Annotated in this window: 53 protein-coding genes and 1 pseudogene (2 of these 54 cut by a window edge); 9 read left to right on the top strand and 45 right to left on the bottom strand. The window is 52.6% G+C overall.

Annotated features, from left to right (window positions below; translation table 11 throughout):
- From gspD to ACO0LK_RS05710, 11 genes are all read right to left on the bottom strand, one after another.
- On the bottom strand, positions 1 to 2,161 hold the 5' portion of the coding sequence (gspD, locus tag ACO0LK_RS05760; RefSeq protein WP_422973016.1) for a type II secretion system secretin GspD. 5 nt of this gene lie to the left of the window's left edge; the window shows 2,161 of its 2,166 coding nt (coding positions 1-2,161); it begins with the start codon at positions 2,159 to 2,161; its stop codon lies beyond the left edge, outside the window.
- Positions 2,158 to 2,937, bottom strand: coding sequence for a type II secretion system protein N (gene gspN / locus ACO0LK_RS05755; RefSeq protein ID WP_422973014.1), 780 nt, complete (start codon positions 2,935 to 2,937; stop codon positions 2,158 to 2,160). Before gspN ends, gspD begins: the two co-directional genes overlap by 4 nt.
- 15 nt (positions 2,938 to 2,952) lie before the next feature.
- The gene (gene gspM / locus ACO0LK_RS05750; protein WP_422973012.1) at positions 2,953 to 3,453 is read right to left on the bottom strand and encodes a type II secretion system protein GspM; all 501 of its coding nucleotides are present in this window, start codon (positions 3,451 to 3,453) and stop codon (positions 2,953 to 2,955) included.
- Positions 3,453 to 4,712 carry a type II secretion system protein GspL gene (gene gspL / locus ACO0LK_RS05745; protein ID WP_422973010.1) on the bottom strand — a complete coding sequence of 420 codons (1,260 nt, stop codon included), beginning with the start codon at positions 4,710 to 4,712 and terminating at the stop codon, positions 3,453 to 3,455. The genes gspM and gspL overlap by 1 nt, the downstream gene beginning before the upstream one ends.
- A gap of 8 nt (positions 4,713 to 4,720) precedes the next feature.
- Entirely contained in the window at positions 4,721 to 5,734 is a 1,014-nt protein-coding gene (gene gspK / locus ACO0LK_RS05740) for a type II secretion system minor pseudopilin GspK (protein WP_422973008.1), read from the bottom strand.
- Positions 5,731 to 6,399: a PulJ/GspJ family protein gene (locus ACO0LK_RS05735; protein ID WP_422973006.1), complete on the bottom strand. Its 669-nt coding sequence runs from the start codon at positions 6,397 to 6,399 to the stop codon at positions 5,731 to 5,733. Before ACO0LK_RS05735 ends, gspK begins: the two co-directional genes overlap by 4 nt.
- A complete protein-coding gene (gene gspI, locus ACO0LK_RS05730; RefSeq protein ID WP_186946624.1) occupies positions 6,389 to 6,766 on the bottom strand; it encodes a type II secretion system minor pseudopilin GspI in 378 nt (125 codons plus the stop codon). Before gspI ends, ACO0LK_RS05735 begins: the two co-directional genes overlap by 11 nt.
- 1 nt (position 6,767) lies before the next feature.
- On the bottom strand, positions 6,768 to 7,232 hold the full coding sequence (gene gspH, locus ACO0LK_RS05725) for a type II secretion system minor pseudopilin GspH (RefSeq protein ID WP_422973004.1): 465 nt from the start codon (positions 7,230 to 7,232) through the stop codon (positions 6,768 to 6,770).
- Positions 7,233 to 7,241: 9 nt separating this feature from the next.
- Complete coding sequence (gspG, locus tag ACO0LK_RS05720) at positions 7,242 to 7,703, bottom strand: type II secretion system major pseudopilin GspG (protein WP_422973002.1); 462 nt, start codon at positions 7,701 to 7,703, stop codon at positions 7,242 to 7,244.
- A gap of 287 nt (positions 7,704 to 7,990) precedes the next feature.
- Positions 7,991 to 10,249 carry a molybdopterin cofactor-binding domain-containing protein gene (locus ACO0LK_RS05715; RefSeq protein WP_422973000.1) on the bottom strand — a complete coding sequence of 753 codons (2,259 nt, stop codon included), beginning with the start codon at positions 10,247 to 10,249 and terminating at the stop codon, positions 7,991 to 7,993.
- Positions 10,250 to 10,300: 51 nt separating this feature from the next.
- The gene (locus ACO0LK_RS05710) at positions 10,301 to 10,501 is read right to left on the bottom strand and encodes a DUF1289 domain-containing protein (RefSeq protein WP_186946628.1); all 201 of its coding nucleotides are present in this window, start codon (positions 10,499 to 10,501) and stop codon (positions 10,301 to 10,303) included.
- A gap of 451 nt (positions 10,502 to 10,952) precedes the next feature.
- On the opposite strand from ACO0LK_RS05710, the gene elbB reads away from it, so the two are divergent.
- Positions 10,953 to 11,603 carry an isoprenoid biosynthesis glyoxalase ElbB gene (gene elbB, locus ACO0LK_RS05705; protein ID WP_422972998.1) on the top strand — a complete coding sequence of 217 codons (651 nt, stop codon included), beginning with the start codon at positions 10,953 to 10,955 and terminating at the stop codon, positions 11,601 to 11,603.
- Between the two features lie 129 nt (positions 11,604 to 11,732).
- Entirely contained in the window at positions 11,733 to 12,332 is a 600-nt protein-coding gene (locus ACO0LK_RS05700; RefSeq protein ID WP_422972996.1) for a MarC family protein, read from the top strand.
- Positions 12,333 to 12,507: 175 nt separating this feature from the next.
- Here ACO0LK_RS05700 and ACO0LK_RS05695 read toward each other — a convergent pair whose 3' ends face one another.
- From ACO0LK_RS05695 to ACO0LK_RS05670, 6 genes are all read right to left on the bottom strand, one after another.
- On the bottom strand, positions 12,508 to 13,758 hold the full coding sequence (locus ACO0LK_RS05695; protein ID WP_422972994.1) for a CaiB/BaiF CoA transferase family protein: 1,251 nt from the start codon (positions 13,756 to 13,758) through the stop codon (positions 12,508 to 12,510).
- Positions 13,759 to 13,803: 45 nt separating this feature from the next.
- Positions 13,804 to 14,469 carry a hypothetical protein gene (locus ACO0LK_RS05690; RefSeq protein WP_422972992.1) on the bottom strand — a complete coding sequence of 222 codons (666 nt, stop codon included), beginning with the start codon at positions 14,467 to 14,469 and terminating at the stop codon, positions 13,804 to 13,806.
- 11 nt (positions 14,470 to 14,480) lie between these two features.
- Positions 14,481 to 15,077 (bottom strand): recombination mediator RecR, encoded by a 597-nt coding sequence (gene recR, locus ACO0LK_RS05685; protein ID WP_422972990.1) that lies wholly within the window; start codon positions 15,075 to 15,077, stop codon positions 14,481 to 14,483.
- 2 nt (positions 15,078 to 15,079) lie between these two features.
- Entirely contained in the window at positions 15,080 to 15,406 is a 327-nt protein-coding gene (locus ACO0LK_RS05680; RefSeq protein ID WP_110253135.1) for a YbaB/EbfC family nucleoid-associated protein, read from the bottom strand.
- 79 nt (positions 15,407 to 15,485) lie between these two features.
- A complete protein-coding gene (locus tag ACO0LK_RS05675) occupies positions 15,486 to 17,855 on the bottom strand; it encodes a DNA polymerase III subunit gamma/tau (protein ID WP_422972988.1) in 2,370 nt (789 codons plus the stop codon).
- A gap of 18 nt (positions 17,856 to 17,873) precedes the next feature.
- Positions 17,874 to 18,503: a TetR/AcrR family transcriptional regulator gene (locus ACO0LK_RS05670; protein ID WP_422972986.1), complete on the bottom strand. Its 630-nt coding sequence runs from the start codon at positions 18,501 to 18,503 to the stop codon at positions 17,874 to 17,876.
- Positions 18,504 to 18,605: 102 nt separating this feature from the next.
- Here ACO0LK_RS05670 and ACO0LK_RS05665 point away from each other — a divergent pair, with 102 nt between their 5' ends.
- Entirely contained in the window at positions 18,606 to 20,264 is a 1,659-nt protein-coding gene (locus ACO0LK_RS05665; protein ID WP_422972984.1) for an isovaleryl-CoA dehydrogenase, read from the top strand.
- Here the strand turns inward: ACO0LK_RS05665 and ACO0LK_RS05660 are convergent.
- The 12 genes from ACO0LK_RS05660 to ACO0LK_RS05605 all read right to left on the bottom strand — a co-directional run bounded on the left by ACO0LK_RS05660 (position 20,254) and on the right by ACO0LK_RS05605 (position 34,179).
- Positions 20,254 to 21,045, bottom strand: coding sequence for a potassium channel family protein (locus tag ACO0LK_RS05660; RefSeq protein WP_422972982.1), 792 nt, complete (start codon positions 21,043 to 21,045; stop codon positions 20,254 to 20,256). The genes ACO0LK_RS05665 and ACO0LK_RS05660 overlap by 11 nt on opposite strands.
- A 567-nt stretch (positions 21,046 to 21,612) precedes the next feature.
- Positions 21,613 to 22,788 carry an acyl-CoA dehydrogenase gene (locus ACO0LK_RS05655; protein WP_162058695.1) on the bottom strand — a complete coding sequence of 392 codons (1,176 nt, stop codon included), beginning with the start codon at positions 22,786 to 22,788 and terminating at the stop codon, positions 21,613 to 21,615.
- Between the two features lie 103 nt (positions 22,789 to 22,891).
- Positions 22,892 to 24,415 (bottom strand): 3-hydroxyacyl-CoA dehydrogenase, encoded by a 1,524-nt coding sequence (locus ACO0LK_RS05650; protein WP_422972979.1) that lies wholly within the window; start codon positions 24,413 to 24,415, stop codon positions 22,892 to 22,894.
- 2 nt (positions 24,416 to 24,417) lie between these two features.
- On the bottom strand, positions 24,418 to 24,810 hold the full coding sequence (locus ACO0LK_RS05645) for a RidA family protein (protein WP_422972977.1): 393 nt from the start codon (positions 24,808 to 24,810) through the stop codon (positions 24,418 to 24,420).
- 94 nt (positions 24,811 to 24,904) lie between these two features.
- Positions 24,905 to 25,342: an acyl-CoA thioesterase gene (locus tag ACO0LK_RS05640; protein WP_422972975.1), complete on the bottom strand. Its 438-nt coding sequence runs from the start codon at positions 25,340 to 25,342 to the stop codon at positions 24,905 to 24,907.
- The gene (locus ACO0LK_RS05635) at positions 25,339 to 26,520 is read right to left on the bottom strand and encodes an acyl-CoA dehydrogenase family protein (protein WP_422973051.1); all 1,182 of its coding nucleotides are present in this window, start codon (positions 26,518 to 26,520) and stop codon (positions 25,339 to 25,341) included. Before ACO0LK_RS05635 ends, ACO0LK_RS05640 begins: the two co-directional genes overlap by 4 nt.
- Before the next feature lie 14 nt (positions 26,521 to 26,534).
- Entirely contained in the window at positions 26,535 to 27,389 is an 855-nt protein-coding gene (locus tag ACO0LK_RS05630) for an enoyl-CoA hydratase family protein (protein WP_422972973.1), read from the bottom strand.
- Positions 27,386 to 27,931, bottom strand: a complete 546-nt coding sequence (locus ACO0LK_RS05625; RefSeq protein ID WP_422972971.1) for a MarR family winged helix-turn-helix transcriptional regulator — start codon at positions 27,929 to 27,931, stop codon at positions 27,386 to 27,388. Before ACO0LK_RS05625 ends, ACO0LK_RS05630 begins: the two co-directional genes overlap by 4 nt.
- 137 nt (positions 27,932 to 28,068) lie before the next feature.
- On the bottom strand, positions 28,069 to 28,851 hold the full coding sequence (locus tag ACO0LK_RS05620) for an SDR family NAD(P)-dependent oxidoreductase (protein ID WP_422972969.1): 783 nt from the start codon (positions 28,849 to 28,851) through the stop codon (positions 28,069 to 28,071).
- 2 nt (positions 28,852 to 28,853) lie between these two features.
- Entirely contained in the window at positions 28,854 to 31,256 is a 2,403-nt protein-coding gene (locus tag ACO0LK_RS05615) for a bifunctional salicylyl-CoA 5-hydroxylase/oxidoreductase (protein ID WP_422972967.1), read from the bottom strand.
- A 54-nt stretch (positions 31,257 to 31,310) separates the two neighbouring features.
- A complete protein-coding gene (locus ACO0LK_RS05610) occupies positions 31,311 to 32,513 on the bottom strand; it encodes an ABC transporter substrate-binding protein (RefSeq protein ID WP_110253124.1) in 1,203 nt (400 codons plus the stop codon).
- A 25-nt stretch (positions 32,514 to 32,538) separates the two neighbouring features.
- Positions 32,539 to 34,179, bottom strand: a complete 1,641-nt coding sequence (locus ACO0LK_RS05605; RefSeq protein WP_422972964.1) for a benzoate-CoA ligase family protein — start codon at positions 34,177 to 34,179, stop codon at positions 32,539 to 32,541.
- A gap of 210 nt (positions 34,180 to 34,389) precedes the next feature.
- Here ACO0LK_RS05605 and ACO0LK_RS05600 point away from each other — a divergent pair, with 210 nt between their 5' ends.
- From ACO0LK_RS05600 to ACO0LK_RS05585, 4 genes are read left to right on the top strand one after another with little or no spacing between them, the layout of a single operon-like run.
- The gene (locus ACO0LK_RS05600; RefSeq protein WP_422972962.1) at positions 34,390 to 35,310 is read left to right on the top strand and encodes a branched-chain amino acid ABC transporter permease; all 921 of its coding nucleotides are present in this window, start codon (positions 34,390 to 34,392) and stop codon (positions 35,308 to 35,310) included.
- Positions 35,311 to 35,320: 10 nt separating this feature from the next.
- On the top strand, positions 35,321 to 36,292 hold the full coding sequence (locus tag ACO0LK_RS05595) for a branched-chain amino acid ABC transporter permease (RefSeq protein ID WP_422972960.1): 972 nt from the start codon (positions 35,321 to 35,323) through the stop codon (positions 36,290 to 36,292).
- Positions 36,289 to 37,056, top strand: a complete 768-nt coding sequence (locus tag ACO0LK_RS05590; RefSeq protein ID WP_422972958.1) for an ABC transporter ATP-binding protein — start codon at positions 36,289 to 36,291, stop codon at positions 37,054 to 37,056. Before ACO0LK_RS05595 ends, ACO0LK_RS05590 begins: the two co-directional genes overlap by 4 nt.
- The gene (locus ACO0LK_RS05585) at positions 37,053 to 37,763 is read left to right on the top strand and encodes an ABC transporter ATP-binding protein (RefSeq protein ID WP_422972956.1); all 711 of its coding nucleotides are present in this window, start codon (positions 37,053 to 37,055) and stop codon (positions 37,761 to 37,763) included. The genes ACO0LK_RS05590 and ACO0LK_RS05585 overlap by 4 nt, the downstream gene beginning before the upstream one ends.
- A 20-nt stretch (positions 37,764 to 37,783) precedes the next feature.
- Here the strand turns inward: ACO0LK_RS05585 and ACO0LK_RS05580 are convergent, their stop codons facing one another.
- From ACO0LK_RS05580 to ACO0LK_RS05535, 10 genes are all read right to left on the bottom strand, one after another.
- Positions 37,784 to 38,896: a hypothetical protein gene (locus ACO0LK_RS05580; RefSeq protein WP_422972954.1), complete on the bottom strand. Its 1,113-nt coding sequence runs from the start codon at positions 38,894 to 38,896 to the stop codon at positions 37,784 to 37,786.
- Between the two features lie 61 nt (positions 38,897 to 38,957).
- The gene (locus tag ACO0LK_RS05575; RefSeq protein WP_422972952.1) at positions 38,958 to 41,342 is read right to left on the bottom strand and encodes a hypothetical protein; all 2,385 of its coding nucleotides are present in this window, start codon (positions 41,340 to 41,342) and stop codon (positions 38,958 to 38,960) included.
- Between the two features lie 243 nt (positions 41,343 to 41,585).
- Complete coding sequence (gene ftsB / locus ACO0LK_RS05570; protein WP_186946652.1) at positions 41,586 to 41,912, bottom strand: cell division protein FtsB; 327 nt, start codon at positions 41,910 to 41,912, stop codon at positions 41,586 to 41,588.
- Between the two features lie 79 nt (positions 41,913 to 41,991).
- Positions 41,992 to 43,275 carry a phosphopyruvate hydratase gene (gene eno, locus ACO0LK_RS05565; protein ID WP_422972949.1) on the bottom strand — a complete coding sequence of 428 codons (1,284 nt, stop codon included), beginning with the start codon at positions 43,273 to 43,275 and terminating at the stop codon, positions 41,992 to 41,994.
- A gap of 114 nt (positions 43,276 to 43,389) precedes the next feature.
- Positions 43,390 to 45,033 (bottom strand): CTP synthase, encoded by a 1,644-nt coding sequence (locus tag ACO0LK_RS05560; protein ID WP_422972947.1) that lies wholly within the window; start codon positions 45,031 to 45,033, stop codon positions 43,390 to 43,392.
- Between the two features lie 107 nt (positions 45,034 to 45,140).
- Positions 45,141 to 46,091, bottom strand: coding sequence for a lipid A-modifier LpxR family protein (locus ACO0LK_RS05555; RefSeq protein ID WP_422972946.1), 951 nt, complete (start codon positions 46,089 to 46,091; stop codon positions 45,141 to 45,143).
- A 73-nt stretch (positions 46,092 to 46,164) separates the two neighbouring features.
- Entirely contained in the window at positions 46,165 to 46,974 is an 810-nt protein-coding gene (locus ACO0LK_RS05550; protein WP_422972944.1) for an alpha/beta fold hydrolase, read from the bottom strand.
- A 12-nt stretch (positions 46,975 to 46,986) separates the two neighbouring features.
- A complete protein-coding gene (locus tag ACO0LK_RS05545) occupies positions 46,987 to 49,527 on the bottom strand; it encodes a DNA internalization-related competence protein ComEC/Rec2 (protein ID WP_422972942.1) in 2,541 nt (846 codons plus the stop codon).
- A gap of 3 nt (positions 49,528 to 49,530) precedes the next feature.
- The gene (locus ACO0LK_RS05540; protein ID WP_422972940.1) at positions 49,531 to 50,337 is read right to left on the bottom strand and encodes a TatD family hydrolase; all 807 of its coding nucleotides are present in this window, start codon (positions 50,335 to 50,337) and stop codon (positions 49,531 to 49,533) included.
- 51 nt (positions 50,338 to 50,388) lie between these two features.
- Entirely contained in the window at positions 50,389 to 51,231 is an 843-nt protein-coding gene (locus ACO0LK_RS05535) for a hypothetical protein (RefSeq protein ID WP_422972938.1), read from the bottom strand.
- A gap of 140 nt (positions 51,232 to 51,371) precedes the next feature.
- Here ACO0LK_RS05535 and ACO0LK_RS05530 point away from each other — a divergent pair, with 140 nt between their 5' ends.
- Entirely contained in the window at positions 51,372 to 52,118 is a 747-nt protein-coding gene (locus tag ACO0LK_RS05530; RefSeq protein ID WP_422972936.1) for a transcriptional regulator, read from the top strand.
- A 57-nt stretch (positions 52,119 to 52,175) separates the two neighbouring features.
- Here ACO0LK_RS05530 and ACO0LK_RS05525 read toward each other — a convergent pair whose 3' ends face one another.
- The 3 genes from ACO0LK_RS05525 to ACO0LK_RS05515 all read right to left on the bottom strand — a co-directional run bounded on the left by ACO0LK_RS05525 (position 52,176) and on the right by ACO0LK_RS05515 (position 55,130).
- Positions 52,176 to 53,051: an N-acetylmuramoyl-L-alanine amidase-like domain-containing protein gene (locus ACO0LK_RS05525; protein ID WP_422972935.1), complete on the bottom strand. Its 876-nt coding sequence runs from the start codon at positions 53,049 to 53,051 to the stop codon at positions 52,176 to 52,178.
- A 302-nt stretch (positions 53,052 to 53,353) separates the two neighbouring features.
- Positions 53,354 to 53,848 carry a ribonuclease E activity regulator RraA gene (gene rraA, locus ACO0LK_RS05520; RefSeq protein ID WP_422972933.1) on the bottom strand — a complete coding sequence of 165 codons (495 nt, stop codon included), beginning with the start codon at positions 53,846 to 53,848 and terminating at the stop codon, positions 53,354 to 53,356.
- 55 nt (positions 53,849 to 53,903) lie between these two features.
- Positions 53,904 to 55,130 (bottom strand): MFS transporter, encoded by a 1,227-nt coding sequence (locus ACO0LK_RS05515; protein ID WP_422972931.1) that lies wholly within the window; start codon positions 55,128 to 55,130, stop codon positions 53,904 to 53,906.
- A 157-nt stretch (positions 55,131 to 55,287) separates the two neighbouring features.
- Between ACO0LK_RS05515 and ACO0LK_RS05510 the strand changes: the two genes are divergently transcribed.
- Positions 55,288 to 56,073: an AraC family transcriptional regulator gene (locus ACO0LK_RS05510; RefSeq protein ID WP_422972929.1), complete on the top strand. Its 786-nt coding sequence runs from the start codon at positions 55,288 to 55,290 to the stop codon at positions 56,071 to 56,073.
- 292 nt (positions 56,074 to 56,365) lie between these two features.
- On the opposite strand, the gene ACO0LK_RS05505 is transcribed toward ACO0LK_RS05510, so the two are convergent.
- The 3 genes and pseudogenes from ACO0LK_RS05505 to ACO0LK_RS05495 all read right to left on the bottom strand — a co-directional run.
- Positions 56,366 to 56,635, bottom strand: coding sequence for a DUF2274 domain-containing protein (locus ACO0LK_RS05505; protein WP_422972927.1), 270 nt, complete (start codon positions 56,633 to 56,635; stop codon positions 56,366 to 56,368).
- Positions 56,632 to 57,264 (bottom strand): annotated as a pseudogene (locus ACO0LK_RS05500) (TrbI/VirB10 family protein); the annotation flags it as partial. The gene ACO0LK_RS05505 and the pseudogene ACO0LK_RS05500, both read right to left, overlap by 4 nt.
- Positions 57,265 to 57,417: 153 nt before the next feature.
- A protein-coding gene (locus ACO0LK_RS05495; protein WP_422972925.1) for an acyl-CoA thioesterase crosses the window boundary here: on the bottom strand, positions 57,418 to 57,474 show its final stretch. 438 nt of this gene lie beyond the right edge of the window; only the last 57 of its 495 coding nucleotides appear in the window; its start codon lies off the right edge, out of view; it ends in the stop codon at positions 57,418 to 57,420.

Here is a 57,474-nt window from a genome sequence, read left to right as displayed (position 1 = left end):
TCCCTTGCTTGTTGGTGCCGGATTCTGGCGGTATGGTCAAAGGTGTGGACAGCAACTTGCCTTTTTCTATATTCGGCAACAAGGCATCAGCCAAACCTTCTTTGCCCGGCGCCAATTGCGTACGCATGTAGTCATAACGGTCAACAGACACATTATTGCTTTGCTCCGCACTGCGTATCACTGTCGGACGCAAGAACACCATCAGATTGGTTTTGCCACGTTTGGTGGACTGGTATTTGAACAGGTTACCAATAATCGGTATATCACCCAGACCTGTTACTTTTTCTACGCCATCCGTGGTGCTGTCTTCAATCAGACCACCCAGCGCGATAATCTGGCCATCGTCCACCAGCACATTGGTGGAGATGGAGCGTTCTTTGGTAATGATGCCCGATACATTGGTAGTGTCATCAATGCTGGATACTTCCTGGTAGATCGCCAGCTTGACCGTGCCGCCTTCAGAAATCTGTGGTTTGACGCGCAACTTCAGACCCACGTTTTTGCGTTCTATGGTCTGGAAAGGATTGGCACCCGCAGTACCTGACGTAGATGTGGTGAACTGACCCGTAATCAACGGTACGTTCTTGCCGACGATGATGTTGGCTTCTTCATTATCCAGTGTCACCAGGTTAGGGATAGACAGAACATTAGCATTCCCATCCGTTTGCAATACATGTGCCAGCGCGCCCAGGCCCAGTTGACCATTGATTTGCTTGAAGATACCAAGAGACAAACCTTTCCCTGGAAGGACCGAACCCGTTGTCGTGGCATTGCCGGCAGCTAGCGTCAGCAGATTATTGCCCGCCGATGAAAACGACGTTCCGCCACCTACACGATAATTGCTGGTGCTGTCGCCGGACAGGCCCATCCATTGCACGCCCAGTTCGTTGGCTTTGTCTGCGGTGATCTCAACGATAAGCGCCTCAACATAAACCTGGGCGCGACGCGCATCAAGCTGGTCGATGACCGAGCGCAAATTACGATACACGGGTTCGCTGGCCGTAATGATCAGGGTATTGGTTGCCGTATCCGCCTGAATGTAACCGGCTGCACCGCCGCCACCCGTAGAAGATGTGGATGTGCTGGATGTCGGCAGTGATGGTGTAGTGGAAGAACCACCGATACCACTGGTATTCGACGAAGCCAGCGGACTATTAGTACCGTTTGCCGAACTACCGAAATTCGACACACTGGAACTCGAGCGTGAACTGGACGTATCACCAGTGACGATGGAACGCAGTGTCTGTGCCAGTTTCTCAGCCTCGGCATTTTTCAGGTACACCACATGGACATTGCCAGGCGTGGAGCTAGGCTGATCCAGTTTTTCAACCAGGGATTTGATCTGGTTTGCCCTGGCAACAGAAGATGCACGTAATAACAGGGAATTGGAACGGGGATCAGACATCAGCACCGCACGAGTAGGATCAGCACCGGTGCCGGAATCCATGATCTTGTTGATCAGCGCCGCCACATCAGATGCGATGGCGTGCTTGATCGGGATGATATCCATATCCACTGAAGCTGGCACATCCAGTGCTGCAATGATCTTGTTGAGACGCTTCAAGTTATCGGCATAATCGGTAATGACTACCGTGTTATTGCCGGGATTTCCATTGATGGTGTTATTCGGTGAAATCAGCGGGCGCAGGATGGTCACCACATTCGCCGCAGATTCATAATTGAGCTTGTAAATCTGGGTAGCGACCTGATCCCCCTTGGCCGCTTCATTTTTTTCTGCATGCATGGTCTGGGTTGGACCTGGCTGCAATTTGGCATCTGATTCCGGCACCACTTTGGAATAACCATCGGCTGTCACCACGGCATACCCCTGCAAACGCAAGGTGGATGTCAGCAGCTTGAAAGCCTGATCCTTGGTCAACGGTGTTTCTGAAACCAGATTGATCTGGCCCTTGACACGCGGATCGATGATGAAGGTGGTACCGGTATAGTGACCGATCGCCTTGATGACGGATTCAATATCGGCACCGACAAAATTCAGGTCAGCCGTATTTTTTGCCGGAACCTGCGCCATGGCCGCTGGCGTCAGCAGGAAGCCAGCCGTCAATACCGCAACACCTGTGATGGCAGACAATTGCTGTATCGGTTTGCGTATCGAATTTCTTGTCATGGCGACCCTGTGCTTTAATGGAAATGTTTTCATTTGAACTCTAATGCAATTACATCTTTATCGCCGTCACTGCGGCGCTGTCCCAGCAAATTCAGTAAATTTGCCAATTTAGCCTCTTGCCCTGCCTGTGCCCAGGCTTTCCCCGAAAACTGGAAACGTCCGGACAGCATCTTACCTGCTCCCTCAAGCATCATCGGCCCTTTCATGGTCGATAACTGCATGTCGGCTTCTGTTCCGCGCAAATCAAAGCCCATCTGGTAACTGCCCAAAGGCTTGATGGGCGACAGGCGCGATGCCATTTCTGCCATTTCCAGCTGTACATGGCCGGTTACACTGACCTGCCCATTGGCACGCGAAAACAGCAAATCATTCCATGATAAATGCAATATCCCGGTTGGCCCTATGGTATTTAAAGGTGCCCCCAATCCTTCCAGCCGTTCTGGTGGCAATAACAACACTGCCGGGCTCAGTTGCCACTGGCTAAAATTGCCCATCAACCTGACCGGCACACTCAGGGAAGCAGGATTTTCCAGCTCCAGCCTGAGCTGCCCCAACAATAGCAGAGGTGAAATATGCCATTGAAAACGCCCTGGAAACAAGGGAGTGACAGGGCCACGGCCATCAGCCGCGACACCGACAAAAGCCGAACCCTGCCAGAACGTTCCCTGGATATCACCCAGACTGAGACGACCCCGGCTTTGTTTTTCCACCACCAGCCCCAGCCAGCTGGCCGGCAAAAACAGCATCACCGTGACCAGCACACTGACGATCGCAGCAACAATCCAGCTTAAACGTTTAAAAATGGGCATCTGTTCAACCTGCCATCACTGGCTGCTTCTTTGCTGTCTTAATGTCAGCGTGGCACTGACCTGGCCACTTTCCAGCAGGGAAACCAGTTTTGCCTCTTCCACTGTCAGTCTTGACGCTTTCTGTACTTCTACCAGCCATTCCATCAAATTGGCATAGCCAGCAGCGGGAATCTGCACCCTGACGATATCGTCATTCACGCCTATGGTCTGGGGCTTGATGCCGCGTCGTGTCAGCGATTGTTCCAGTTGTTCCTTGCTGACAGGTGAAATCGTTTCAGACAGGCTGGCCGCCAGTTGCGACTGCTGTTTGCTCAATTCAGCCATTTCTGCCAGTTGCTGATTCAATACCGGAATACTGGTTTGTAGCTGCTTCAGCCCGTTCAGTGCCGGTGCCAGAAAAATTGCATAACCCAGTGCCAGGGTAATCACCAGCGCGCAAATCAACAGCATGCGGCGTTCACGCTCGGCGCGGGCCAGCCAAAAGAAGTTGAATTGTTCCTTTAATGCATAGATCATCAGCGTTTTCCTCCTGCTGTCACGCGCAGGGTACCGTCCGTAGCGGAACTGATTTCCAGCGACTGTTCTGCCAGACCCGTGCGCAATTTATCCAGCGGTACCTGTATGCCTGGCTTGGTTCTGATGAACAAGGCGCGTTCCTTATACTCGATGCCGGCGATACCGCCGGGTGTGCCGAATCTGTCCCATATCTGGGCAAATTGGGATGCCATGACGGCAAAATCATTGGCCGCAAATTGCCCGGCCGCACGCTTGGAAACATTCACTTTTTGCTGCATTTGCAGCAAGGGATCAAGTATCGCCGTTTCTTTCGGGAAGCTGTTCCTGTAAGTCTGCGTCAGCGATTTAGTGATGTCCTGCGCTTCTTTGCGTTTACTCAACCATTCAAAATTCAATGCTGCCATATTCACAATCAGTAGCGCCAGTGCCAGGCGCAGCGGCCAGCGCCACTTGCTCCAGTCAAAACTGGCCATGTGTTCCGCCGCGATACCTGTCATCAAGTCTGGTGTTGTCTGACTGATGCCGTCTACCCGGGTCACCCAGCTGATCGCCGACAGATTGATGCCATCTTGCAGGCCCAACTGACCAACCAGTTGCTGATAAGAATCCAGTTCAGCGGCAGGTACATGTACAGCCACCTTTGGCAGTTCGCTTAAATGACCCAGCATGGCCAACGCATCGGCCTGTCCTGTCAGATCAAGGCTAAGGCCTATGCCGTGCTTTTCACCATTGCGCAAACAGAGTTCAAGTGCATTATCTTTTTCTTCTATAAGCGCACAGGCTGTTGCACTCTGCCCATCCACAGCAGGATGAAAGGCTAGAGCCAGTTGTGCCGGATACGCCGACAATTTGCGGGCTGGCCAGTCTTTGACGCGCTTTGCGATATCTTCCAGCCACAGACGGTCTGCCACGGCCACGCTGATTTCACCATCAACAACAGGCGAGGAAACCAGTATCAGGTCTGCCGGATCACTGACCAGTTGTTCTTCCAGCAAATTCGGCAAGGCCGTTTTTAGTTTGGCCGCCGACATCGGCGGCACCTTGACTGTCAGCAGGCTGGCATCGGTCGCCGCCAGCAAGAATGCGATCTGCTTTGCCCCTGCGGCCAATGGCTTCAGGTCAGCCAGCGTCATCTGGCCCTGTTGCTGCAACCGCCCTTCAGCCGTCATCAGCGCAAAGGACAAGTTTTGCCCGGCCCAGTCGGGCCTGTTTTGTGCTGCTGCCCTGGAGGGCAAAGAAATATACAGTGTGCTTGCCATATTTTTATTCAGTTTTCCCGTACCCAAAGCACCGTTGTTGTCACGGGCATGGTTGCCGTACCACCTTCTGCCCGCTCGATCAAGGCACTGACATCCAGTGCCGAGCGATTCATTTTCACTTTACCATTCACGATAAAAAAATTGGTGTAGACAGACACATCCTTATCGGTCATCGTTTTTGTCTTATCGTCGAAGCGCCGCTTGAAATCATCTACCGTCAGGAAATACGCCCTGTCACGGCTGGCGATCATCATCGCGGCGTCACTGACACTAAGACCGTCGATCCTGGCCGCCAGGACTTCCGCCGTCGTGGTGTTGACGTTGATCGAGGTCTTGCGTGGCAATACCGTCACTGCCGTTTTCAGGCGATTCAGCATTTCCGTATTGAAACCGCTGACTGCCAGCAAATCATCAATCTGGGTAAAGCGCAAGAATTGTACTTCAGGAAACGATTCATCTGGAGAGGTTTTTCCAGTTCCCGACTCCGCCGTGCTTGAACCCGGTGCCGCAGCGACCCTGGCCTGGGTTTTTGCCACCATGGCTGCGACTGGTTCAGCCAGTTGCGGGTCCAGACGTAAATTGGTCAATAGACGGGCGAATACTGCCCGTTCACGTGGGTCCACAATACCATCGGTAGCCAGATTATTCAGGTTGAACATGGCCTGGGCATCACTAACCTGACCTGACAGGGTAGCATCGCTATCCTCGCCTTCGGCACGGCCATTTTCCACATATTGGTCAAGCCGGGTATCGGCCAGCGTCACAGCCCAGGGTTCCCCAAGGTGATCTACGTTCGCCGATTGCTTGCCATCTTCACGCAAGATCAGTCTGGCCCAGTCGATGGCCCCGCGCAAAATCCACTTTTTCTGCAACTGCATGCGCTGATTTTCTATGGACCTGACCTGCACCTGCTGCTGCCAGAACAGGCTGGCAACGATGGTGATGGCCAGCGTGGTCAGCAGCAATGCCGTAATGACGGCTACCCCTGCCTGCCTGCCAAAGTAGACTGGTTGCTGCCTCATACTGCCCCCAGCAAGAAGACTTTGGTGACAGGAAGCTCGCGCCCGGTCAGTTGCACAGACAACTCCAGGCCGGTCAGCTTGCCACTTTTGGTCGCTGGCGCGCCAGCTCCTGCTTGTGGTGTCGCAGCACCATCTGCTTCAGAGCCACCCATGCGCCAGCCATTTTCACCGTTTCGCCAGGTCCGCATGTCCAGGCTCAGCACCTGACTTTGCAAGGCAATGGCCGGATTGACATCCACATCCGACATGGCATTTTGCCAATCCTGATCCAGCACCGCCAATTCACGCGTAGGCAGCATCTCGCTACGGCTAAGCACACCTTCACGCAGGCGGTAAGCCACTACCTGCAGGCGACTGGGCTGGTTTTCTTCAAAGACCGTGCGTACCAGTACAAGTCTGGAGCCGAGTGCACTCAAGACTTCCCGTCCGGGTAAATTAATAGGGTCAACCAGATGTGCACAGTCATTCTCTATCTGTGCAAATGCCAGTTGTATGCCGCGTGTCTGTTCCATTTCGGCAGTCAGGCCAGCCCGTGCCCGCACGATGCTATCCAGCCCGCGCCAGCCCAGCACGGCGATAATCGCCAGTATGGTGATGGCCACCAGCAGCTCTATCAGCGTGAATCCGGTTTGATGGCGCAGCTTGCTGCTACTTCTACAGCGCATTCGGCACCACCTGCGTCAGTTTGATGATGCGACGTTCGGGCTTGTCGGCTTCAAATACAAACACTTCGACCCGACGGAACGAGGGATTCGGGGTGGCGATCACATGCTCTTCGCACATCAGGTGCAAATCCCCCTGCGGGCAGGCAAAAGTGCGCTCGCCAAATTCTGGCCACTCATGCGCCAGGCGAATTTGTGCCAGCCGGTTTTCGGCTGACCAGGTCGCCATCATGGAACCACGCAGATTATTGCTGTTTTGCGTCAGACTGCCGACCGCACGCAGGCTGGCACCCAGTGCCGTGCCAACGATGACCAGCGCCACCAGCACTTCAAGCAGGGTAAAGCCGGATTGATTGGATGAATGCCGCATCTTATTCCACAGAAAAATGGCCAATGCCATCAGCACGCACGCTGACTTGCCTGTCGGCAGCTTTGATGGTCAGGATGAAGGGTTTATCAACCGGCTCACGCCCGAACATGATACGTATGGTAGAGGCATCAGAAGACTGGGGCTGTAGAGACAATTGCACCGGGGCCAGTTGAAAAAAACGCTCGCGCAACATTTCATCTTTGATCGGTGACCAGATCCGGTCTTCGCGGACATAGAAACGGTAGCCAGTTTGATCGACTTCGAAAGCCACCGGCAGATTACGCACGATGGCTTCATCGCGCGCCAATTGCAATAGCAGGGCAATACGCTTGGCATCACTTTCAAGGCGCTGCTGCGCACCCGGCATGGCGTTAATACTCACGGCCCCCAGAATGAGACCGAAAATAACCAACACCACCAGCAACTCCAGCAGCGTGAAACCCCGCTGCCTGCCCTTGTTTATCATGTAAGCGTCTTACAAATCCCAGGAACCAATATCGGCATCATCACCGGCACCGCCAGGCTGGCCGTCAGCACCCAGAGAAAACACATCCACTTCACCGCGTATGCCAGGTGACAGGTATTGATATGGCTTGCCCCATGGGTCATTCCGCAGTTTTTCTATATAACCGCCGGATTGCCAGGAATTGGCAGCCGGGCCGGAAGTAGGTTTTTCTATCAATGCCTGCAAACCCTGCTCTGTCGTCGGGTAGCGCTGATTATGCAGGCGATACATTTTCAAGGCCCCCATGATGGTGGAAATGTCCTGCTTGGCGGCAGTGACCCTCGCTTCATGGGTAAAACCTGTCAGCCTGGGCACCATGAATGCACCAAGAATGGCAATAATCGTCACCACCACCATGATCTCAATGAGCGTAAAGCCGCGCGAGGATGCTGATGCAGGACGAACACGTGGAACTGCAAATGTATTGGACATAGCTAAAATCAATAAATAAAAACGTTCAAAACCGCTATTGCACGATAAATATCATGCGCATGCAGTATAAATCCTGGCATCTGAAATAAGACTGCTTTCTGTATCCAATCGTAACAGAAAGACCAGAGTAACAATTTCCTATCTTAAAACCACTTAAAAACATCTATCTCATCTGTTTTTATGTAATGTAGGAATGACTATACCGGCGGCTATACCAGCATCTATAGCTGGATCTATACCTGCAAATAATGCCTTCGCAAAACACCATATACTACCACCAGTATATTTCAACTCAATTTCAAGGGCAAACTGCGCAGGCGCTTGCCGGTCAGCTTGAATACGGCATTGGCTACTGCCGGGGCAATTGGCGGCACCCCAGGCTCACCGATGCCTTGCGGTGGCTCGGCACTCTTGATAATCACAGTTTCCACTTCTGGCGCCTCATTGATGCGCAAAACTGGATAATCACCAAAATTGGTCTGCACCACTTGTCCGTCCCTGATCACAATTTCACCATACAAAGCGGCACTCAGGCCAAATACGACTGCGGATTCCATTTGCTGGGCAATGATATTCGGGTTGACTGCAATGCCGCAATCGAGCGCGCATACGACACGATGCACCCTGATCTGACCATCCTGCACCGATACCTCGGCAACCTGGGCAACGATGGTGCCAAAGGACTCATGCAGGGCCAGGCCATGCGCCCTACCTGCCGGCACCTGCCCAGCCTTGCTGACAGCAGCATCAAGTACAGCGAGGTGACGCGGATGGCGTGCCAGCAAAGCGCGCCGGAAGCCCGCGCCATCCTGGTTAGCGGCATGCGCCAGTTCGTCGATAAAACTTTCCTTGAAAAAAGCATTGTGCGAATGACCAACCGAGCGCCAGAAGCCTATCGGCACCGCACTGGGTACGATCACATGGGCAATGCGCTGATTCGGTATTTCATACGGCATGTCAAATTCGCCTTCGGCCGTCGTCTTGTCTGGTCCGGGACCGGCAAACCCGAAAGCACGCTTGAGAAACTGATGCGCAATCGCACCCGACGCCGACTTGTTGTCATACGCAAGCAACTTGCCAGCGCTGTCCAGACCAGCCCTGAAGCGTGCCAGTGCCGCCGGGCGGTACATGTCATGACTGATGTCTTCTTCGCGGCTCCAGATCAACTGCACTGGTAAACCTCTGGTTTCCATGGCGATGCGCACAGCCTGGGCAACCATGTCGGCTTCCAGCCTGCGGCCAAAACCGCCCCCCAGGTAAGCCATATGCAAATTGATATAGTCAGCCTTGATGTTCGCCACTTTGGCAGCAAGATCAACTGAAATGCCAGGCACCTGGGTCGAAACCCAAATGTCAACCTTGCTATCGCCCACCTGGGCCGTGCAATTGATCGGTTCCATTGCTGCATGCGCCAGGAAAGGCGCGCGGTATTCTGCTTCCACAGTCTTCGCCACGTTTTTTCCGGTCAGTGCTTCGGCTGCGTCGCCGGTCTGGTAATAAGCGTGACCACTTTCCTTATCCAGCTGGCTTGCGAATTCCTTGAATATTCCTTCTGTGGACAGCCTGGCGTTGTCGCCCGGCTCCCACACTATCGTCAGCGCGGCCACCGCCTGTTTCGCCTGCCAGTAGGATTTGGCAACCACGGCCACACCGGCCACCATATCCGGCATGGAAAAATCCACGACATGCATCACGCCTGGCATCTTCATGACGCTGGCGGCGTCGAAATTTTTTACTTTTCCACCTATGACAGGACTTTGCCTGAGCGCTGCGTACAGCATGCCCTCGGGCCGCGCATCGATACCAAAATGGGCGCTACCATCGGCCTTGGCCAGCGCGTCGGTACGTGGCTGCGAAGTGCCTATCAATTTGAAATCGCGGGGATTTTTCAATCGTATTTCGCCCGGCTGACTATGCACGGCATCCGCCGCCAGATCTGCATAGGTGGCACGCTTGCCTGATGCATGCAGGACAGCACCATCAAGGGTGCTACATTCGGATGCAGCTACCTGCCATTTTTTGGCGGCAGCAGCGATCAGCATGGCACGCGCCGTAGCGCCAGCTTCGCGCATAGGCAGCCATGCATCCTTGACGCTGGACGAGCCACCGGTCATTTGCACGCCCAGTTCGCGCGCGAATTTCAGCGTAATCCAGTGAGCGACACGCTTCAGGCTACCCTGATCATCCGGATGAAAAGGCAGGCCATCTGCAATCGCAGCGAGGTTGCCGTAGATCTTGTCTGCCGGTACATACATGGGCTTTACCTGGCTCAGGGGCACATCCAACTCCTCTGCCACCAGCATCTGCAAGGCGGTATGAATACCCTGCCCCATCTCACTTCTGTGCATAGCCACATTGATGCTGCCATCAGCGCCTATGCTGATCCAGCCATTCAGCGCCACCTCACCATCATGTACTGGTAAATCATGGGCGGCATTCAGGCGCTGGCGTGGCGGCAAGAAACCCCAGCCAACCAGCAAGGCGCCGGTTAGCCCAAGGCCACCGAGAATAAAGCGGCGACGCGATTTCTTTTTAGGTTGCGACATGCGGGTCTCCGTTATTTTTTTCTGAATTTACTGATACCGGCAAGGGCAAGCTCAGGTATTCCTGCGTGGATAACCTTCTGCCAGGATGCGGGTCCAGACGATTTCTTTTTGCTCAGGTGTCATAAACACCCACTCTGCCACTTCTGCAACCGTGCGACCACAGCCGCGACATACGTCATCAAATGTTGTTGAGCAAACGGCAACGCAGGGGGTATCCGGGCGTTCTTTGCTATCTGTCTTTATTACTGTCATTGTTAAAACGTTCCTGCACTTATTAAGAACCTGTTCGCGATCTTACTGCGCGAGCGTGATCAGGGCTCATGCGCTGCTCAAAATGCTCATGTACTAGAGTACATTCCGCTTTTTGCGCTGCTCTTCACCCCGCTGACGCACGCTCGCTACAGATCGCAAACAGGTTCCAAGGGATTCTGCAGACAGAATATACACCGCATACCAATAATAAGATGGGCGTTCGCTTTTTGCTGCGTTTTTGCTGCGCTCCTGCTGCATTATTGCTGACAAATAGTAATATAAATGCACCGAAAACTATTGGTACAGATACTCTATTTTCCGAGACAGTCCGGGTTTTGTTGACATGCGGCAGGCTTCGGCAGGAAAATTATGCTTCAGCCTTTAATCATCCTAATCATCCTAATCATCCTAATCATCCTAATCATCCTAATCATCTTCAGGAAAACTCATCATGAAAGTTGCCGTCATATTGTCAGGTTGTGGTGTTTACGATGGCGCTGAAATTCACGAAAGCGTGCTGACCATGCTGGCTCTGGTCCGGGCAGGTGCTGAGCCAGAATTTCTGGCACCGGATATTTCACAGTTGCATGTCGTCAATCATCTGACTGGCGAGGTTGCGCCTGGCGAAACACGCAATGTACTGGTTGAATCTGCACGCATAGCCCGCGGCAAGATCAAGGACATAGCACTAGCCAACGTGGCCGATTATGCAGCGGTGTTCTTTCCCGGTGGTTTTGGTGTAGCCAAAAACCTGTCTGACTTTGCCATCAAGGGGGCTGATTGTCAGATACAGGCAGACGTATTGCGTTTTGCCAAAGCCGTCGCCGCAGCAGGCAAACCGGCTTGCTATATCTGCATAGCTCCCGCCATGATCCCGCATGTATATGGTAGTGGAACTGTTGTCACCATAGGTACAGACGAAGCAACTGCCGCCGCCATCACGGCCATGGGCGGGCAGCATATCAGTTGTCCGGTCGAGGAATTTGTCATCGACAAGGACAAAAAACTGGTCAGCACACCCGCCTATATGCTGGCAGAGAATATTGCAGATGCTGCCACCGGCATTGAAGCCGCAGTCAAAGCCACGCTGGCACTGATTTAGTGCCTGGTTCGGCCATCTTACTTCCACAATCTTTCACCGACTAGATTTCATCGGGCACCAGTTCAAAACTGGTATCACTGTTCAAACCGAGTTCCCTGATTTATTTTTTTGCCTCACAACAAGGCCTGCATGACACAAGATTTTTTCCAATCACTGATTTTACTGGTACTGGTGACTGACCCGTTTGGCAACGTCCCGATTTTTGTCAGTGCCTTGTCGCATGTTGCCCCGGAAAGACGCTGGCGCGTTGTAGTACGGGAATGTGCAATTGCCTTTGCCCTTTTGTTGCTGTTCATGTTTTTTGGCAAGCATTTCCTGACGGCGCTACAGCTAACCGAAGTGTCATTGCGCATAGGTGGTGGCGTGATTTTGTTCCTGATCGCCTTGCGCATGGTTTTTCCACAGGAAGGCGGAATTTTCGGTGAAGTCGAAGACGGGCATGAACCATTTATCGTCCCTTTGGCCATCCCTGCCCTGGCCGGACCTTCGGCACTGGCCACCGTGCTGCTGTTTTCATCCGACAGTAAACAAGACATGATGGTGCATCTGGCCGCGCTGACTGCGGTTGCGGTTGTGTGGCTGATCGTCTTGCTGAGCGCCGAACGCATGCAAAGAGTACTGGGTGTGCGTGCCATGACGGCGTTTGAACGCCTGATGGGCTTGATACTGACGGCGATGTCGGTAGAAATGCTGCTGGCAGGAATCAGGGATTATCTGAAAACCCTATAGCAGGCTTGCCTGCCAGCGGTGCTTTTGAATCAATGATCTATGAATCAGTGCTCAGTAAATCAGTGCTCAGTAAATCAATGCTCAGTAAATCAATGATTAAAGGTAAAGTAGCCGAGTAAAAACAGGGCCAGGGCAATCAGGAATTGTTTCAGGTTCTGGCGGTTCATTGTCTTCCTCATCCTATAATTTTATTGGCGCTCATGCTGGCGATATCGGCGTCACTGTAACCCAGACTACGCAAGATTTCCTGATTATGCTGACCAAGGCGTGGGCCCAGCCATTGCGTCTGGCCTGGTGTCACCGACATTTTGGGCGTAATGGCTGGCACCTTGACGGGTGTGCCATCGTCAAATGCATGTTGTTCAAACATCTGCCGCGCCAGGAACTGTGGATCACTCATCATGTCGCGTACAGAGTATATCTTCCCTACCGGCACATCTGCGGCCTTGAGTATCTGCAAGGCCGCATCTATGTCACGCCCCGAACACCAGTCCTGAATTGCAGCATCGATTTCTGCCGTACGAGGCACCCGCCCGTCGTTACGCACCAGGCCTGGGTCATTCGCAAGATCGTGCCGGTCTATGGCTTTCATGAGCCGGTGAAAAATGGCATCACCATTACCGGCAATGACGATATTCTCGCCCTCTGCCGTGGTATAGGTATTCGATGGTACGATACCTGGCAAGGCGCCACCAGTACGTTCGCGCACCACCCCGGCATGATCAAATTCCGGCACCAAAGATTCCATCAGGTTGAATACCGACTCATACAGCGCAACGTCGACCATCTGCCCCTGGCCCGCCACACAGTCATCACCCTGCTTGCCATTCCAGCGACCACCGCTAACATCACGATGACGCAATGCCATCATGGCACCAATCACACCATGCAGCGCTGCAACCGAATCGCCGATGGAAATACCGACCCGTACCGGTGGCCGGTCTGCATGGCCAGACACATAGCGCAAGCCACCCATGGATTCGCCGATGGCGCCAAAGCCAGGCAAATCCTTCATCGGGCCTGTCTGGCCGTAGCCGGACAAGCGCACCATGATGGTGGCCGGGTTGATGGCTTTTAAATCTTCATATCCCAGTTCCCATTTTTCCAGCACGCCTGGGCGGTAATTTTCGATGATGATGTCCGCTTCGAGCGCCAGTTTTCTGGCGATCTCACGTGCCTCTGGCTGCTTCAAGTTGAGGGTAATGCTCTTCTTGTTTCTTGCCTGCACACTCCACCACAGTGAAGTTCCATCTTTCAGGACGCGCCACTGACGCAAGGGGTCACCGCCATCCGGTGCTTCGACCTTGATCACTTCGGCCCCGAATTCGGCCAGCATGCGGGAACAAAAAGGTCCGGCTATCAGCGTCCCCAACTCAAGAACCTTGATCCCAGCCAGCGGGCCATGTGTATTTGCTTGTGGTTTCATGCTTGTGGTTTCATGCTTGCGGTTTCATTCTTGTGACGCCATCATTCAGAAAAAGGTCAGTTTCTTGATTTCCCACTGCAGGTTGGCGCGCGCTTGCGTGTCAAGGCGGCTTGCCATGCCTGGGGTGAAAAATAGCTGCTCACGCTCTGCAAAACGTTTCAGTACCTTGACCCTGCCAGTCCGGTACATAGGTGCCATTACCCAGCGGTATTCGTGGCGTATGGCCTGACTGTATTGCTGATACATATCCGGCACCGCGCCCAGTATGGCGATATCAAGGTCGAGAAAGAGCGGCAAATCATGCGCCTGGTTTTTAAACTGCGGCACTTCATGCCTGGCTGTTGCCAGAATACATTGCTGTACTTTAGGTATCACAAGCACATCAATTTCAAGGCGACTCAATATCTCACCTGCCAGTTCAGCGCTCTTCAGTTCATTATTGCTGGCACGGGTATCGTAGATAATGTCATGAAACCAGATCGCCAGCGCAACAACGGCAAAATCACGTATCTCAGCCTTCATCTTGTCTGCATGCTGCAACAAAGCCTGGATGTGAGAAAAATTATGATAACTGCGATGGGGTTCCGAATAATGCCTGTCCAGCAGGGTCCAGGCTTGTTCGGCCTGGACCGGGCTGCCGGCCAGGCCCTGGATCAGGTCCAGCCATTGCTGCCGCAACTGCTTCTTTTGCTCATTGGAGATCAGGAACATGGCAGCTACCGTCAGGTTGTCCGACGATCCAGCATGGCACGCGCGATGGTGCCCGCATCGACATATTCGAGCTCGCCACCGACCGGGACGCCGCGTGCCAGTCGGCTAACCTGCAAGCCACGGGCCTTGAGATTTTCACTGATATAGTGGGCCGTCGCCTCGCCTTCATTGGTGAAATTGGTAGCCAGCACAACTTCCCTGACAACACCGTCAGTTGCGCGGGCGATCAGCTTTTCCAGATGTATGTCTTTCGGCCCTATGCCATCCAGCGGAGACAAACGGCCCATCAGGACGAAATACAGACCCTTGTAGGTCAGGGTCTGCTCTATCATCATCTGGTCAGACGGCGTTTCGACCACGCACAGCATACTGGTATCCCGCACCGTATCGAGACAGGTTTCGCAGATTTCACTTTCCGTGAAGGTATTACAGGATGCGCAATGCTGTATGCGTTCCACTGCATGCGTCAGCGCCTGCCCAAGCAGGGCCGCACCTTCACGGTCATGCTGTAGCAGGTGGTAAGCCATGCGCTGGGCAGACTTTGGCCCTACGCCGGGTAAGCGGCGCAAAGCCTCAGACAAGGCATCCAGACTACCGATTTTCTTCACACTCAGAACGGCATTTTGAAGCCAGGTGGCAAAGGCATACCAGCAGTCAGCGCAGACATTTTCTCTTGCGATGTTGCTTCTGCCTTGCGTACGGCATCATTGAAGGCAGCCGCGACCAGATCTTCCAGCATGTCCTTGTCGTCGCCCAGCAGTGACGGGTCTATGGTGACACGCTTGACATCGTTTTTGCAGGTCATGACGACCTTGACCAGGCCGGCACCAGCCTGGCCTTCGACCTCTACCAGACCCAGTTGATCCTGGGCTTTTTTCATGTTGTCCTGCATGGCCTGGGCTTGTTTCATCAAACCGGCAAGTTGATTTTTCATCATAAGAATTTCTCCGAGGATATTAAGTAGATATGTAGATTAAATAAGTGTCCAGGTACGCTGTTCGCTGCATGAAACCGGATTAAACCGGCCTGACGCTACCTGTGACGATGGTGGCACCAAATTCGCGCATCAATGTCTGCACGAAAGAGTCGCCTTGTATGGAAGCTTCGGCCTGTTGCTGTCGCACTTCGCGCTCAGCTACAGCCTGGGCATTGGCAGTTTGTTCGACTGCACCAATTTCCGTTTCAACGCGGATATTTTTTTCAAACCGCTCTGACAGGGCCGCAGTCAGTTTGTCCAGGCTACCGGCTGACAACAAGGTCGGCAAGGGAACCCGCAAGCGGAACACATGGGCATTGCTATCCTGTCTGCAACTGATCAGCTCACTTTGCTGCGCCAATTGCTGTGCGACGCCGCGCATGGGCAGACTGGCAGCCAGATTCGGCCATAAGCCATCCCAGTTCAACTCTGGCACTGGCAGATTGGAAATCTGCCGGTCTGCCACGATGGCACCAAGCGCTTCCGGTTTGGCCGCAACGGTTTCCGGTTTTGTTTTTTCTGCCGGCCTGACATCATCCTGCCTGCTGCTTATGCTACTACTGCTATTTACACTACTGCTACTGACGGCGAGCATGCCTTCATCTTCTTGTCTGGCAGCAGGCATGGCAGGTCGCGAAGCAGTACTGCCTGTTACTACAGGCTTGGCCGTTGCTGGCTCGAAGAACATTTCTTCATCCCAGGGCGGCGGCATGTCGTCCATGCCAACAGATTGCGCATCCTGCTCGGCGATCATGGGGGCTGGTGCAGATACCGGTGTTCTCGCTACGGATGGCACAGGAGTTGGCGTTGCCGTCGGCACTGCATTTACCGCAGGCACTGGCATGGCTGGTGCCGGTGCAACTACGGCGGCAGGCATTACTGGTGCCGGGATTGGCGCAGGGACATTTTTTGCGACCGGAGCCGGTACGGGGGCCTTATCGGCAACGGCTGTGGGTGCAGGTGTAGGCCTGGCACCTGGCGTCTGTTTGCCGCTGGCCGCGCGGGCTGCTGCCAGTGCCGCCAGTACCGGACTTTGACGTGCGCCAGTGGCAGGTGTTGCCGGGGTAGCTGCTATCGGTGTTGTTGTCGGCACCGCAGGCACACTGGCTGCTGCGGCCTGAGGCGTGACAACAGGCGCCTTGCCTGCAATCGATGTCGATGCCGGTGCGGCTGGTACTGTTGGTGCTGCCGGTGCCGATGTTGCCATCATGCCGACAGGAGCAGACCCGCCCGCCAGGGCAGCGCGACCTGCCCCGGCATTCGATGGCAATGCCTGTGGTGCAGACGGTCTGCCACCGGCTGGTGGAATCGCATCCTGTTCGCCCGTTGTGGGCTTGAATGCCAGCATGCGCAACAAGGTCATGCTGAAACCGGCATATTCATCCGGTGCCAGTGCCAGCTCATTGCGGCCATGTACGGCAATCTGGTAAAACAGTTGAATTTCTTCTTTGGCAAAACACTGTGCCAGACGCAAGACTTGCTCACGCTCAGGAATATCATCGGCAACAGCTGCCGGCACCAGTTGTGCAATGGCAATCTGGTGCAGCAAACTACCCAGGTCTTGCAGGGCCGCCTTATAAGACAGGCTGCGGGCAGCCATTTCATCTGCCACGTCCAGCAAGGCCTTGCCATCCTGCGCAACCAGGCCGTCGAGCAGGCGAATCAGATACGATTGATCCAACGCGCCCAGCATGCCCTGTACCGCATCCAAAGTCACCTTGCCGGCAGCGTAAGCAATTGCCTGATCCGTCAGCGACAGGGCATCACGCATGGAACCATGGGCCCCTTGAGCCAGCAGGCGCAAGGCAGGCAATTCAAATTCTATCTGCTCCTGCCCCAGGATATTGTCCAGATGACCGACAATATGACCAGGCGGCATTTGTTTGAGGTTGAACTGCAGGCAGCGCGACAAGACCGTGACCGGGATTTTTTGCGGATCAGTCGTTGCCAGGATGAATTTGACGTGTTCAGGCGGTTCTTCCAGCGTTTTCAACATGGCATTGAAAGCGTGGTTGGTCAGCATGTGCACCTCGTCAATCATATACACTTTAAAACGTGCATTCGACGGAGCATAAATAGCTTGTTCCAACAGCGAAGCCATTTCATCAACGCCGCGATTGGACGCGGCATCCATTTCTATATAGTCAACAAAGCGGCCAGCATCAATTGCCGTACAGGCTTCGCAGACACCACAGGGATGGGCAGTGATGCCGGTCTCGCAGTTAAAGGATTTGGCCAGTATGCGCGACAAGGTCGTTTTGCCGACACCGCGTGTACCTGTGAATAAATAGGCGTGATGCAGCCGCTGCTGCTCAAGCGCATGAGATAAGGCACGAACCACGTGCTCCTGCCCAACCAGCGTTTCAAAGCTCTTTGGGCGATATTTTCGGGCGAGGACTTGATAGGACATCTTGCGATTTTACCTTATTCAGGCGGACTGACCACTGATTTGCAGATATCCAAGCACCAAGTTTTTCATATGCAAGCGAAAATCAGCATCTTGCAGGCTCTGTGGCGACAACATCAGGGTCTGATACAGCACACCGTAAATGGCTGCATGCACCACTTCCGGACTAACCTTCAGATATCTGGCGCGGTCACTACTGGCAGCAAAAGCCTGCTCCCAGATAGCCACGACCTGACCATACAGGACGCTATAAGCCTGGATATCGGATATTTGCCGCTCCAGAAAAATCAGGGCTGACCATTCATCGGTTTTTTCTGCATGCAGTTGTATGATTTTTTCTATCATGAACTGCACCAGGTCTGGCAAGCTCTGGCCGCGTTGTGAATCTATCCACAAGCGCATTTGCGTACCTATGCTTTTGAAGCGTTCATGGATGCAATGTGCTGCTATGGACTTTTTCCCGGGGAAATATTCATACAGCGTACCCAACCCTACCCCTGCCACCAGGGCGATATCGCGCATGGTCAAGTCGGCATAGTTTTTTTCTACCAAAAGCCGAACAAAGGCATCCAGAATCGCCAATTGCGTCATTCTGGACCGTTGCTGAACCGGCTTGCGCCTTAATTTCAATGGGCTGGCAGTCTCTGTCATCTGTTTTTATCTACCGCCGGGCGGCATGTTGGGAAAGGCGAACATCTGAACGCAAGCATCACGCTAAACTATAAGTAAATTCAATTGCGGAACGAGGCGACCATGCAATGGCAAACCCATGAAATCAGCAATCAGGCTCCAGACCTGCAAGACTACAATATTTTCTCTAGTGATGAGGTTCTAATGACAGGCACCAGTCATTATCAGGCCGACTGGAATCAAGCTGCGCTGCTGGAAGCCGGAAAAGAATTGGGTAGCCGTGAAGTACTGGAACTGGGCGCCCTGGCAAATACCCACCTGCCGCTATTACATACCCATGACCGTCATGGCAAACGCATAGACAGGGTGGACTTTCATCCCAGTTGGCATCAGTTGCTGGGCTTGTTGCGCAAACAGGGCCTGCATGCCAGCCCCTGGCACACGCCTCGTCCAGGCGCCCATGTTGCCAGAGCCGCCGGCTATTTTATGCAGGCGCAGGTGGAATCCGGCTCGCTATGCCCGACCACCATGACCTTTGCGTCCATACCCGTGCTGCAAAATGAAGCGCGTCTGTTCGCTGACCTGAAAGACAAGCTGTATTCGAATGAACATGATGCCCGTGATTTGCCCGTTGCCGACAAGACATCGATGCTGATAGGCATGGGCATGACAGAAAAGCAGGGAGGCTCGGACGTACGCACCAATACCAGCAAGGCAATCGCCACCGGTACTGGTGGACGCGGCACTGATTATGTCATTACTGGTCACAAATGGTTTTTCTCCGCCCCCATGTGCGATGCCCATCTGGTGCTGGCAACTACTGAAGCGGGCTTATCCTGCTTTTTTGTACCGCGCTGGCGGCCAGATGGCAGCAAAAATGCCGTTATCGTGCAAAGATTAAAGGATAAGCTGGGCAACAAATCCAATTCCAGCAGCGAAGTTGAATTTCAGGATGCCTACGGCGTCATGGTAGGCAATGAAGGCCGGGGCATTCCGACCATCATAGAAATGGCGAACCTGACCCGTCTTGATTGCGTGATAGGCAGTGCAGCACTGATGCGCCAGGCGCTGGTACAGGCGATACATCATGCACGCCATCGTCGTGCATTTGGCAAGAAACTGGTCGAACAGGCACTGATGCGCAATGTCCTGGCTGATATGGCGCTGGAAAGCGAAGCCGCCACCCGTCTGATGCTGCATCTGGCAGCGACGCTGGACAATGCTGATGACCCGCTGCAACGCGCCTGGCGGCGCATAGTGACTCCCGCCGCCAAATTCTGGATATGCAAGCGCGCATTGGAGTTTACTGGCGAATGTATGGAAGTCTGGGGCGGCAATGGCTATGTGGAGAGTGGCCCGATGGCCCGCCTGTATCGCGAAGCACCGGTCAATTCCATCTGGGAAGGTTCAGGCAACGTGATGTGCCTGGATGTACTGAGGGCCATGGAACGTGATCCTGTGGGCACGCAATTGCTGCTGCAACAATGGGCCGGATCACAGTCGCAAGAAGTACGACAGATGGCGCAACAATTGCAGGCCGATTTGCAGTTGCCAGCAGAACAGAAAGAAATGAGTGCCCGTCGCATTGCGCAAAAACTGGTATTGACCGCCCAGGCTTTTCTCATGTGTGAGCATGCGCAATCCGATATTGCCTGCGCATTTGTACATAGCCGCCTGGATGGCAGTAATGGCAGGATATATGGCAGGATATATGGCAGCCTGGATAGTGGCATACCAACGACCCTACAGGAAAGCATTATCGCCAATGCGTTCACAAACTGACCTGCTGGTCGCGCCCCTCTTTTTTTGCCCTTTCATATTGCATAAAAAGATGGTCGCGACTTCTTAATTCTTCCCTCAGTGCGGCGACTTCACGGCTGAGGGAGCGTATATCGGCATGCAATTGCCGCTCCAGATTCGCTTCCTCTTCTTCCACAAAAAGTGCGGCGATATTGGCGGTCACTATCGAAAACATGGCATAGCCCAATAAAACGATAAACACCGCAAATATCTTGGATGCCGGTGTCGACGGCACAATATCACCATAACCCACTGTCGCAATTGTCGTGAATGCCAGCCAGACACCGTTGGCATAACTATGTACGTTAGGTTCCAGCCAATAAAAGCCCGCACCTGCGGTACTCAACATCAGTATGGCCAGGCCTATCATCTGCACCAGATGACTTGGCTTCATATTCTGCAACACCAATGTGGCGAGGCGGAGCAAAATTGCGGCGCACAAAGCAAGGCGCAATAGCCATTCCAGCGTGCCCCAGTTTTCATCCTCAGGCACTGCACTGAGTATGCTGCCCACAATAATCAATACATCCAGCAGCAACTTGCCCCGGCGCCGCTTCATACGCTTATGTTTTTGCCATTGCAGCCTGGTATCTACTGCCATGATCAATGCAGCGACAAGGTATAAGACCTGTCCGGCAATATGGGCAGCAGGAACCATCCCACCCAGCAAAAGATAGAAAGCCGGTATGGTCAAAAATAGACCTGCCAGCAACAAGGGACGCGTGAACCAGGTCCAGAAACGCTGTGTAACGGGGAATTTCATCGGCCCTCACCAAAAACACCCTCTCTGCACACATACCCTGCCACAGAGAATAATTAATGCTATTACAACAATGAGATGGTACTGACGCATACACGCAGACCTTGCCCAGTCTATTGTTGATTAACGCCATCATTAATGAAGCAGTCATGCGCCATCTTGTGATTGCGCAAATTTGATGCAAATGAGGGAATGCAATGGCAATGGGCAGCACTGCCCTGGCGACACCACCGCCCGGTCAGATGACCTTGGCGGCGGTTATTTGACTAGAACTCATTTCATAAATAGGGATGAGTGCGAGCAAGGCGATTCGGGATGCAGTGCAAGGCGCGACGCGCAGCTAAGGCTCATGCCTTAGCAAGCGGCACAACGCTGCAATGCGCCCGAATCGCCAGCTCCCGAAGGGTTTGCCTCATAACGCGCGCTGGACTGCGTTGGACTCGTTATCAATAGCACCGCTATTGACTGCCTCGTCCGCCTTGCCAGCCCACGTTATGAGGCAAACGCATCTCACCCCTATTTATGAAATGAGTTCTAAATCAATGTTTGTATATCAGGCTGGAAGCCAGCTTAGAATGCAGCAATACCTGTCTGGGCACGCCCCAGTATCAGGGCATGGATATCATGCGTACCTTCGTAAGTATTGACGACTTCGAGGTTCACCAGATGACGGGCAATGCCGAATTCATCCGAGATACCGTTACCACCCAGCATATCGCGCGCGGTACGGGCGATGTCCAGTGATTTACCGCAAGAATTACGCTTCATGATAGACGTGATTTCCACCGCAGCCGTGCCTTCATCCTTCATGCGTCCCAGACGCAGGCAGCCTTGCAGGGCCAGCGTGATTTCAGTCTGCATGTCAGCCAGTTTTTTCTGTACCAGTTGATTGGCTGCCAGCGGGCGTCCAAATTGCAGGCGGTCCATGGTGTACTGACGTGCGGTATGCCAGCAGAATTCTGCGGCACCCAAAGCACCCCAGGCGATACCGTAACGAGCAGAATTCAGGCAGGTGAACGGACCTTTCAAACCTTCCACGTTTGGCATCAGGTTTTCTTCAGGTACGAAAACTTCATCCATGACGATTTCGCCAGTGATGGAAGCGCGCAAGCCAACCTTGCCATGAATTGCCGGCGCCGTCAGACCCTTCCAGCCTTTTTCCAGGATGAAACCGCGGATACGGCCATCATCTGTTTTTGCCCACACTACGAAGACATCAGCGATAGGGCTGTTGGTGATCCACATCTTGGCACCGCTCAGGGAATAACCACCCGGCACGGTCTTGGCACGGGTCACCATGCTGCCGGGGTCAGAGCCATGATTAGGTTCGGTCAGTCCGAAGCAGCCTATCCATTCGCCGGTAGCCAGCTTGGGCAGGTATTTCTGTTTTTGTGCTTCGCTGCCGAATTCGTTAATAGGCACCATGACCAGGGAGCTTTGTACGCTCATCATGGAACGATAACCAGAATCGACGCGCTCCACCTCACGTGCAACCAGGCCATAGCAGACATAGTTCAGGCCGGCACCACCGTATTGTGTAGGGATCATGGAACCCAGCAAACCAAGCTCCCCCATCTCACGGAAAATGGCGGGATCAGTTTTTTCATGACGGAAAGCTTCCAGTACGCGCGGCGTCAGCTTTTCTTCACAATAAACGCGTGCGGCATCCTGCACCATGCGTTCTTCATCGCTCAACTGTGAAGACAATAACAAGGGATCTTCCCAACTAAATACAGCCTTGGCCATCTGTTTCTCCTGATTGTATGAATTACTTTTTATCTGAATTACTTACACTTGCTTGTCGCCACATCATATGGATTCATGGGGTGTAATGACAGGCACGTTTATCTTAATTTGCCATGTGTTTTTCTGTATGCAACAGCGACAAGTCCAGTTGCGCCCGCCGTACCAGCCAAGGGCTGGGGCGATAGCGCGGATCGCCTGTACTGCTCAACAGATTGCGCAAAACGCTTAGTATACGCGAAGCGCCCAGTTTATCACCCCAGGCCAGCGGCCCCACCGGATAAGCCAACCCCAAAGTGACGGCCCTGTCCAGATCCTGCGGGGTACATATACCCTGCTGCACGATGTCGCTGGCAATATTGATGATGCATGCCAGCATGCGCTGCACGACAAAACCACTGCTATCCTGTATCAGGCTGACACCCTGGCCGCTACGTAACAGTAATGATTGGCAACGCGCAGCAACAAGCGTATCGGTAGCCGGGTTGGTCATCAGGGTCAGGTGCCCTTCACAGGCCAGCAAGGCATCAATACCCAGCGTGCGACGGGCATCCAGACCTTCACTGGCGACACTGCTGCTGACATCTGTGCCATACGGGCTGACGATGCACAAGGCCGTGTCCGATGGCTGCGCACCTGTTTCAATACTTGCGCCGCAACGTTCAAACAGCGCAATCAATGCAGGAACCGCATCCGGATTGGCCTGACTGATCCAGACCGCATCAGTCCAGGCTGGATAATTTTCTGCCGGGGCTGGCACGTCGTCCTGCCCGCTATAAGAATAAAATCCACGCCCGGTTTTTCGTCCCAGCACCCCTGCGTGTACGCGCTGCGCGGTGATGACACTGGGGCGATAGCGTGGCTCTTCATAATACTGGTGATAAATTGCTTCCATCACCGGATGCGATACATCCAGCCCGGTCAGGTCCAGCAATTCAAACGGCCCCAGCTTGAAGCCGGCAGCTTCGCGCATGATCTGGTCGATCTGACGGAAAGTAGCGATATTTTCCTGCAAGATGCGCAGTGCTTCGGTTCCATAAGCGCGACCTGCGTGATTGACTATAAAGCCTGGCGTATCCTTGGCACGCACCGGCAAATGCCCGGTACGACTGGCAAATGCCATCAACTGCCCGGCAACATCAGCACTGGTCAGCAAGCCATCAATAACCTCTACTACTTTCATCAGCGGTACAGGATTAAAAAAATGCAGCCCAGCCACGCGCTCCGGTATTTTGCTACCAGCCGCAATCGCGGTTACAGATAGCGACGAGGTATTTGTCGCCAGTATGCAGACATCGCTGACGATGCCATCCAGTTGCTGGAACAGGCCACGCTTGGCGTCGAGCTTTTCGACAATGGCTTCCACGACCAGATCACAATCAGCCAGTTCCTGCATGCCGTCCACGACTTGCAGGTTTTCCAGTGCATCCTGGTATTCTTCTTCGGTGAGTTTTTCCTTGTTCAGCATTTTTTGCCATTGCTCAGCGATCAGCTGGCTGGCTTTACGGGCAGCATCTGGCTGCACGTCGAACAAAAGAACGGCAAAGCCAGCCTGGGCGGCGATCTGGGCAATACCACGCCCCATCGCGCCTGCACCGACGATACCAACTACACCTATGCTTGTTTTCATATTCACTCCGGCACGATGGCGGTGACTTCTATCTCAACCTTCGCCCTGTCTTCGATCAGGGCAGCTACCTGTACTGCGGTCATAGCTGGAAAATGACGACCTATGATATCGCGGTACGCTTCTCCTACTTCCTTGTAGGCGCCGACATATTCTTTTTTATCCAATACATACCAGGTCATGCGGACTATGTGTTCGGGGCCGGCATCTGCCTCGGCCAGCACCTCAACAATATTCTGCAAAGCCTGTCTGACCTGGGTGGCAAAGTCATCAGAATGAAACACGCATTGCGCATCCCAGCCAACCATGCCACTGACACATACTGTGCGACCACGGGCAACAACACCGTTCGAATAGCCACGAGGCTTGGCCCAACCCTGAGGTTGCAAAATATCCATCACAAATCCTTTCGACGATGACTTTTAATGCTTTTCAACACAAAAAGTCTGTTATTTATATCTCAAACGAGCTTTGTCTGCTTAGTTTGTTTGCTTAAGCAGACGCAAGCTTTTCATCTTTAACCGCACAATAATGCAACATGGCAGCACGCAATTCATCCGGTATGGCCATGGCATGACGCAAGCTCAGATCCATCATGACCAGAACCAGACGGGCTTTCAGACGCATGTCGTGCTGCTGGCCACAAAAGCATACTTGTATCTCTACTGAGGTATTACCCAGTTTCAGCACAGTCAATTCCGCCAGTAAGGTTTCGCCAAGCTGTGCTGGCCTTATGAAATCTGTTTCCAGGTGTACCGTTGGCAAACCTATGCCACGTGCCATATGCATTTCACGGAAACTGCAACCCAGTCCTTGCGCACACCAGTCTTCCACCACGCCATTCATCATCTCAAAATAGCGCGGATAAAACACGATACCCGCTGGGTCGCAATGGGCAAAGCGTATGGGCAATTCCACCGTAAAAATCATACTGCGGCAAACTCTTTGAGCAATTCACGGCCTATGATCAGTTGCTGCACCTCCGTCGCCCCTTCATAAATACGCAGGGACCGGATTTCACGATACAGACGCTCTACCGGCACTTCACTGACGACACCCAGGCCGCCAAACATCTGCACCGCTGCATCTATCACTTGCTGCGCACCTTCTGTCGCCATCAGTTTTGCCATGGCGGCTTCTTTGGTGACTTTCCTGCCCTGGTCTCTTTGCCAGGCTGCGCGGTAAATCAACAGGGCTGAACTATCTATGGTAGTTGCCATCTGCGCCAGTTTGGCCTGCGTTAGTTGAAAATCGGCCAGAGTCTGACCAAACATCTTGCGTGTCGTTACTCTGTGCATGGCTTCGTCCATAGCGCGACGAGCAAAGCCAAGGGCAGCACCAGCCACAGACGTGCGGAAAATATCCAGCGTCGCCATCGCTACCTTGAAACCCTGCCCTGCCTCACCCAGACGCTGCGTAACCGAAACGCGACAATTAGTGAACTTCAGACGTGCCAGCGGATGCGGGGCTATCACATCGATACGTTCGGCAATTTCAAAGCCCGGCAGACCGGCATCGACAATAAATGCAGTGATGCCACGAGCACCAGGTGCTTCGCCAGTGCGGGCAAACAATACATAGAAGTCAGCAATGCCGCCATTGGAAATCCAGGTTTTTTCCCCATTCAAGACATAGTGCCCCCCGTCTGCATCAGCGACAAATTTTGCCGCGCATTGCATGGCTGCTACATCCGAGCCAGCTTCTGGCTCAGACAGGGCAAAGGCAGCAATCGCTTCGCCTTTGGCTACCTTGGTCAAATAGTTTTGCTTTTGCGCTTCAGTCCCATGCAGGCTGATAGCACCGGAACCCAGCCCTTGCATGGCAAAGGCAAAATCTGCCAGGCCGGAATGACGGGCCAGGGTTTCACGTATCAGGCAAATGGCACGGGTGTCGATGACGTCAGCATTGCCGCCATAGGCACTACCGCCTATGGCATTTTTGAGCCAGCCCGCCGCACCCAGTTGCTTGACAAGATCGCGGCAAGCCTGATCGACATCAGCGGTATGATGATCAGGCAAATTCTCCGCAGACCAGGCATCCAGCGTGCGTTGCAATTCACGGTGTTTGTCATCAAAGAAGGGCCAGTCCAGGTAGCTGGTGTCAGACATGATATGCGTCATGTTCAATCCCCTTCAAAGACAGGTTTTTGTTTGGCAACGAAGGCATGGTAGGCGCGATGAAAATCATTGGTCATCATACAAATGGCTTGGGCCTGTGCTTCTGCTTCTATAGCTTCATCAACACCCATATTCCATTCCTGTTGCAGCATTTTCTTGGTCATGCCATGCGCAAAATTGGGGCCTTCCGCCAGATTTTTTGCATAGGCCTGCGCTTCTACCAAAACATCTTCAGGTGCCGCCAGACGATTGAAAAAGCCCCAGCGTTCTGCCTCTTCGCCCGACATGGAACGTCCGGTATACAACAAATCCGAAGCACGCCCCTGCCCTATGATGCGCGGCAAAATGGAGCAGGCACCCATGTCGCAACCTGCCAGACCAACACGGGTGAACAGGAAAGCAGTCTTGCTACGTGCTGTGCCTATGCGAATATCAGAGGCCAGCGCCAGGATGGCACCGGCGCCAGCGCAGACGCCATCAATCGCCGCAATTATCGGCTGCGGGCAGGCGCGCATGGCTTTGACGAGATCACCCGTCATGCGGGTAAAACTCAGCAGACCCGGCATATCGAGTTTGGTTAATGGGCCGATGATTTCATGCACATCACCACCAGAACAAAAGTTTTCACCAGCGCCGGTAATGACGATGGCCTTGACATCATCACCATACGACAAAGTGCGGAAAAGGTCGCGCAACTCTGCATACGAATCAAAGGTCAACGGGTTTTTGCGTTCAGGCCGGTTCAATGTGATGGTGGCAACGCCAGCATTGACGGCATAAGTAAAATGCTGTGCTGCATAGTTGGCCAGTTGCTGGCGGTTGCCAGGTAAGTCCTGCGGTTGTCCGGGTAGGTATTTCATGTGGATTCTTCCTGGAAAGGTTTGTTGTCCATGTTGTTGTCCAAGCTGCTATCAGCGCCCGGCTCATGCAAATGAGTTTTCACTTGCGACAATAATTCAAATAATTTACTTTTCTGCTCAGTCTGCAAGCCAGAAAACATATCGGCTATCCATCCTTCATGGACAGCAGCCATACGTTTGAAGGCACGGCGGCCCGCAGGTGTCAGCTTGACGCTGTAGGCACGTCTGTCTTTGAGATCGGCGACACGGGTTACCAGTTTTTCCTGTTCCAATTGATCGGTAATGCCGGTGATATTGCCACCCGTGACCATCATGCGCTTGGATAGCTCCCCCATACGCAAACCTTCTGGGTGACGCTCCAGTTGCGCCATCAGATCAAAGCGCGGCAAGGTGATACCGAATTCGCTGCGTAAGCGGCTACGGATTTCACCTTCTATCATCACGGTGCAAGACAGCATGCGCAACCACAGGCGCAAGGACTGATGGTCATCTTGCGTCAGGCGGGTTTCCATGTCGAACACGGGGTTACTGTCTTCTTTCATACCTGCTTTTACCTGTTCATCAGTTTTGATTTCTAGGGCTTACGCAAAATTGTCCCAACAAGGCGCAGCGACGAAGACAGTACTTTAGTACGGCTAGGAGCTGCAACGCAGTTGGGGCAGCTTTGCGTAAGTCCTAGCTACATGACTTCGCCACCGGCTACGGCAATAGACTGACCATTCATTGCTGATGCACCATCCATACATAGCCACAACACGGCATCTGCCACCTCATATGGTTGCACCAGACGTTTTTGCGGGTTACCTGCGGCCAGTTCAGCTTTGGCCTGTTCTTCTGTCCGACCGGTTTTGGCGACGATATTGGCGATTGCATCCTTGACGATATCGGTTTCGGTATAGCCGGGGCAAACCGCATTCACGGTCACGCCTTTGGCTGCAACTTCAAGTGCCACCGCGCGCGTCAAACCTATGACGCCATGCTTGGCAGCACAATAGGCAGAGACATAGGCATAACCCTTTAGCCCTGCGGTACTGACCACATTGACGATACGTCCCCAGCCCGCTTCCAGCATCGCAGGCAAAGCCTGTTGCATGCAAATGAAACTGCCGCTCAGATTCACATCCAGCATGTTTTGCCATAATTTGGCATCGGTTTTAAGGAAAGAAGCTGAACTGGCTTGCCCGGCATTATTGATGAGAATGTCGATGCGACCATCCCTACCCTGCGATAATTGAAAAGCTGCCTGCACTGATTCCGCATCGCTGACATCCATGATGACATACTGCACCTTGACATGCGCCAGGGAAGCCACAGCCTCTTGCAAAGTCGCTTCACTACGGCCTGCCAGTGTCACCGTCGCCCCTTCGCTGAGCAAAGCTTGCGCTATCGCCAGGCCTATGCCTTTGCCACCGCCGGTGACCAGCGCATGCCTGCCATGTAATTTTTCCTGATGCACAGTCATGCTCATCCTTCCAGCAATTTGGCGGCAACTTGCTGCGGCGTCAGACCGGCGCTGGCTGCGGCGACTTGTCGATCACGTTCGAGATTGCGTTCCAGTTGCATTTTTCCGGCGACATATTGCCTGGGCCAGGGCATATCATTGAAGCCCAGCTTGGCTGCCTCATGCAAAGTCCAGGCAGGGTCGGCCAGGTGTGGTCTGGCGATGGCGCACAAGTCAGCACGGCCAGCGGCGATGATGCTGTTTGCATGATCCGCTTCAAAAATCGCACCAACGGCGATGGTAGGGATTTGTGCTTCGTTGCGTATGCGGTCAGCAAACGGCGTCTGGAACATGCGGCCATAGACAGGTTTTTCCTGCTTGCTGACCTGGCCGGATGAACAATCTATCATGTCTGCACCCGCTGCCTTAAACAGGCGAGCAATGGCAACTGCATCATCCGGCGTAATACCGCCCTCTACCCAATCATGCGCAGAAATACGCACGGAAATCGGTTTATCCGCAGGCCAGACAGCGCGTATCGCGGCAAACACTTCCAGCGGATAACGGCAACGGTTTTCCAGCGAACCACCGTATTCATCTTGACGCTGATTGGTCAGTGGCGAAATGAAGCTTGATAGCAAGTAACCATGAGCGCAATGCAGTTCCAGCCAGTCAAAGCCTGCTTCTGCTGCTGCCCTGGTCGCCTGGACAAAATCATCTTTTATGCGCTGCATGTCTGCCGCTGTGGCAGCACGCGCAACTTGCGAAATGCCAGGCAGGTATTGTTGCTCTGACGCTGAGACCAGCGGCCAGTTGCCTTCTTTCAATGGCTGATCTATTCCTTCCCAGGCCACGCAGGTGGAACCTTTGGCTCCGGCGTGGCCAAGTTGCACGGCAATCTTTGCATCGGTGTTGGCATGAACGAAATCGACGACGCGTTTCCAGGCTTGTGTATGTTCAGGTGCATACAGGCCGGGGCAAGCTGGCGTAATGCGTGCATCGGCAGAGACACAGGTCATCTCGGCAAACACCAGACCAGCACCGCCCATGGCGCGACTACCCAGATGCACGAGATGATAGTCACCGGCTACGCCATCTACCGCAGAGTATTGCGCCATGGGTGAGACGACGATGCGATTTTTCAATACAACATCGCGCAGCTTGTAGGGCGTCAGCATGGGTGGAATAGCTGTTTTTGTTTTGGGCACAGGCAAACCAGCCCTGGCATAAGCCTGCTCAGCTATCCAGTGTTCAAAACTGCGTACATAGGCAGCATCCCTTACCCGCAGGTTTTCATGCGAAAGACGCTGGCTGCGCGTCAGCATGGAATAGGCAAACTGAGGCGCTTCCATGGCGGTATAGCGCTGGACATTTTCAAACCATTCCATGGAATTGCGGGCAGCGCTTTGTATCTTCAAGACTTCTATGGAACGCAAATCCTGATAGGCTTCCAGCACGGCTTCCATACCTTGCTCACCATGTTTCTCAAAACTGCGTGCTAGTTCTATGGCATCTTCCAAAGCCAGCTTGGTGCCGGAACCTATGGAGAAATGGGCAGTATGGGCAGCGTCACCCATCAAGACTACAGGCACGCGTTTATTATTCAACTTAGGCGACTGGTTCCAGTGCACCCAGTTCTTACAGATAATGCGCGGGAACTTGATCCAGTTGGCAGAGCCGCGCAAATGCGTGGCATTTGACATCAGGGCATTGCCATCGAGGTATTTGGCGAACAGGTTTTCACAAAAAGCGATGGCTTCTTCCTGGCTCATTTTATCTATACCAGCCTTGATCCATGTATCTTCCGGTGTCTCGACGATAAAGGTCGCTGTATCGCCATCATATTGATAGGCATGTGCCTGAAACCAGCCATGCTCGGTTTCTTCAAAGGCAAAGGTAAAAGCCGAGAACAGTTTTTTGGTGCCAAGCCAGACGAAACGGCATTTGCGGGTATCAATATCAGGTTGATAGCTTTGCTCGTAACGAGTGCGCACACGACTGTTCAGGCCGTCGCAAGCAATAACCAGATCAGCATCATATTCCAGCGCCAGTGCCTGATCGTCTGTCACATCCGTTTCAAAGACCAGCTTGACATCCAGCTCTTCACAACGCTCTTGCAAGATATTCAGCAAACGCTTACGACCTATGCCGCAAAACCCGTGGCCACCAGAGGTGACAACCTGCCCCTTGAAATGAGTATCAATATCATCCCAGTGATTAAAAGACTGCAAGATGGAACGGGCAGTTTGTTCATCGGCATTCACCAGGTTACCCAGAGTCTGGTCAGAAAATACCACGCCCCAGCCAAAGGTATCGTAAGCGCGATTGCGTTCGACGATGGTGATCTGGTGCGCAGGGTTTTGCTTTTTCATCAGCAGGCTGAAGTACAGGCCAGCCGGACCACCGCCTATGCATAGGATGTTCATTAAATTACCTTGAAGATTAATTTATTTTTTTGATTTCTTTGACCAATTACTACATCACTGCATTTTGCAGGAAGCCACATAGGCATCGGGATGATTGGTAAATACAGCACTCAGTGTTTTATTGGTCACTCTTCCCTGAGCATCCTTGCTAATAATGCGCGCATAATAATTTTGCACAGGATAATGATTGCTGTTGAACTTGAAGTCGCCACGTACGGATTTAAAATTGGCTGCCTTGATGGCTTTACCCAGGGCATCCTTGTCTTCTATCTTGCCTTTGACACCACGCACGGCACTATCCATCAGCATGGCAGCGTCATAGCCTTGCGATGCATACAATGATGGCAGGCGACCATATTCTTTCTGGAAGTCGGCTACAAAACGTTTGTTTTGCGGGTTATCCATATCATGTCCCCATTGCGATGCATTGAACATGCCCAGCATGGGCGCACCTACTGCCTTGATAATGTCTTCATCGGCAGAAAAGCCTGGTCCAAAGAGTTGGGTATTTTTGGATAAGCCGGCATCCACAAATTGCTTGATGAAATTGATACCCATGCCACCGGGCAGGAAAATATACACGGCATCGGGCTTCAGACCACGTATCTGTGCCAGTTCAGTCGCATAATCAAGTTGTCCCAGTTTGGTATAAATTTCTTCAGCAACTTTGCCCTTGTAATAGCGTTTGAAGCCTGTCAATGCGTCTTTGCCTGCTGGATAATTAGGCGCCACCAAAGCAACATTTTTAAAGCCCTTGTCATTGACCTGTTTGCCGACAGCTTCATGCAGGCTGTCATTCTGCCAGGCCACGTTAAAGAAATAGGGATTACATTGCTCACCCGCATATTGCGAAGGACCGGCATTGGCGCTGATGTAATGCACCTTGGCACCAAAAATCGTTGGACCCACTGCCAGCATCAGATTGGAGAACACGATACCGGTCATCAAATCGACCTTGTCTTTCTTGATGAGCTTGTCCACCAACTGCTTGGTCGCGTCAGGGTTTTGCTGGTCATCACCCGTGATAACTTCGACCGGCAAGTTACCGAATTTATTGTCCAGATGTTTCATGGCCAGGGAAAAGCCGTCGCGTATATCAACACCCAGTCCAGCGCCCGCACCAGACAAGGTGGTGACCATGCCGACTTTGACTTTGTCTGCGGCAAAAGCACAGTTCGCATTCGTTGCGGCAATACTGGATAACAATAAACACAGCAAGGTCTTTTTCACGAGCGTCTCCTTCGGGTTAATGGGCATGGGCGAATATTTTCAAACGTTATAGTTAACTGGAGCTGGCAGCAGGCGTACGTAATTTATAGCGCTGTAGTTTTCCGGTTTCCGTCCTCGGCAAATTCGTCATGAATTCTATGGCGCGAGGGTACTTATAGGGGGCGATACTGTTCTTGACGAAATCCTGGATCTCTTTGCACAGACTTGCTGATGCATGGGCATCTGCCTTCAATACGACAAAAGCCTTGACGATCTGACCGCGCTCTTCGTCAGTCTGGCCTATGACTGCGCATTCAGCTACAGCAGGATGTTTCAGCAAGGCTTCTTCCACTTCTGGCCCGGCGATATTGTAGCCAGCAGAAATGATCATGTCGTCAGTGCGGGCGCGGTACCAGAAGTATCCATTGGCATCCATTTCATAAGCATCACCTGTCAGGTTCCAGCCTTGATGGACGTATTTCTTTTGTCTGTCGTCAGCCAGGTAACGACAACCTGTCGGTCCTTTGACTGCCAGGCGGCCAACCACACCGGGGCCAGCCATTTCACCATGCTCATCAAATATACAAGCCTGATAGCCGGGTATGGGCTTGCCGGTTGCCCCTGCCCGCACCTCGTCACCTGCGGCAGAAATAAATATATGCAGCATCTCGGTCGCACCTATGCCATCTATCATGACCAGGCCAGTCGCCTGACGCCAGGCTTCACGGGTCGCAGCAGGCAGCGCTTCACCGGCAGAAACGGTTTTCTTGAGGCTGGACAAGTCAAAATTCTTTGCCTGCGTGGCCATCTGGCGATAAAAGGTAGGCGCGGTAAAACAGACTGTGGCCTTGAATTCGTCTATGGCTTTCAACAAGGATTCCGGGGTCAGTTTTTCCAACAAGACCGCAGTTGCACCCACGCGCAAGGGAAACAGCAGCAAACCGCCCAGGCCAAATGTAAATGCCAATGGCGGTGTGCCTATGAAAATATCGCTTTGTACAGACTGCAAGGTGGAACGTGGGAAGCAATCGCAGATCGCCAGCACATCCCTGTGGAAATGCATGGTGCCCTTGGGCATGCCGGTCGTGCCAGAGGTAAAGCTGATGAGACAGACATCTTCGGCCAGGGTATCGACGGCTGCAAAATCAGGCGATTTACCAGCCATCAACGCTTCCAGACCATCATCACCCTGATGATTGAAATACAGCACTTGCGTCAATATGGGATTGGCCTGCACCGCCAGTTCCATCTCTTCGCGCAGATTTTCTGAACAGAGTGCAGCGGCAATTTCAGCCTTGTTCGCGATTACGCCCAATTCCTTGGCGCGCAACAATGGCATCGTGGGAACAGCGATACAACCGGCCTTGATGACAGCCAGCACACTGGCAGCCATCATGGGATTATTGGCACCACGCAACAAGACCCTGTTGCCAGGCTGCAAATGCATATCTTCAAGCAAAACGTGAGAGATACGATTGACGGTAGCCAACAGATGAGAGTAAGTCCAGCTTTCAGTCTGGCTGCGGATGGCAATGCTGTCTGCATGGCCGGTCACACACATCTTGTCAAGCAAGTCGGCGACACAATTCAGACGTTCAGGGTATTGCAACTCCGGCAAAGAAAAAATCAGTTCCGGCCATTGCTCGCGTGGCGGCAAGTGATCAAAAGCAAAGGTATCCAGATGGGCAGACCCTGGTAGCGCAGTTGAATTCATTTCTTCTCCGGCTTTGGTACACAATATAGATACAGCAACCCCGAAAACACCAAACTACTTTAAACCTAAACTATTTTTAGGTAAAGTGTTTTTTCACATCAAAATTCGGTTTTTCTCAAAGAAAATATTTTCAAATGCGTCGCTTATAGTATATTTTAGGCCTAAAGTAATTTCATCGAATACCTTAGCAGCACCATCAGGGATATCAGAATGAACATCACGCTTTTGTTGGAGCACGGTTTAAACGGCCTGCAATTTGGCCTTATGCTTTTCCTGCTGGCAGCGGGCCTGACGCTGATCTTTGGCATCATGGATTTCATCAACCTGGCCCATGGCTCCCTCTACATGGCAGGCGCTTATTTCGCCGCCAGTTTTACCGGCATGACAGGTTCTTTCTGGCTGGGCCTGCTGGCAGCGGTGATAGCGACTGCACTGCTGGGCGTTATACTGGAGGTAGTGGTCTTCCGGCATTTATACCAGCGCGATCATTTGTCCCACGTGCTGGCGACTTTTGCATTGATACTGATTTTCAACGAAGGCGCGCGCATGATCTGGGGTGCACAGCCGCTGATGCTGAATATTCCGCCACAGTTGGCACAACCGGTGGAATTGCTGCCTGACTTCTTTTACTCTTCTTTCCGTCTGTTCATCATTGCCACCGGGCTGGCTGTCGCTGGCCTGCTGTATTTTGTGGTCACCAAAACCCGTATAGGCATGCTGGTACGGGCCGGGGCATCGAACCGTGAAATGGCAATCACCATGGGTATCAATATCAAGCTGGTGTTTACATTGCTGTTTGCCTTTGGTGCAGCCCTGTGCGCCATCTCGGGCGCCCTGCTGGGCTCCATACTGGCAGTACAGGTGGGCATGGGTGAAAGTATCCTGATACTGGCGTTTGTGGTCATCGTCATAGGTGGCATAGGCTCGATACGCGGTGCACTGGTAGGCGCATTGCTGGTGGGGTTGGTTGACACTTTAAGTAAAACCTTGCTGCCCGGTGCATTGAAATTGTTGATGCCGCTGGAGATGGCCGCCAACCTCGGCCCTGCCCTGGCGTCAATGCTGATTTATGTATTGATGGCAGCCGTACTGTTTTACAAACCCCAGGGCCTGTTCCCTGCGCGAGGCTGAGAGATTAATTATGCAAAGCAGCCTACATCACACTATCTCGCGCAAGTTCAGCACAGGCATCCTGCTCCTACTGATTGCCTTCCCCTTACTGGCGACCTACTTCGCCCAGGAATTTTATATAGGCTTGCTAAGCCGCTTGATGATTTTCGCCCTGGTAGCCAGCAGCCTGAACCTGATACTGGGTTTTGGCGGCATGATCAGCCTGGGGCATGCAGCCTTCTTTGGCAGTGGTGCTTATGTGGTGGGCATCCTGATGCAGCACGGAGTCACATCTGCCTGGATCAGTTGGCCGGCGGCGATGCTGACTGGCTTTGTGCTGGCACTGGCAATAGGCAGTGTCTCACTCAGGACGCGCGGCGTATACTTCATCATGATCACGCTGGCATTTGCGCAGATGCTGTACTTTCTGTTTGTGTCACTGAAAAATTATGGCGGTGACGATGGTCTGAGTCTGGTGCAACGTTCAGTCACTGGTCTGGATATGGCAAATGACAGCAATTTTTATTATCTGGTGCTGGTTATTTGCACCATATTTCTCTTCGTTCTTTATAGACTTATTAATTCCCATTTTGGACGGGTGATACAAGCCATCAAGGAAAACGAAACCCGCATGGAAGCCATAGGTTACCCGGTATTTCGCTACAAGCTGCTGTGTTTTGCAATTGCGGGCAGTATCGCCAGTCTGGCCGGTGCCTTGCTGGCAAACCAGAACATGCTGGTCAGCCCTAACCTTTTGCACTGGACACAATCCGGCAGCCTGATGGTGATGGTGATACTTGGCGGCGTAGGCTATCTGTCTGGCGGCATACTGGGTGCGGTAGTCATGCTCATGCTGGAAGAAATTCTGTCTGGCTACACCATACACTGGCAATTGTATCTGGGCATTATCCTGCTGCTGGTGGTCATGCTATTGCCAAATGGCCTGGCCAGCCTGCCACAAAAATTCATGTCTATCAAAAAACCGCAGGAGGATCGGGCATGAGTGTTTTACAGTTAAAAGGCCTGGTCAAACGCTATGGCGGCCTGGTTGCTACCAACAATCTGAGCCTGGATATCTTGCCCGGTGAAATCCACGCCATCATAGGTCCGAATGGCGCAGGCAAGACTACGCTGATACATCAGATATCCGGTGCCATTGCACCCAATCAGGGGCAAATCATTTTCAATGGCGTGGATGTTACTGCCACCAGCATGCATGAACGCGTCAAGCTTGGGTTGGCACGCTCTTACCAGATCACAAATATCTTCCAGTCATATACGGTCATCGATAACCTGAGTCTGGCAATACAGGCGCGCTCAGGCAGCAGCATGCGTTTCTGGCGCAAGGCCATAGATGAGCAGGCACTTTTTGAGCAAGCAAGGCAACTCGCCAGTGACATAGGTCTGGCAGAAGTAGTCAACAGCAAAGCCTGTGAACTTGCACATGGTGAGCAACGCCAACTGGAACTGGGGCTGACACTGGCGACTGAACCCAAACTGCTCTTGCTGGATGAACCGATGGCAGGTACAGGGCATGAAGAATCGGGCAAGATGCTGGAACTGATCGCCGCCCTGCGCGGCAAGGCTGCCGTGATCTTGATTGAACATGATATGGATGCAGTATTCAAACTGGCTGACCGTATCTCTGTCTTGGTAGCAGGTGCCATCATCGCCACTGGCACGGCAGAACAGATACGCCAGAACCCGGAAGTCAAAAAGGCTTATCTCGGTGATGAAATGGACAGTGCACTCAAGGAAGTCGCATGAAGACCATACTGGAAGTCGGGCATATCGCCACCTCGTATGGCCACAGCCAGGTCTTGTTTGGCATAGACCTGCAAATACGCCAGGGCGAAGTCGCCAGCCTGCTGGGTCGCAATGGCGCTGGCAAAACAACGACCTTGCGTTCGATACTGGGCCTGACACCAGCGCATAGCGGCCATATCCATTTCATGGGCCAGCGCATAGAAAAAATGACGACGGATAAAATCGCCAGGATGGGCATAGCCCTGGTGCCGGAAGGCAGACAGATTTTCCCTAACCTGACCGTTAAGGAAAACCTGGTCGCCTTTGCCGCCAATCGCAATCAAAGCAAAACGCCGTGGAACCTCAAAGAAATTTACCAGCTATTCCCGCGTCTGGCCGAGCGCGCCGGCAATATGGGCAATCAATTATCTGGTGGTGAACAGCAGATGTTGGCCATCTCACGCGCCTTGATGACCAATCCGCATCTGCTGATACTGGATGAAGCGACGGAAGGCCTGTCACCGCTAGTGCGTGAAGAAATCTGGGCCTGCCTGCGGAAACTGCGCGATCAGGGGCAAACCACACTGGTTATCGATAAATATGTAGAAAAACTCATCCCCCTGGCAGACCAGCACAGCATCATGGAACGGGGCAAGATAGTCTGGCATGGCAATAGCGAGAGCCTTAGGCAATCACCGGAGACCTGGCAAAAGTATGTGGGTGTCTGAACCAATTCAAGTACAGCGATTCAGAACTTGTACTGAGCTTGCGTACCCACACCAAGCACTTTGGCGTGACTCAAGTTCAGATTATCTGTCTGCAAATGCAGACCCACAATACGGTTACTCCAGCCTATACCAACTGATTTATAGCGCGTATCAAAACTGGCATCAAAGCGGCCATAGGCAGAATGATTGGCGACGCTCAACACTGGCAGATTAACGCCGTAAAAATGCCGGACTTGCGCGGCAAATTCCCATTGCTGGTTTTGATAGGCAACACGCGCAGTATGTGTTTGCGGCACCGAGACTGAGCGGGTCCTTTGGCGGTTTACGCCCTGTAACAAAGGTGCGTAATTCAAATAACCCTTGCTGTCATATTGCACAACGGCAGAGCTAAGGCTTTGCTGCAACTCAGGCAAATTCTGCCATGCCAGACGATTGAATACATCCTCAAGCTGGTATTGCACGCGCCATGCCGGATTGATTTGCCAATCCATGGCCAGACTGGAGCTATAGCCTTTGGCCTCAGGTTCAAATTGCTGAAACAGGTATTGATAGCGGCTATTGACATCCAGCTCGGTTGCAGAAAAACTGTAGTGCTGATTGTCAACATAACTGGCAGCCCCTGTTGCCTGCACCGAGCGGTATTGCGGCTTCATGTAATACACGGCACTGGCAAAGAAGCGCGGCTGATACCCATCACCCAGGCTGTACCAGCGCCCTGCCCGCAGACCGAAGCCTGACCAGCTTTCCATCTGCGCGCCTAGCTGATAGCTGACTGCCTGCTGCGGCAAACCACTCTGCTTATATGCCTTCACAAATGCCAGGGTAGATGCGCTGGCTTTCAACATGCCTTCCTGACGTGCTTCCAGATTCAAACGCCATTCTTTGTAGCCCATGCCCAGCTCTGCACGGTAACGACGCAGACTGACATTTTGGCCTTCTTTGGGCGAAAAATCGCCACTCCAGTCACCCTCTATTTTGCGGGCAGGCATAAAATCTGACGCTTCCCACAGGTCAATACTGGCAAAGCCATGCCAGCTGTCGTCATTTTTTTGCGGATACAGTTCATCCATGGCATATGCCTGATGAGCAAGCAAAGCCGTGCCTAGCAATACGGTCAGTCTGGATAAGAACATGGAATACACTCAAAAAAATAGCCCGCTGACAGGCAGCGGGCGTACTCTGAAAAAATTCAACTTACTTTATGGATTCGAAACTGCCATCGACATAACTGATACGGCCTGCCTTCAAATCCAGCCAGCCGACCTTGGCACCATCTTTCAGGATGTCGGCCACTTCATTGCTGCCATACAAATCAAAAGACACGCCGGTAGCACTGCTGACACGCAACACTCTGGTCTTGCCCGGGCTATCTGTCAGGTTGGCATTAATGACATTACTGCCATCATCATATTGCGCGAACATACTGCTGCTATTGAAAGCATCACTACTGCCACTGACGTTCAACTTCAGCGGTGGGCGATCAGGTAGCTGTATCACACCAACAATCGCTGCCGAGGTGCGGGCAAAATTATTTGCAGTTTCAGGCTTGCTATTGTCAAAGCTGGTATACCCAAAACGTTCTACGCTTAACTTGCCGTTAAAAAATTCCAGTGCAGTAGCCAGGCCTGTGCTATTGCTGATCACGCCAGTAAAATCGATCCGGTTTGGCGCATAGTTCAGCCCATTTTTGTCGGCTGAGGCATTCGACAGCTTCAATTCTCCATGCACCTTGCTTTTGCCTGCTTCACCAGTAAGCAGCAAGGCAAATTCTTTCGCACCGAATTTAGCCAGCTTGCCGCTGCTGTCCAGGCTTACTTTGGCATAAGATCCCTTTTCTATGGCCAGTCTTGCGCTGACCTGGCTTGACACATAGGACTTGAGTTCACCGCTAAAATCATACCGAAAAAAACCGTCCGCCGTATCATTGCGATCCACGCGCAGGTTCCAGCTTTCAAAGTCAGTCAGCAATTTGCCATTGCCGTCGGTACGCGGCGGCATCAGGCCATCCACAATCAAGGCTGTCACATTCTTGCCCTGCATGGCATAACTGATCTGGCCAGTAAATGCATTCGTGGAATAGCCACTGATGACCGTTGCATTGGCATCATTGGCTGCTGTCCTGATGAAATCAAATTTATCCTGATTCCAGCCAAATACGGTCTTTTGCTGCACCAGTTCAGATTTATAACTAAACTTTCCCGTATCACCGGCGACAGGTTCCAGCCACACCCGGTCGATGATTTCCACCCATTCAACCTGGTAGCGATAACTGGCTTTAAAAGTACCCGGCAACACAACACGGGAAAAACGGCATTCCAGCGCCAGCGCTTCTGCCGGCGTGCGAGCAACATTCTGCTTGTCACGCATGACGCTGCAATCACCCAGATTACCGACATTCTGATAACCACTCCATAAGGCTGTGGCGCCATAAAACAGGCCGTTGACCGATGTATCCTTACTGGTGCCAGCCTTGAACTTGTTAAACTGGTCGATGCCTTCCGTCAGTGTTTTCGACCAGATCAATAAATCCTTGTCCATAGGCGCGCTGGCTTTTTCAAAATCAGCCTTGACTGCATTCAGGCGCATATCGATGGCACCGTTTTGCTGCCCGTTCGTCAGCGAGTAAATATTGTTGCGCAGACTGGAAAAGAATTGCCTGGTTGCCGCAACCTTGTCCGTCTCGGGAGCAGGTGCCGGCAGGCTGCCGCTGATGAAAGTACCGACACCGTCCACCGAAGTTTTACCGGATTTATTGAGGTTGCCGTCAACAGTCACTTTTTCCAGTGCAGAACGCAAGGCAAGGCGTACATCTTCATTAAACAGAAAGGTATTACCATCAAGCTTGCCGGCATTGGCGATCTGGCTGACAACACAGACTACACGCTTGCCCTGGCTATCCGCATTGCATGAAAATGCTTTATCCAACGCCAATTGAGAAATGGCCGTCAGACTAAGTGCTTGCAGCTTTTCATCGACATACGCATCTACCGAGCTATCGCTGGTAGCCTGGACCATCGCCACCCTTTGCGGATCAAAACCCAGCAGCGCCTGCACACCTGCCCTGGCACGATCAATATTGCCGGCAGTCAGACCACCGGCTTTTTCTGCGACCTGCACAATCAATTCGGTCAATGGCGTAACGCCACCCCAGTACACGGGTTCCGGGTTGGCACCCTGCTTGACGACACTGCGTAACCTCAATTCATCAGGAAAAGGCAAATTGACCTGAGTAGCCTCGTCATACATGAAAGCACCAGGGGCATTGCCGACTTCAATCAAAAAACTGGAACTGCCGGCAGGAACAGAAATCGTGTAGCCCCCATCACTGGCTGTAATGGTATCGGCAAAAGCTGTACCTACTTTTTTACCGGATGCATCAAGCGAAAAAGCCTGCACGCGTGCGCCAGTGATTCTGCCTTTTGCCGCCTGACCATTGAACTGGCGACTGCTATTTGCTGCAACGGCAGAAATCGCACTGGATGTCGTCGGCGTGGACGAACCGCCACCACCACAGGCACTCAGAACCAGTGCGAGAGCGAGCAAGCTAGTAGCGATAACAGGACGATTGAATTTGTTCATGAGTGAATGCCGGATAAGAGTCCGTCGCAACAGGTAAACATTTAAGCGACAGCTGCATTCATCGCTGCGCAAAAGAACTTGTAACGAACTGTAAAATAAAAGAATTGCGATTCTAGCATTGAAAAAAGCATTTTGTCGCTTAATCAATCAAGAAGGCGTGCAAATAAATGGGTAAATGGATACAAAAGAATGTGATTGAAACGAGTTGCTCGCTAAATCACTGTCAAAAGCCTGAGTGCCTGCCTAAGGCTTAGCTGTTTCCTGAACGGGGTGATCAGGTTTGTTTGCCATGACGGCATTCGGGGCAAGAATCTGGACGAAAATTTCGTTTTTCTTGATCATGCCCAGTTCAAAGCGGGCACGTTCTTCGACGGCATCGGTGCCGTTTTTCAAATCCTGTACTTCAGATTCCAGTTTGCCGTTACGCTCTTTGAGTTTATCGTTATTGGCTTTAACTTGCGACACCTGCCGGTCCAGTTCCCAAACGCGCAGCCATCCCCCTTTACCCAGCCACAAGGGGTACTGGATCAGCAGCAACAGCGCAGCAAAGGAAAGAGCTATTAAACGCACGGGCGCAAGGCTATCGGTTCAAAACTTGTCACTCAGAAAAAAAGGGGAACGGCGTTCCCCCTTTTTTTACCAAACCAAATTACTTCAAATTGTAGAAGGCGTCACGACCAGGATAACTGGCGATTTCGCCCAGATCTTCTTCAATACGCAGCAATTGATTGTACTTGGCCATACGATCAGAACGGGACAGCGAACCAGTCTTGATTTGCAGGGCATTGGTACCAACAGCGATATCCGCAATCGTGCTGTCTTCAGTTTCACCGGAGCGATGCGAGATCACTGCTGTGTAACCGGCACGCTTGGCCATTTCAATGGCAGCGAAAGTTTCAGTCAGGGTACCGATCTGATTGATCTTGATCAGGATGGAGTTGGCGATACCTTTTTGTATGCCTTCTTTCAGGATCTTGGTATTGGTGACAAACAGGTCATCACCAACGATCTGGACTTTCTTGCCCAGTTTTTCAGTCAGGATAGCCCAACCATCCCAATCGCCTTCAGCCATGCCGTCTTCGATGGAGATGATAGGATATTTGTCGACCCAGGTTGCCAGCAGATTGGTGAAATCTGTAGAAGACAGTGTCAGGCCTTCGCCCTCCAGATGGTATTTGCCGTCTTTGTAGAATTCGCTGGCAGCACAATCGAGGCCAAGCGCGATTTGCGTGCCTGGTTCATAACCGGCTGCTTCAATCGCCTGAATAATCAATTTGATCGCTGATTCGTGGTTATCAACGGAAGGAGCAAAACCACCTTCATCACCAACCGCTGTCGTCAAACCCTTGTCATGCAGGATTTTTTTCAATGCGTGGAATACTTCTGCACCGTAGCGAACTGCTTCACGGAAAGTTGGCGCGCCAACCGGGATGATCATGAATTCCTGAATATCCAGATTGTTGTCGGCGTGTGCGCCACCGTTGATGACGTTCATCATAGGCACTGGCAATTGCATGGCACCAGAACCACCAAAATAACGGTACAGCGGCAGACCGGCTTCTTCAGCAGCTGCTTTTGCTACAGCCATGGAAACCGCCAGCATGGCATTCGCACCCAGGCGGCTCTTGTTTTCAGTACCGTCCAGATCAATCAGGGTACGGTCAAGGAAAGCCTGTTCATTGGCGTCCAGGCCCATGATGGCTTCAGCGATTTCTGTATTGATATGTTCACAGGCTTTCAACACGCCCTTGCCCAGATAGCGGGACTTGTCGCCATCACGCAACTCTATCGCTTCGCGGGAACCGGTTGATGCGCCAGAAGGCACAGCAGCACGACCCATGACACCGGATTCCAGCAGTACATCACATTCAACAGTTGGGTTACCGCGTGAATCCAGGATTTCACGACCGATAATGTCAACGATGGCACTCATTCAATTCTCCTAAACAATCAATATTGCGAACAAAGTAAAAACGAATCTGACCCATCTTTCTGACCACGCAATGACATTGCATCACATGCTGCATCAACGTGGTCAATAACTACTTCAATCCTTGCTGGCCAGCGCATTTTTATGCGCAATCGCTGCCTTGGCAAACGAGATAAACAAAGGATGACCATCACGTGGTGTCGATTTGAATTCCGGATGGTATTGCACACCCAGGTACCATGGATGCACATCACGTGGCAATTCCATGATTTCACACAAATCTTCTGTTGGCGTACGGGCAGAAACGATCAGGCCCGCAGCTTCCACGCGGCCAAGGTAATGGTTATTTGCTTCATAACGATGACGATGACGCTCGGTCACGACATTGCCGTAGATTTCTGCGGCCAGTGTGTCAGGACGAATAGCGCAGGTTTGCGCGCCCAGGCGCATGGTGCCGCCCAGATCTGAGTTTTCATCGCGGGTTTCAACTTTACCGTCGTGGTTTTGCCATTCATTGATCAGGGCCACGACAGGCTGTTCGGTTTCCGCATCAAATTCAGTCGAATTTGCCAGAGTCAAACCAGCCTTGTTACGTGCGTATTCAATCAGCGCAACCTGCATGCCCAGGCAGATGCCCAGGTAAGGGATTTTGCTTTCACGAGCATAACGGGCAGCCATGATCTTGCCTTCGACACCGCGCTTGCCGAAACCACCCGGCACCAGGATGGCATCGTATTTTTCCAGCGACTTGGTACCATGGGCTTCGATTTCTTCCGAATCCACATACTCGATATTTACCCGACTTTCGGTATGGATACCCGCATGACGCAAGGCTTCCGTCAGGGATTTATATGATTCTGTCAGGTCTACATATTTGCCGACCATGCCGATAGTGACTTCTTCTTTCGGATTTTCCAGCGCATAGATCAATTTGTCCCACATGGCCAGATCGGCTGGTTTTGGTGACAGACCCAACTTATCGCAAACGATTTTATCCAGACCCTGGTCGTGCAACATCTGAGGAATCTTGTAGATGGTGTCAGCATCCCATACAGAAATCACTGCTTCTTCAGGCACATTGGCAAACAGAGAGATTTTGGCGCGTTCATCATCCGGGATAGGACGGTCAGCACGACACAACAAGGCATCCGGGAAAATACCGATTTCGCGCAGTTTTTGTACACTGTGCTGGGTAGGCTTGGTTTTCAGTTCACCGGCAGCAGCAACATACGGCACCAGTGTCAGATGCACGAAGGCTGCCGCATTGCGACCGGCACGCAGACTCAGTTGACGGGCCGCTTCGAGGAAAGGCAGGGATTCAATATCGCCAACGGTACCACCAATTTCAACCAGAGCAACATCGGCACCGGCAGCACCACGGTGAATGAATTCCTGGATTTCATTGGTGATGTGCGGAATGACCTGCACAGTCTTGCCCAGGTATTCACCGCGACGTTCTTTACGGATAACGGATTCATAAATCTGACCAGTGGTGAAATTATTCACCTTTTTCATTTTGGCCGTAATGAAGCGCTCATAGTGACCCAGATCCAGATCAGTTTCGGCACCGTCGTCGGTAACGAATACTTCACCGTGCTGGAAAGGACTCATGGTACCCGGATCAACGTTGATATACGGATCCAGTTTAAGCATGGTGACTTTGAGGCCGCGCGATTCGAGGATCGCAGCGAGAGAGGCAGCGGCAATGCCTTTGCCCAATGAGGAGACTACGCCCCCCGTAACGAATACAAACTTAGTCATTGCAGAAGGTGCCAAACGGCACAAGCGGGAAATTCGAATTATACATCACTAAGCCGTGAATGCGCGAATTCCCGCCAGCAAATCAAGGGAAATCAGGATACCTGCTTTTACATTGCATAAAAGAATTGCAACCTGGCAAAATTTTGCGCACCCTGCCCATTACTTAATTCCCTGATTTCATTACTGCGACGAATGATGGAGGCAGAAAGCCCATATTGATCATTGCGCCACAGATAACCAAGTTCAACTTCCCCCACCATGGTTTTAGGGCTGACTGCATTCGCCTGTTTGTTGAAATAACCACCTTGTATACTGGCGTTATAGGCAACCGCCTTCACTTCTGTACGCAGGAAACCATAGCTGGCCGCCTGCTCGGGCAAAGCATTCAGGCTACCGGCACGCAATAGCAATTCAGCACTGGCATCAGTAAATATATTACCGAAATGGCCTTTGAAACGGGGGGCCACATCAACACCGGCGAAAGGCAGTAAGCGCCCTGGCGAAAATTCACCCGTCAACACCATTCCCCACTCATTCCTGACCTGGGTACTCCAGCCTTGCGGCAAGGGTTGATTGATAAGGCGGTGCAAGTGGGTCTGCGACCATTCGCCACCAGCACAGGGGCCCAAACAGCCGATGTCCAGACCCAGCTTCAGACTTTTGCCGGTTGCTTCGCTTTTTTCACGGAACATGCCGGCATAGAGCCAGCCAGCATAGGGATGGTCAATTTTTGCAATCTGTCGTGGCAAGAGCTTGATGTCAGAAGCAGTATACAAATCCTGACCAAAGCGCCAGCCATAGGTCAGCGACTGCAAGGCATCCGCCTTTGTGTACGTCTGCCCTATACGGTTGCCACTGGTATAAAAACCGTCATCTTTTTTCAGCAACAGACTGTCATTGTCAATATCAAGCTGCAAGACAGTTTTGCCAGTCTGCCTGACCTGACTGAACTCATCCCAGGATGGCATGCCAGTATCAGCCAGTACCGGACGGGCCAGCAATGCGGCCAACAGCAACGAAAACTTGGCAATGCCAGCGGTATGCGATGTATAACTCATGTATGAGAAAACCTTAGAAAAACTGCGCAATGGCGCAAAAAACAAGTCAAATCAGGGCTGCTGACAAACCGGCTTACTTTAAATGAAAGCCGGTAATCATGGTATGCACAGCTGCCGCCGTCGCTGCCGGCACTTCCAGCGGTATCAAATGACCACCTTCTATCAATACGTAATTATCACCCATTAACTTCCTGGTTGCTGCCGGCCCTGCCTGACGGCACTCTACCGAATCGGTTCCGCCGACAAAACCTATAGGCATTGCGGGTGGACGGCGCAGCAGGCGCCCCAGGCCATGCGGCAAGCTGCGGTAGATGGCGGTTTCAACTTCACGCGTAAAGCGCAGGGTCACGCCTTCGGGATGTGGCTTTAAACCTGCCCGCATATAGTCACGCAACACACCAGGCGGCCAGATGGCAAACATTTCCTTGGCTGCGAAATGCTGATAAGCCTCTTCTTCACTTTTCCAGATATGGCGGCGTTTTTCTGAAAAACGGGCTGGTGAAAATTTCCTGTCCAACCCCAATACTTTAAACAACCGCAATAACATGGCACGCCAGCCCGCCACTACCGGCGAATCCAGCACCACGACACAACGTACCAGATCAGGTCGGGCGCGTGCCGCCATCAGCGACAAAATCCCGCCCACCGAATGGCCCACCAGAATCACCGGTTGCGAATATGACTGTTGCAGGGTATCGATCAGTTCCTGCACCAGATGCTTCCAGCCATCCATGACGGGATACGCCGGGTTATGCCCCACCATATCGGTCGCATGCACATCATAATGACTGCGTAAATGATCCAGGAACATGCTGTAGGTGCCAGACGGGAAGCTATTACCATGGACAAAATGAAGCAGGGGTTTTACTGTGTTTTCGCTCATAACTGCAAGTCATTACCGGCCAAACCAGTAACGCGCATTTTCCTGTCTGAATTGTGAAGTGTTTAATGATGCGCCAAATTGTAATGTGATTGCACCTGATTCGTCGCTTCTTAGACGTTTTATTCCAAAATCAGCGTAGCGCGCATACACATCTGCTTTGGGATGGTGATAGCGGTTCAGGTAACCAACCTGAAAAACAGCAACCGTCGGATGCACCGCTTTTAAAAAAGCCGGGGTAGATGAAGTGCCGCTGCCATGATGCGGTGCCAGCAAAATATCAGCAGGCAGTTTTTGTGGAATCATGTTGACCAGTTCATCTTCCTGTATCGCCTCTATATCACCCGGCAACAGCATGGCATACCTGGCGGTAGACACCCGCAACACGCAACTGCGTGCATTCGGTTTCCATTTAGTGCTTTCATAGCTGGCAGGCACAGGTTGCAGTACTTCAAAGTGTACGCCATCCCATTCCCACTGTTGCCCCGCTTCGCAATGCTGATGTTTGCTGGCTGCCTGGACGATGGGGCTATCCAGGTGCAGTGAACTGCTGACCAGATTCACCGGCAACTGCTTAAGTATGCTGAGCGCACCGCCAGAATGATCACTGTCATTGTGCGACACCATCATGCCATCCAGCTTATTGATGCCCCGCGCGTGCAGATACGGCAAAATCACCCTGCTGCCACTGTCCGATTCGGGTGAATACGTGGGGCCGGTATCGTACAGGAGGCGATGCTGCGAAGTCTCCAGCAACAGCGCCATGCCCTGCCCTACATCCAGCGCCGTCACTTGCAATTCCCCTTCAGTCGGTGTTGCCGGTGTCTGAAAAAACAGTGGCAGACAACACAGCACACCCAGCCAGCGCATGGGCCAGCCCCTAGGTGCCAGCAACCAGACCGCACCCAGCATGGCCAGGCAAAACATCCAGAATGACGGGAAAGGCACATTCCACACCGCCAGCGGATAAGCGCTCAGATAAGTCAGAAAACGGGCCAGCAGATCGACAAAAACGTGAGCGAGTTGCAATAACCAGACCGACAAAGGCGCAGGTATGACACTGCCCAGAAGTGCCAGTGGTGTCACAATAAAACTGACCAGCGGTATCGCAATCGCATTCGCCAGCGGGCTGATCAATGAAATTTGCCCAAACAAGAGCATGGTCAGCGGAACCAGGCCAACCGTGACAGCGTATTGGGTCAGGCCCGCTGTCCGCAGTGCATCTGGCAGCGTTTCAAACAAAGTCTTACGCATTGCCGTGGTATCTTGCCCAGCCTGCTTTTGATGCAGATAACCATCGCTGGCAAACACGATCATGGCCACCGCAGAAAAAGATAACCAGAAGCCGGGCGACAAAACCGCCCACGGGTCCAGCACAACGACGCTCCCCAGCGCCAGGCAGAGTATCGAAGAAAACTGGCTTATCCGGCCATGCCAGACCGCCAGCGCCACCACGATCAACATGAACATGGTTCTTTGCGCCGGCACACCAAACCCGGCCAGCGCAACATAGACCAGTGCCATAACGGCGCCTGCCAGCGCCGCCGCTTTCTGCGCTGGCAGACGCAAGGGTAAAGGCGTAGCCATGCTGATGAAAAAGGAATGTCGCCACAGGTAATAAATCAAGCTGGCAAACAGGCCGGCAACCATGGTGATGTGGAGACCAGAGATACTGATTAAATGACCGATGCCTGCGCGATTAAAGACGGTCCAGTCGGATTGGGCAATTTCACGCTGATCACCAACCACCAGTGCCACCAGTACCCCGGCGTATGGATGGGTCGGCAATGCCGCATGAATACGGTCACGCAGACGGGCGCGCCCCAGTTCGATCATATTTCCGAGACTCCATACAAAAGTATTCAGTCTCTGGTTTTTTACCGCCTGCGTTTCCGGCCGGACCATGCCGGTGGCGCGCAATCGTTGTTCCAGCAACCAGGCTTCATAATCAAAGCCATAAGGATTGGCATTGCCGTGTGGGCGCTTCAGCCGCACCCGTAACTGCCAGCGTTCGCCCGGCTGGATGTCCATCGCCTTGCCTGCGGTATTGCTATCGGCATCCTGGCCATCGCCATCAGCAACGCGGTCAACACCATGCCCCGCATTTTGGCCTGCACTTTGGCCTGCACTACGGTCCATGCCACGTTCACTGCCATACCAGGACAAAGCCACCTTGGACGGCCAGTCTTTGTGTTCAGTCTTGCCGTCAGTAACAACCTGCTCCACCGCAAAATTAAACCGTACGCCCTGCTCAAAGCGAAACGGCAAACTGTCTACCGTACCGATCAGCACGATGTCCTTGTTTTCCCATTCAACAGGCAGGGATTCGCTGAGATAAACCTGGGCAAAGCCGCTGGCCCAGACAAAACCCAGCACCACAGCCAGGCTGGTGCGTGCTGGCAAACGCAGGCGTTCGGAAGACGTAAAACGATATAGCAGGATACAGGCACAAGTCGAAACGACAGCAACTACCAGCAATGCTGCCCAGTCCAATAAACGCGCCTGTTGCTGCAATAAGGCGACGCCGACTACCAGGCCCAGCATCACCGCCCGCACTATTTACGCCCTTTGCATGCGCGGCAGAATAGTCAGCGCATTGCTACTGGTGGTGGCTGCCACCTGTGTCTTGTCCATCTGGCGCAATTCTGCCAGCACGCTGCCTATCTGCGGCAATTGGGATGGGCTGTTGGCACCTGCGGTCAGCCAATGGGGTGGAATATCTGGTGCATCCGTCTCCAGGACGATACTTTCCAATGGAAGCTCGGTTGCCAGGCGCCGTATTTGCAGGGCGCGGGTAAAAGTCATGGCACCGCCAAACCCCAGTTTGAATCCCAGTGCAATAAATGCCTCTGCCTGTTGCTGGCTGCCGTTGAAGGCATGGGCTATCCCGCCACGGACTTTGATGCGACGCAAGTGCTTGAGGATGATGTCTTGCGAGCGACGTACATGCAGCAAGACCGGCAAATCAAAATCCCGGGCAATTTTAAGTTGCTCGACATAGTAGTATTCCTGCTTTTCCCGCAGAGGACTTTGGGTCAGGGCAGGCACAAAATAATCCAGCCCGATTTCGCCTATGGCGACCAGTTTCCGGTCTGCATCCGCCCCCGCCATCAGGCCATCAACTTTCTGGCGCAAGAACAGCAAGTCTTCTTCTTTGGATGTGGGAACATACATGGGGTGAATACCTAATGCATAAAAACAGTCGCTACGCTGCTGCCCAAGTTGTATGACGGTATCGAAATTGTTTTTATGCACGGCTGGCACCACGATGCCCGCCACCCCCGCCTGGGCAGCCTGTTCGGCCACCTGCAGCGAAGTGCCGCCAAAATCAGAGGCATCAAGGTGACAGTGCGTATCTATCCACATAAAATCAGTCAGGGTTGGTTTAAAAATGAAACAGCCAATCTACCACTGCGATTATGATGCAGATTGTCTCAATCCTTCAATTTTTTGTCTTCTCCTCTGCAAGAACATCGCGTCCGGTCTTTGCGGTCGCAAGTCCAGCACGATCAAACCTGCCGCCGCCGCTGCCAGTAAATGCTTGAGACTATGCCCGCTGACGATGTGCAGGGCATGCAGTATTTCTGCATCCAGCAACTCGGTCACTTTTGCGAATACATACAGTAACATGGCACAGCCAAACAGCAACCTGGTGCTACGCGCACTGCCCCACATGGCCTGCCATACGGGTATCAGCACCAGATTCAAGACCTGTATCAGCAAATATGGGCGCAAGTCACCTGAATACTGCCACCACAATACTGAGGCCAGACCAGCAAGCAAGAGCACTATCAGTTCGGTCATGGCGCGCCGTGCATCCATGCCGGGCAGATTATCTGCCCTGACTGCTGCCAGCAAACTGCAACAAGCCAGCGCTATCGGCAGACGATCCCAAAACAGGCGGGCATCATCGGGGGCCAGATGGTAATAACTGGAACCCATGCTGGTCGCCATTAGCGCCACCACAAACACGCAATAGGCAGTAAAACTCATACCGGCATCGCCCTGCCTGATTTTTTTGGCTAGTGCCGCTACGCCAGCTACTGCAACCAGCGCAAAGCCGATATTCGACAATACATCCATGGCGTGCGCGATACCCATCCACACCGATTGATCGGCAAAGTCATGATAATGCGCGAATTGCAGAATAGGCCCATGTAGCAACATGGCGACTACGGCCAGTGCTGTGATTATCCAGGGCGAGGCAGCAAGCAAGGCGGATTTGCTCGATTTGCGCACCATACTATTTTCCATCCGCATCACCTGCTCCTGAATATTAAAGTGGCAAGCTTGCCCAGAAGGCGAGAAAAATGAAACTCTTGATCAAAAAGTAGCAGGCTATAATGAGGAAAGTATTATTTTATACCACCATCCATACCCTCTTCGGGACAAGGACGACCATGACTGAAATCCGGCAAATTCTGAACAGCATCAAATTCCAGCTCAAGCAGCAGGGCAAGACCTACCGGGATGTCGCACTGGCGCTGGATTTATCCGAAGCCAGCATCAAACGGCTGCTCAGTGTCGAGAATGGTGCCTCTATGAGTGTGGAGCGACTGGCGCAGTTGTGTCATTTCCTAGGCTTTAGCCTGATGGAAATCACGCAGGAAGCCAATGCCAGCAATGCGCGCATCCATACGCTGAGCGTGGCGCAGGAAAAAGAACTGGTGTCTGACAGCAAACTATTGCTGGTCGCGGTATGTGCCATCAACCACTGGCAATTTGAAGATATCTTGCGGGTGTACCAGATCACAGAAACCGAATGCCTGAGCAAGCTGCTAAGGCTCGACAAGTTACAACTGATCAGCGTCTTGCCAGGCAACCGCATACGATTGAATGTTGCCCGAGACTTTGACTGGCTGGTTCACGGCCCTATACGTGACTATTTTCGTGAAAGTGGCATGCCAGATTTTCTGAAAGCCGCATTTCACCAGGAGAATGAATCCATGTATTTCCTGCATGGCATGCTGACTGAACCGGCAATGCAGAAGTTTCATGCCGAATTGCGTCAGTTGAAACAGAGTTTCGCAGAACTGCATACAGAAAGCCTGGCCAGCCCGCTGAAGAAAAGACGTGGTACGGGCCTGCTCATGGCGATGCGGGAATGGGAACCTGCCAGCTTCACGGCTTTGCGCAAGAAACACTGACGAGTGCCCTATTCTGATCTGTCACCCCTATCGCCCCTATCGCCGCCTGTCGCCCCATCAACCACCGATGGTCGCAGGCCTGGGCAGGCTTACCGACGACGGGATGACGATATCATCGCGCAGGCGCAAGAATTTAAAACCCAGCAGTTTTCTTGGATTAGGCAGCTTGCTGGTCCTGGTGCGTTCATGGGTACGATTGATGAAGGCATCAAAACTTTCCTCCCTGACTTGCGGCTCGGCAGAGTTCAGGAAATTTCTCTTGCCGTCGGCATCAATCACCACCAGTCCGACATGGGTAACCGACTGATAGCCATCCTTGTCAGATACAACGTTGACGAAATCACCGTTCTGTAACTGTGACAATACAGCATTCACCTGCGCCGTTTTCACATAAGCCTCGCGGCTGTTCTGGACCGGGATGTTGGTGACCGTGTGATGCTGCTCCCTCAAGAACTTTGCCCTGTCCACGCTGATATCAAAGGTACTGGCTGGTCCGGGCAACAGATTGCCAGAGACATCCTTGAGCAGCCACGCGTTATTGATATTCCAGTCCACTTCGGTGTAATGATTGCGGGTCGCTACACCGATCTGACCATCCTTGTATCGTATGCGCTGCAATATCCAGAAAAACTCTTCCCATGACCGGCTTAATGCCATGGCGTAGGTATGCTCAACAAATACCAGGCAATCGCTGTGCGTCAGGCTGTACATGGGTAAAGTGTCATGCAGCTCGAAAGGAAATTCACCCAGTAAATTCAGGCGATAAGGCTGACCAATATTTTTCCTGGCGAGGGTGACTATTCGCTGACGCAAGTCCGGCACGCTGGCATGCAAAAAAGCCAGGTACTTGTCGACCTCTTGCGGCGTCATTTGATAGATTTTTTTAGCCGGAAAAGGATCAGCTTCGAGCTTGCCAGCTGTTGAAGGGACCAAGGCTTTATCCTGCGCCTGCAATGGCGCGGCAAAAAATAGCGCAGCAACTGCTAAAGACAGTGATGAAAACAGCGGAGAAAATAAGTGAGGAAACATAGGCAGGTAAAAGGAAATGAGTTCTGCTCAGACTTATACCATAGGAAAAGGTTTCAATAACAATAAACGCATCGCCACCTATGTGCCCATGCATTTCCTGCCTTCGCCCATGATCGACTAATGATACTGGAATAGGACTTACACAAAATCGTCCCGGCAAGGCGCTGCAACGCAGTTGGGGCGCTTTTGCGTAAGTCCTATGAAATTCAGATCAATGCATGCCTGGCGACCAGCACACCATCTATATCCGCATAAATCCAGTCACCCGGATGAATCGCAACACCGGCGATATTGATCAGCAGATTTTTCATCCCGCCACCGTGCTTGGCACTGCGCAAAGGCATGGAAGCCATCGCACGCACACCAATATTGCACTGGTTGATTTCATCCACATCACGGATGCAGCCATGCACGATGATGCCGGACCAGCCGTTCTTTTCAGCCATTGCAGCCAGATTACCACCCACCAGCGCACAACGGAAACTGCCGCCACCGTCGACGACCAGAACCTGACCATTGCCCGGTGTTTCCAGCGTAGACCTGACCAGCACATTGTCTTCAAAGACTTTCAGCGTTACGGCCTGCCCGCTGAATTTGACCGCATTACCAAAACGCAAAAAGATAGGTGGAAGTACAGACAATTCGTTGGTAGCAATCTTGCCCTCATTGGCGTCACAGATATCACAGGTCGCAAAGCTCATGATTTTTCCTCGGTCGAACGTGGTTAGAATAGTTCTTTATTCTAACCAGCAAAGCTCAAGCTGCCAATGCACGTGTCTTGGTTCCGACATTGACCGCCGTCAATATTGCTAACACCTGGAACACGCCTATACAGACAAAAATCCAGGAAGGATGATGCGCATCCATAATGGCACCAAAGATCAGCGGCGCTACCGCCAGACCGGAATCCAGACCCGAATAGACAACGCCATATACACGGCCAGTCGCATTCTTGGGTGCTGCTGCCCGTATCAGCAAATCACGTGAAGGGCCTGCAACGCCCGATCCAAAGCCTATCGCCGCCATCAGGATGATGGCAATCGGCACATTCACCGCACCGCTGGCCAGTATCAGGGAAAATATTCCGGCAAAGCTGAAAGCCAGGGTAATCGTCCTGTCATGTTGCGATGTTTTTGCCGCCAGAAAACCACCCCACAGCATGCCAGCGGCTGATGCCAGCATATATCCGGTGTAAGCAGTGGTCGCTTCACTCAATTTCATGCCATACATATCGCGCAGACCGGAAGAAGAAAAACTTTGTATGCCCCCTAATGCCATCGCGGTCATGAAGAAAAATCCAAAACACATCCATACAGCTGGTATGCGCAAGAAATCCGTGGTGCCACCTGCCGTTTTCACACCCGAAGTGTGTACATTGTGGTGATGTACTGGCTCGGTATGCAATAAATCACGATAGACAAACAGAATCGCCAACACGGCAAACGGCAGAAAAGCGGCACAAAACAGTGCCGTGCGCCAGCTCGTCAAGCCAGCGATGGTCACCAGAAACACCGGTGCGGTCGCCCAGCCCAGATTACCCGATATACCATGCACAGAAAATGCATACCCCAGACGCGCAGTGGAAACCTTTTTGTTCAACAAGGTGTAATCAGATGGATGAAAAACGGCATTGCCAACACCAGCCAGCATGGAGCCAGCCAGCAACATCGCGTAATTTTGTGCAGACGACAATACCAGCGCGGCAAACCCCAGGCAGCTAATGCCAAAGAACAAGACTGCCCGTGCGCCCAGTTTGTCGACTATGAAACCTGACAAGGCCTGACCGATACCGGAAATGACAAAAAACACCGTCATCAACAGACCCAATTCGGCATAACTCAGGCTGAACGCATCCTTAATCCAGGGGAACAAGGGGGCCAGTATCATATGGAAGAAATGGGAAATGCCATGTGCCAGGCCCACCAGACCGATCACCATCGCATCCTGTCTGAGATTTACCGGGGGGCTTACTGCTGTAGTCATACCAGGTCCTTTCGCTATTGAATTGGCGCATATTGGCGCATTACAGCGCCCGACCTGATGAGTGTATGTAAAATCGTCTAGTCTGATTTAAGATAGATAGACAAACTTTGTCGAATTTACGACAATTCAATCGCATTACTTAAATGGCAATTTTAATATGGCAGTAGAAATCCTGACCGACACCCGCCCGCAATCGCCGGACAAGCGCCCCACTCCGGAACGCCCGGTGCGTCTGGCCGCCCGCAATCTGCCGACGGAGGAAGTAATACGCATGCATCGCCACCAATGGGGGCAACTGACCTACACCCCACAGGGCATGATGCAAATCCTGGCCAATGACAATACCTGGTTCGTACCGCCATTACGGGCTATCTGGATACCAGTAGGTGTGGAACATGAGGTCAGGATTATTGAGCCCTCGCAATTGCGTTTGTTAAATTTTCATGCGGATTATCTGCCTTTCAACGGCAATAATTGCCTGGTGCTGGAAGTATCGCCCTTGCTGCGCGAACTGATCGCCAGCATGGAGCAGATAGAACAAGCAGGCGCACGTGAAAACCATCTTGCTGCCGTCATCACAGATGAATTGCAGGCCGCCAAACACCTACCCATACGCCTGCCCATGCCGCGCGACAAACGTCTGAAAAGCCTGTGTGAAATATTGCTGGCCGACCCGGCATCTGGCCTCACGCTGGAAGATTATGCAAGCCAGGTTGGGGCATCATCACGCACGCTGTCACGCCTGTTTGAACAGGAACTGGATATGTCCTTCACCGCCTGGCGCCAGCAAATGCGCTTATCAAAAGCGTCACCGCTGATCAGCAGCGGCCTGCCCTTGTCGCAAGTGGCGGCTGAACTGGGCTATGCCAGTCAATCGGCTTTTTCGGCCATGTTCAAAAAAACATTTGGCGAATCACCAAGCAGCTTTTTTCGTCAGAAATAAAAAATGTCCGCTGTCAAGCCTTTTATGATGGCGGGCATGACGCGAAAAACCTATACAACGCAACAGTTTAGGGTGTTTTTCGGTGACTTCAGCCCACTATAGATTTGCAGGCTGGGGGCCACATAGGAGCCTTGCGGTTGCGGGTCTTGGCGTACCTGAGCGGGCAACACGGGTGAAGGCATTGGCCCCGTCCTCCGTAATCATATGTGAGCCATACATAAGGCTGATACCCCAAAACGCGAACGCGCAGTTCGGAGACTGCGCGTTCAACGAGGCTTGGCTGTGACTTTGCCTACGGAGGTGTTGCTTCTCGCTGAGGTGGCTTCTGCGACACCGGCTTTGATGCGTCCCTTTTCTTGAATCCCCGATCACCAGCCATGAACGCTTCCAGCATGTGCGGAATCAACGTCACCGCATCCACTGTTTCGCCGTAGGCCTGGGCGTGCAGCGCCGCATAGTGGTCGAGGTCGGCCTTCAAGCTGGCCGGGCATGTGAAGGTCAGCTTGGTACTGGTACTGGATGGCAGCGGCCCGAGTCTCAGCCTCTTTGTAGGCGTGCTCATCGCAATCCCCCACGCACAAAGAAAAGTGGCTGGTACGGCCGCAGCACCAAATCCCGATTGACGATGACGCGCACCGGCAGGCCGGGTCGCTCGGTTAGCGTCGGCTGCATGTTCATGTTGCGCCGGGTCATCTCCTGGCCCACCTGATTCACAGAGTCCTTCAGGCTGTCGCGCCCAGCGATGATCACGCGGCCCCCTCCATTGCGATTCTCCGGTGCGGCCAGTTCGGCGCCGATGCCCAACAAGGTCGTTAGCGCCGCACTGGCGAACACGCGATCCCAGTGCCAGTCCACACCGTCTTCGAGACCCGCATAACCCGCCGGATCGGTGCCGACCAGCTTGTCGAGCTGGAACGAGGACGTATCCGGCAGGATCACCCGATTCCACACCACTTGCACCCGGCTCTGCCCATAGCTCACCTGGCTGTTGTATTTGCCCAGCAAGCGCGAACCCTGGGGGATCAGCACGTACTTGCCGGTGGCCGTGTCGTAGACCGGCTCCGTCACCGTGGCGATCACATCGCCCGGCAGGTCGGATTTGATGCCCGTCACCAGCGCAGCAGCGATGACCGTACCCGCCATGACTTGATACGGTGATGCGGGCATTTGCAGAGATCCGGAATTACGGGTTGCCTTGCGCACGCAGTCCTGCTTCACACACAAATTCATGCACGCCTCCATCCAGCACCTCAACGCGAAACTATGGATAAAAGGTCGCTTTCTATTAGCCAAATGCCTGAAATGTGAAGCATTGTGGACTTTGATTTTCATTGCAAAATCAAATCACTCTGAACTGGCAGGACGTTTCCTGAGGCTCTCAAAGCGTTCGCCAAATTCTTG

The organism is Undibacterium sp. Ji49W, from assembly GCF_049340205.1.
Lineage (GTDB): Bacteria > Pseudomonadota > Gammaproteobacteria > Burkholderiales > Burkholderiaceae_D > Undibacterium.
Note: the sequence above shows the minus strand (reverse complement) of the source record. Positions and strands in the feature narration are given on the sequence as shown.

What these genes read in the sequence shown, in the direction of transcription:
- ACO0LK_RS05635 (WP_422973051.1), bottom strand. Translation starts at nt 26,520, where the DNA reads ATGTCTGACACCAGCTACCTGGACTGGCCCTTCTTTGATGACAAACAC.
- ACO0LK_RS05690 (WP_422972992.1), bottom strand. Translation starts at nt 14,469, where the DNA reads ATGTTCCTGATCTCCAATGAGCAAAAGAAGCAGTTGCGGCAGCAATGG.
- ACO0LK_RS05540 (WP_422972940.1), bottom strand. Translation starts at nt 50,337, where the DNA reads ATGTGGATAGATACGCACTGTCACCTTGATGCCTCTGATTTTGGCGGC.
- ACO0LK_RS05695 (WP_422972994.1), bottom strand. Translation starts at nt 13,758, where the DNA reads ATGAAACCACAAGCAAATACACATGGCCCGCTGGCTGGGATCAAGGTT.
- ACO0LK_RS05655 (WP_162058695.1), bottom strand. Translation starts at nt 22,788, where the DNA reads ATGGCCAAGGCTGTATTTAGTTGGGAAGATCCCTTGTTATTGTCTTCA.
- gspH (WP_422973004.1), bottom strand. Translation starts at nt 7,232, where the DNA reads ATGATAAACAAGGGCAGGCAGCGGGGTTTCACGCTGCTGGAGTTGCTG.
- ACO0LK_RS05700 (WP_422972996.1), top strand. Translation starts at nt 11,733, where the DNA reads ATGACACAAGATTTTTTCCAATCACTGATTTTACTGGTACTGGTGACT.
- ACO0LK_RS05510 (WP_422972929.1), top strand. Translation starts at nt 55,288, where the DNA reads ATGGCAGTAGAAATCCTGACCGACACCCGCCCGCAATCGCCGGACAAG.
- ACO0LK_RS05515 (WP_422972931.1), bottom strand. Translation starts at nt 55,130, where the DNA reads ATGACTACAGCAGTAAGCCCCCCGGTAAATCTCAGACAGGATGCGATG.
- ACO0LK_RS05735 (WP_422973006.1), bottom strand. Translation starts at nt 6,399, where the DNA reads ATGCGCTGTAGAAGTAGCAGCAAGCTGCGCCATCAAACCGGATTCACG.
- rraA (WP_422972933.1), bottom strand. Translation starts at nt 53,848, where the DNA reads ATGAGCTTTGCGACCTGTGATATCTGTGACGCCAATGAGGGCAAGATT.
- ACO0LK_RS05625 (WP_422972971.1), bottom strand. Translation starts at nt 27,931, where the DNA reads ATGAAAGAAGACAGTAACCCCGTGTTCGACATGGAAACCCGCCTGACG.
- ACO0LK_RS05660 (WP_422972982.1), bottom strand. Translation starts at nt 21,045, where the DNA reads ATGAAATTCCCCGTTACACAGCGTTTCTGGACCTGGTTCACGCGTCCC.
- ACO0LK_RS05580 (WP_422972954.1), bottom strand. Translation starts at nt 38,896, where the DNA reads ATGTTCTTATCCAGACTGACCGTATTGCTAGGCACGGCTTTGCTTGCT.
- ACO0LK_RS05665 (WP_422972984.1), top strand. Translation starts at nt 18,606, where the DNA reads ATGCAATGGCAAACCCATGAAATCAGCAATCAGGCTCCAGACCTGCAA.
- eno (WP_422972949.1), bottom strand. Translation starts at nt 43,275, where the DNA reads ATGAGTGCCATCGTTGACATTATCGGTCGTGAAATCCTGGATTCACGC.
- ACO0LK_RS05585 (WP_422972956.1), top strand. Translation starts at nt 37,053, where the DNA reads ATGAAGACCATACTGGAAGTCGGGCATATCGCCACCTCGTATGGCCAC.
- ACO0LK_RS05595 (WP_422972960.1), top strand. Translation starts at nt 35,321, where the DNA reads ATGCAAAGCAGCCTACATCACACTATCTCGCGCAAGTTCAGCACAGGC.
- ACO0LK_RS05610 (WP_110253124.1), bottom strand. Translation starts at nt 32,513, where the DNA reads ATGCCCATTAACCCGAAGGAGACGCTCGTGAAAAAGACCTTGCTGTGT.
- ACO0LK_RS05560 (WP_422972947.1), bottom strand. Translation starts at nt 45,033, where the DNA reads ATGACTAAGTTTGTATTCGTTACGGGGGGCGTAGTCTCCTCATTGGGC.
- ACO0LK_RS05630 (WP_422972973.1), bottom strand. Translation starts at nt 27,389, where the DNA reads ATGAAATACCTACCCGGACAACCGCAGGACTTACCTGGCAACCGCCAG.
- ACO0LK_RS05650 (WP_422972979.1), bottom strand. Translation starts at nt 24,415, where the DNA reads ATGAAAACAAGCATAGGTGTAGTTGGTATCGTCGGTGCAGGCGCGATG.
- gspI (WP_186946624.1), bottom strand. Translation starts at nt 6,766, where the DNA reads ATGCGGCATTCATCCAATCAATCCGGCTTTACCCTGCTTGAAGTGCTG.
- ACO0LK_RS05670 (WP_422972986.1), bottom strand. Translation starts at nt 18,503, where the DNA reads ATGACAGAGACTGCCAGCCCATTGAAATTAAGGCGCAAGCCGGTTCAG.
- gspN (WP_422973014.1), bottom strand. Translation starts at nt 2,937, where the DNA reads ATGCCCATTTTTAAACGTTTAAGCTGGATTGTTGCTGCGATCGTCAGT.
- ACO0LK_RS05615 (WP_422972967.1), bottom strand. Translation starts at nt 31,256, where the DNA reads ATGAACATCCTATGCATAGGCGGTGGTCCGGCTGGCCTGTACTTCAGC.
- ACO0LK_RS05640 (WP_422972975.1), bottom strand. Translation starts at nt 25,342, where the DNA reads ATGATTTTTACGGTGGAATTGCCCATACGCTTTGCCCATTGCGACCCA.
- gspL (WP_422973010.1), bottom strand. Translation starts at nt 4,712, where the DNA reads ATGGCAAGCACACTGTATATTTCTTTGCCCTCCAGGGCAGCAGCACAA.
- ACO0LK_RS05590 (WP_422972958.1), top strand. Translation starts at nt 36,289, where the DNA reads ATGAGTGTTTTACAGTTAAAAGGCCTGGTCAAACGCTATGGCGGCCTG.
- ACO0LK_RS05535 (WP_422972938.1), bottom strand. Translation starts at nt 51,231, where the DNA reads ATGCGGATGGAAAATAGTATGGTGCGCAAATCGAGCAAATCCGCCTTG.
- elbB (WP_422972998.1), top strand. Translation starts at nt 10,953, where the DNA reads ATGAAAGTTGCCGTCATATTGTCAGGTTGTGGTGTTTACGATGGCGCT.
- ACO0LK_RS05530 (WP_422972936.1), top strand. Translation starts at nt 51,372, where the DNA reads ATGACTGAAATCCGGCAAATTCTGAACAGCATCAAATTCCAGCTCAAG.
- ACO0LK_RS05550 (WP_422972944.1), bottom strand. Translation starts at nt 46,974, where the DNA reads ATGAGCGAAAACACAGTAAAACCCCTGCTTCATTTTGTCCATGGTAAT.
- ACO0LK_RS05575 (WP_422972952.1), bottom strand. Translation starts at nt 41,342, where the DNA reads ATGAACAAATTCAATCGTCCTGTTATCGCTACTAGCTTGCTCGCTCTC.
- ACO0LK_RS05715 (WP_422973000.1), bottom strand. Translation starts at nt 10,249, where the DNA reads ATGTCGCAACCTAAAAAGAAATCGCGTCGCCGCTTTATTCTCGGTGGC.
- ACO0LK_RS05710 (WP_186946628.1), bottom strand. Translation starts at nt 10,501, where the DNA reads ATGACAGTAATAAAGACAGATAGCAAAGAACGCCCGGATACCCCCTGC.
- ACO0LK_RS05620 (WP_422972969.1), bottom strand. Translation starts at nt 28,851, where the DNA reads ATGACTGTGCATCAGGAAAAATTACATGGCAGGCATGCGCTGGTCACC.
- gspG (WP_422973002.1), bottom strand. Translation starts at nt 7,703, where the DNA reads ATGTCCAATACATTTGCAGTTCCACGTGTTCGTCCTGCATCAGCATCC.
- ACO0LK_RS05505 (WP_422972927.1), bottom strand. Translation starts at nt 56,635, where the DNA reads ATGAGCACGCCTACAAAGAGGCTGAGACTCGGGCCGCTGCCATCCAGT.
- ACO0LK_RS05645 (WP_422972977.1), bottom strand. Translation starts at nt 24,810, where the DNA reads ATGGATATTTTGCAACCTCAGGGTTGGGCCAAGCCTCGTGGCTATTCG.
- ACO0LK_RS05680 (WP_110253135.1), bottom strand. Translation starts at nt 15,406, where the DNA reads ATGATGAAAAATCAACTTGCCGGTTTGATGAAACAAGCCCAGGCCATG.
- gspK (WP_422973008.1), bottom strand. Translation starts at nt 5,734, where the DNA reads ATGAGGCAGCAACCAGTCTACTTTGGCAGGCAGGCAGGGGTAGCCGTC.
- ACO0LK_RS05555 (WP_422972946.1), bottom strand. Translation starts at nt 46,091, where the DNA reads ATGAGTTATACATCGCATACCGCTGGCATTGCCAAGTTTTCGTTGCTG.
- ACO0LK_RS05675 (WP_422972988.1), bottom strand. Translation starts at nt 17,855, where the DNA reads ATGTCCTATCAAGTCCTCGCCCGAAAATATCGCCCAAAGAGCTTTGAA.
- ACO0LK_RS05600 (WP_422972962.1), top strand. Translation starts at nt 34,390, where the DNA reads ATGAACATCACGCTTTTGTTGGAGCACGGTTTAAACGGCCTGCAATTT.
- ACO0LK_RS05605 (WP_422972964.1), bottom strand. Translation starts at nt 34,179, where the DNA reads ATGAATTCAACTGCGCTACCAGGGTCTGCCCATCTGGATACCTTTGCT.
- gspM (WP_422973012.1), bottom strand. Translation starts at nt 3,453, where the DNA reads ATGATCTATGCATTAAAGGAACAATTCAACTTCTTTTGGCTGGCCCGC.